50 protein-coding genes and 1 pseudogene (2 of these 51 cut by a window edge) are annotated in these 57,671 nt (G+C 40.4%); 16 read left to right on the top strand and 35 right to left on the bottom strand.

Features of this window, described 5'->3' with window-relative positions:
* Window positions 1-1,388, top strand: partial view of a 1-deoxy-D-xylulose-5-phosphate synthase gene (gene dxs, locus MTN97_RS08200; protein ID WP_248474130.1) — the 3' portion only. Its footprint begins 475 nt before the window's first position; the window shows 1,388 of its 1,863 coding nt (coding positions 476-1,863); its start codon lies off the left edge, out of view; its stop codon occupies window positions 1,386-1,388.
* 62 nt (window positions 1,389-1,450) lie between these two features.
* Here dxs and MTN97_RS08195 read toward each other — a convergent pair whose 3' ends face one another.
* The 14 genes from MTN97_RS08195 to MTN97_RS08130 all read right to left on the bottom strand — a co-directional run bounded on the left by MTN97_RS08195 (window position 1,451) and on the right by MTN97_RS08130 (window position 17,383).
* Window positions 1,451-4,537: a ligand-binding sensor domain-containing diguanylate cyclase gene (locus MTN97_RS08195; RefSeq protein ID WP_036979875.1), complete on the bottom strand. Its 3,087-nt coding sequence runs from the start codon at window positions 4,535-4,537 to the stop codon at window positions 1,451-1,453.
* A gap of 31 nt (window positions 4,538-4,568) precedes the next feature.
* The gene (locus tag MTN97_RS08190) at window positions 4,569-5,054 is read right to left on the bottom strand and encodes a phosphatidylglycerophosphatase A (protein ID WP_008110211.1); all 486 of its coding nucleotides are present in this window, start codon (window positions 5,052-5,054) and stop codon (window positions 4,569-4,571) included.
* Window positions 5,051-6,025 carry a thiamine-phosphate kinase gene (thiL, locus tag MTN97_RS08185; RefSeq protein ID WP_036979878.1) on the bottom strand — a complete coding sequence of 325 codons (975 nt, stop codon included), beginning with the start codon at window positions 6,023-6,025 and terminating at the stop codon, window positions 5,051-5,053. The genes MTN97_RS08190 and thiL overlap by 4 nt, the downstream gene beginning before the upstream one ends.
* An 84-nt stretch (window positions 6,026-6,109) precedes the next feature.
* The gene (gene nusB / locus MTN97_RS08180) at window positions 6,110-6,523 is read right to left on the bottom strand and encodes a transcription antitermination factor NusB (protein ID WP_008110215.1); all 414 of its coding nucleotides are present in this window, start codon (window positions 6,521-6,523) and stop codon (window positions 6,110-6,112) included.
* Window positions 6,524-6,538: 15 nt separating this feature from the next.
* Window positions 6,539-7,003, bottom strand: a complete 465-nt coding sequence (gene ribE / locus MTN97_RS08175) for a 6,7-dimethyl-8-ribityllumazine synthase (protein ID WP_008110216.1) — start codon at window positions 7,001-7,003, stop codon at window positions 6,539-6,541.
* Window positions 7,004-7,096: 93 nt separating this feature from the next.
* Window positions 7,097-8,209, bottom strand: a complete 1,113-nt coding sequence (ribBA, locus tag MTN97_RS08170; RefSeq protein WP_013464232.1) for a bifunctional 3,4-dihydroxy-2-butanone-4-phosphate synthase/GTP cyclohydrolase II — start codon at window positions 8,207-8,209, stop codon at window positions 7,097-7,099.
* 28 nt (window positions 8,210-8,237) lie between these two features.
* Window positions 8,238-8,891: a riboflavin synthase gene (locus MTN97_RS08165; RefSeq protein ID WP_036979881.1), complete on the bottom strand. Its 654-nt coding sequence runs from the start codon at window positions 8,889-8,891 to the stop codon at window positions 8,238-8,240.
* A gap of 24 nt (window positions 8,892-8,915) precedes the next feature.
* Complete coding sequence (ribD, locus tag MTN97_RS08160) at window positions 8,916-10,043, bottom strand: bifunctional diaminohydroxyphosphoribosylaminopyrimidine deaminase/5-amino-6-(5-phosphoribosylamino)uracil reductase RibD (RefSeq protein ID WP_248474129.1); 1,128 nt, start codon at window positions 10,041-10,043, stop codon at window positions 8,916-8,918.
* A 2-nt stretch (window positions 10,044-10,045) separates the two neighbouring features.
* Entirely contained in the window at window positions 10,046-10,495 is a 450-nt protein-coding gene (nrdR, locus tag MTN97_RS08155) for a transcriptional regulator NrdR (protein ID WP_010390928.1), read from the bottom strand.
* Window positions 10,496-10,602: 107 nt separating this feature from the next.
* Window positions 10,603-11,859 carry a serine hydroxymethyltransferase gene (glyA, locus tag MTN97_RS08150; protein ID WP_013464229.1) on the bottom strand — a complete coding sequence of 419 codons (1,257 nt, stop codon included), beginning with the start codon at window positions 11,857-11,859 and terminating at the stop codon, window positions 10,603-10,605.
* A gap of 268 nt (window positions 11,860-12,127) precedes the next feature.
* A complete protein-coding gene (gene thrC, locus MTN97_RS08145) occupies window positions 12,128-13,411 on the bottom strand; it encodes a threonine synthase (protein ID WP_248474128.1) in 1,284 nt (427 codons plus the stop codon).
* 13 nt (window positions 13,412-13,424) lie between these two features.
* Window positions 13,425-14,357, bottom strand: a complete 933-nt coding sequence (gene thrB, locus MTN97_RS08140; protein WP_248474127.1) for a homoserine kinase — start codon at window positions 14,355-14,357, stop codon at window positions 13,425-13,427.
* Between the two features lie 9 nt (window positions 14,358-14,366).
* Window positions 14,367-16,784, bottom strand: coding sequence for a bifunctional aspartate kinase/homoserine dehydrogenase I (thrA, locus tag MTN97_RS08135; protein WP_248474126.1), 2,418 nt, complete (start codon window positions 16,782-16,784; stop codon window positions 14,367-14,369).
* A gap of 230 nt (window positions 16,785-17,014) precedes the next feature.
* Window positions 17,015-17,383, bottom strand: a complete 369-nt coding sequence (locus tag MTN97_RS08130; protein WP_010390921.1) for a response regulator — start codon at window positions 17,381-17,383, stop codon at window positions 17,015-17,017.
* Window positions 17,384-17,749: 366 nt separating this feature from the next.
* Here MTN97_RS08130 and MTN97_RS08125 point away from each other — a divergent pair, with 366 nt between their 5' ends.
* Both MTN97_RS08125 and rdgC read left to right on the top strand, forming a co-directional pair.
* Window positions 17,750-19,516 carry an ATP-binding protein gene (locus MTN97_RS08125; protein WP_248474125.1) on the top strand — a complete coding sequence of 589 codons (1,767 nt, stop codon included), beginning with the start codon at window positions 17,750-17,752 and terminating at the stop codon, window positions 19,514-19,516.
* Window positions 19,517-19,579: 63 nt separating this feature from the next.
* The gene (gene rdgC, locus MTN97_RS08120) at window positions 19,580-20,491 is read left to right on the top strand and encodes a recombination-associated protein RdgC (RefSeq protein ID WP_109875483.1); all 912 of its coding nucleotides are present in this window, start codon (window positions 19,580-19,582) and stop codon (window positions 20,489-20,491) included.
* Between the two features lie 69 nt (window positions 20,492-20,560).
* Here rdgC and MTN97_RS08115 read toward each other — a convergent pair whose 3' ends face one another.
* On the bottom strand, window positions 20,561-21,400 hold the full coding sequence (locus MTN97_RS08115) for an HDOD domain-containing protein (RefSeq protein ID WP_248474124.1): 840 nt from the start codon (window positions 21,398-21,400) through the stop codon (window positions 20,561-20,563).
* A 281-nt stretch (window positions 21,401-21,681) separates the two neighbouring features.
* On the opposite strand from MTN97_RS08115, the gene MTN97_RS08110 reads away from it, so the two are divergent.
* A complete protein-coding gene (locus MTN97_RS08110; protein ID WP_248474123.1) occupies window positions 21,682-23,382 on the top strand; it encodes a dipeptidyl-peptidase 3 family protein in 1,701 nt (566 codons plus the stop codon).
* Window positions 23,383-23,444: 62 nt separating this feature from the next.
* Here the strand turns inward: MTN97_RS08110 and MTN97_RS08105 are convergent, their stop codons facing one another.
* On the bottom strand, window positions 23,445-23,975 hold the full coding sequence (locus MTN97_RS08105; protein ID WP_055012823.1) for a hypothetical protein: 531 nt from the start codon (window positions 23,973-23,975) through the stop codon (window positions 23,445-23,447).
* 30 nt (window positions 23,976-24,005) lie between these two features.
* The gene (locus MTN97_RS08100) at window positions 24,006-24,404 is read right to left on the bottom strand and encodes an HIT domain-containing protein (RefSeq protein ID WP_010390912.1); all 399 of its coding nucleotides are present in this window, start codon (window positions 24,402-24,404) and stop codon (window positions 24,006-24,008) included.
* A gap of 107 nt (window positions 24,405-24,511) precedes the next feature.
* On the opposite strand from MTN97_RS08100, the gene MTN97_RS08095 reads away from it, so the two are divergent.
* Complete coding sequence (locus MTN97_RS08095) at window positions 24,512-26,737, top strand: S9 family peptidase (RefSeq protein WP_248474122.1); 2,226 nt, start codon at window positions 24,512-24,514, stop codon at window positions 26,735-26,737.
* 273 nt (window positions 26,738-27,010) lie between these two features.
* Window positions 27,011-28,648 carry a methyl-accepting chemotaxis protein gene (locus MTN97_RS08090; protein ID WP_248474121.1) on the top strand — a complete coding sequence of 546 codons (1,638 nt, stop codon included), beginning with the start codon at window positions 27,011-27,013 and terminating at the stop codon, window positions 28,646-28,648.
* Window positions 28,649-28,728: 80 nt separating this feature from the next.
* Here MTN97_RS08090 and MTN97_RS08085 read toward each other — a convergent pair whose 3' ends face one another.
* The 3 genes from MTN97_RS08085 to MTN97_RS08075 form a co-directional block, all read right to left on the bottom strand.
* Complete coding sequence (locus MTN97_RS08085; RefSeq protein ID WP_036979922.1) at window positions 28,729-30,264, bottom strand: M17 family metallopeptidase; 1,536 nt, start codon at window positions 30,262-30,264, stop codon at window positions 28,729-28,731.
* A gap of 110 nt (window positions 30,265-30,374) precedes the next feature.
* Window positions 30,375-31,430, bottom strand: coding sequence for a DNA polymerase IV (dinB, locus tag MTN97_RS08080; RefSeq protein ID WP_033102619.1), 1,056 nt, complete (start codon window positions 31,428-31,430; stop codon window positions 30,375-30,377).
* A 72-nt stretch (window positions 31,431-31,502) separates the two neighbouring features.
* The gene (locus tag MTN97_RS08075; RefSeq protein ID WP_214552069.1) at window positions 31,503-31,679 is read right to left on the bottom strand and encodes a hypothetical protein; all 177 of its coding nucleotides are present in this window, start codon (window positions 31,677-31,679) and stop codon (window positions 31,503-31,505) included.
* Window positions 31,680-31,995: 316 nt separating this feature from the next.
* On the opposite strand from MTN97_RS08075, the gene MTN97_RS08070 reads away from it, so the two are divergent.
* The 3 genes from MTN97_RS08070 to MTN97_RS08060 all read left to right on the top strand — a co-directional run bounded on the left by MTN97_RS08070 (window position 31,996) and on the right by MTN97_RS08060 (window position 34,548).
* Window positions 31,996-32,427, top strand: a complete 432-nt coding sequence (locus MTN97_RS08070) for an acyl-CoA thioesterase (RefSeq protein ID WP_024601547.1) — start codon at window positions 31,996-31,998, stop codon at window positions 32,425-32,427.
* 12 nt (window positions 32,428-32,439) lie between these two features.
* Complete coding sequence (locus MTN97_RS08065) at window positions 32,440-33,492, top strand: aldo/keto reductase (RefSeq protein WP_248474120.1); 1,053 nt, start codon at window positions 32,440-32,442, stop codon at window positions 33,490-33,492.
* A gap of 123 nt (window positions 33,493-33,615) precedes the next feature.
* The gene (locus tag MTN97_RS08060) at window positions 33,616-34,548 is read left to right on the top strand and encodes an ABC transporter substrate-binding protein (protein ID WP_248474119.1); all 933 of its coding nucleotides are present in this window, start codon (window positions 33,616-33,618) and stop codon (window positions 34,546-34,548) included.
* Here the strand turns inward: MTN97_RS08060 and MTN97_RS08055 are convergent.
* The 3 genes from MTN97_RS08055 to MTN97_RS08045 all read right to left on the bottom strand — a co-directional run bounded on the left by MTN97_RS08055 (window position 34,481) and on the right by MTN97_RS08045 (window position 39,132).
* The gene (locus MTN97_RS08055) at window positions 34,481-35,101 is read right to left on the bottom strand and encodes a fumarylacetoacetate hydrolase family protein (protein WP_214552072.1); all 621 of its coding nucleotides are present in this window, start codon (window positions 35,099-35,101) and stop codon (window positions 34,481-34,483) included. The two genes, MTN97_RS08060 and MTN97_RS08055, sit on opposite strands and share 68 nt — an antisense overlap.
* 232 nt (window positions 35,102-35,333) lie before the next feature.
* Entirely contained in the window at window positions 35,334-37,850 is a 2,517-nt protein-coding gene (locus tag MTN97_RS08050) for an exo 1,3/1,4-beta-D-glucan glucohydrolase (RefSeq protein WP_248474118.1), read from the bottom strand.
* 16 nt (window positions 37,851-37,866) lie between these two features.
* The gene (locus MTN97_RS08045; RefSeq protein ID WP_248474117.1) at window positions 37,867-39,132 is read right to left on the bottom strand and encodes a sugar MFS transporter; all 1,266 of its coding nucleotides are present in this window, start codon (window positions 39,130-39,132) and stop codon (window positions 37,867-37,869) included.
* A gap of 251 nt (window positions 39,133-39,383) precedes the next feature.
* Between MTN97_RS08045 and MTN97_RS08040 the strand changes: the two genes are divergently transcribed.
* From MTN97_RS08040 to MTN97_RS08030, 3 genes and pseudogenes are all read left to right on the top strand, one after another.
* On the top strand, window positions 39,384-40,718 hold the full coding sequence (locus MTN97_RS08040) for a GH1 family beta-glucosidase (protein ID WP_248474116.1): 1,335 nt from the start codon (window positions 39,384-39,386) through the stop codon (window positions 40,716-40,718).
* A 15-nt stretch (window positions 40,719-40,733) separates the two neighbouring features.
* Window positions 40,734-42,061, top strand: a pseudogene (locus MTN97_RS08035) (glycoside-pentoside-hexuronide (GPH):cation symporter).
* Window positions 42,062-42,072: 11 nt separating this feature from the next.
* On the top strand, window positions 42,073-43,074 hold the full coding sequence (locus MTN97_RS08030) for a LacI family DNA-binding transcriptional regulator (RefSeq protein WP_248474115.1): 1,002 nt from the start codon (window positions 42,073-42,075) through the stop codon (window positions 43,072-43,074).
* Between the two features lie 36 nt (window positions 43,075-43,110).
* Here the strand turns inward: MTN97_RS08030 and MTN97_RS08025 are convergent, their stop codons facing one another.
* The 5 genes from MTN97_RS08025 to MTN97_RS08005 are packed head-to-tail and all read right to left on the bottom strand — an operon-like array spanning window position 43,111 to window position 48,631.
* Complete coding sequence (locus tag MTN97_RS08025; protein ID WP_248474114.1) at window positions 43,111-45,072, bottom strand: response regulator; 1,962 nt, start codon at window positions 45,070-45,072, stop codon at window positions 43,111-43,113.
* Window positions 45,073-45,097: 25 nt separating this feature from the next.
* Window positions 45,098-45,559 carry a response regulator gene (locus MTN97_RS08020; protein WP_069439234.1) on the bottom strand — a complete coding sequence of 154 codons (462 nt, stop codon included), beginning with the start codon at window positions 45,557-45,559 and terminating at the stop codon, window positions 45,098-45,100.
* Window position 45,560: 1 nt separating this feature from the next.
* A complete protein-coding gene (locus MTN97_RS08015; protein ID WP_248474113.1) occupies window positions 45,561-47,045 on the bottom strand; it encodes an ATP-binding protein in 1,485 nt (494 codons plus the stop codon).
* 18 nt (window positions 47,046-47,063) lie between these two features.
* Window positions 47,064-47,273: a hypothetical protein gene (locus MTN97_RS08010; protein WP_028834349.1), complete on the bottom strand. Its 210-nt coding sequence runs from the start codon at window positions 47,271-47,273 to the stop codon at window positions 47,064-47,066.
* Between the two features lie 17 nt (window positions 47,274-47,290).
* The gene (locus MTN97_RS08005) at window positions 47,291-48,631 is read right to left on the bottom strand and encodes a sigma-54-dependent transcriptional regulator (RefSeq protein WP_248474112.1); all 1,341 of its coding nucleotides are present in this window, start codon (window positions 48,629-48,631) and stop codon (window positions 47,291-47,293) included.
* 227 nt (window positions 48,632-48,858) lie between these two features.
* Here MTN97_RS08005 and MTN97_RS08000 point away from each other — a divergent pair, with 227 nt between their 5' ends.
* Window positions 48,859-49,374, top strand: coding sequence for an NUDIX hydrolase (locus MTN97_RS08000; protein ID WP_138626123.1), 516 nt, complete (start codon window positions 48,859-48,861; stop codon window positions 49,372-49,374).
* Between the two features lie 39 nt (window positions 49,375-49,413).
* Here MTN97_RS08000 and MTN97_RS07995 read toward each other — a convergent pair whose 3' ends face one another.
* From MTN97_RS07995 to MTN97_RS07985, 3 genes are all read right to left on the bottom strand, one after another.
* A complete protein-coding gene (locus MTN97_RS07995; protein ID WP_036979954.1) occupies window positions 49,414-49,911 on the bottom strand; it encodes a YgjV family protein in 498 nt (165 codons plus the stop codon).
* 62 nt (window positions 49,912-49,973) lie between these two features.
* Entirely contained in the window at window positions 49,974-50,540 is a 567-nt protein-coding gene (locus tag MTN97_RS07990) for a Crp/Fnr family transcriptional regulator (protein WP_036979957.1), read from the bottom strand.
* 6 nt (window positions 50,541-50,546) lie between these two features.
* Window positions 50,547-51,581 (bottom strand): nitronate monooxygenase family protein, encoded by a 1,035-nt coding sequence (locus tag MTN97_RS07985; protein ID WP_248474111.1) that lies wholly within the window; start codon window positions 51,579-51,581, stop codon window positions 50,547-50,549.
* A 200-nt stretch (window positions 51,582-51,781) separates the two neighbouring features.
* Between MTN97_RS07985 and MTN97_RS07980 the strand changes: the two genes are divergently transcribed.
* Window positions 51,782-53,158, top strand: coding sequence for an NAD-dependent succinate-semialdehyde dehydrogenase (locus tag MTN97_RS07980; RefSeq protein ID WP_248474110.1), 1,377 nt, complete (start codon window positions 51,782-51,784; stop codon window positions 53,156-53,158).
* A 70-nt stretch (window positions 53,159-53,228) separates the two neighbouring features.
* On the opposite strand, the gene MTN97_RS07975 is transcribed toward MTN97_RS07980, so the two are convergent.
* The 4 genes from MTN97_RS07975 to MTN97_RS07960 form a co-directional block, all read right to left on the bottom strand.
* On the bottom strand, window positions 53,229-53,768 hold the full coding sequence (locus MTN97_RS07975) for a DUF924 family protein (protein WP_248474109.1): 540 nt from the start codon (window positions 53,766-53,768) through the stop codon (window positions 53,229-53,231).
* A gap of 73 nt (window positions 53,769-53,841) precedes the next feature.
* Window positions 53,842-54,921: an endonuclease/exonuclease/phosphatase family protein gene (locus MTN97_RS07970; RefSeq protein ID WP_036979968.1), complete on the bottom strand. Its 1,080-nt coding sequence runs from the start codon at window positions 54,919-54,921 to the stop codon at window positions 53,842-53,844.
* A gap of 9 nt (window positions 54,922-54,930) precedes the next feature.
* Complete coding sequence (locus tag MTN97_RS07965) at window positions 54,931-55,314, bottom strand: hypothetical protein (protein WP_248474108.1); 384 nt, start codon at window positions 55,312-55,314, stop codon at window positions 54,931-54,933.
* A gap of 72 nt (window positions 55,315-55,386) precedes the next feature.
* Window positions 55,387-55,635: a TIGR03643 family protein gene (locus MTN97_RS07960; RefSeq protein ID WP_013464176.1), complete on the bottom strand. Its 249-nt coding sequence runs from the start codon at window positions 55,633-55,635 to the stop codon at window positions 55,387-55,389.
* Window positions 55,636-55,778: 143 nt separating this feature from the next.
* On the opposite strand from MTN97_RS07960, the gene MTN97_RS07955 reads away from it, so the two are divergent.
* The gene (locus MTN97_RS07955; RefSeq protein WP_248474107.1) at window positions 55,779-56,435 is read left to right on the top strand and encodes a YoaK family protein; all 657 of its coding nucleotides are present in this window, start codon (window positions 55,779-55,781) and stop codon (window positions 56,433-56,435) included.
* A 56-nt stretch (window positions 56,436-56,491) separates the two neighbouring features.
* Window positions 56,492-57,671, top strand: partial view of a TonB-dependent receptor gene (locus MTN97_RS07950; protein ID WP_248474106.1) — the 5' portion only. It continues 890 nt past the right edge of the window; only the first 1,180 of its 2,070 coding nucleotides appear in the window; its start codon is at window positions 56,492-56,494; its stop codon lies off the right edge, out of view.

Raw genomic sequence — 57,671 nt, 5'->3', positions numbered from 1 at the left:
TGGCCTTTGAAGCAATGAACCACCTTGGCGATGTTAAATCAGACATGCTGATCATTTTGAACGATAACGAAATGTCGATATCTGAAAACGTCGGTGCGTTAACCAATCATTTTGCGCGTATTTTATCAGGTAGCTTTTATACCAACATCCGCGAAGGCAGTAAAAAGCTGCTCTCTGGTGTACCGCCGGTAAAAGAGCTTGCCAGCCGTATGGAAGAACATATTAAAGGGATGATGATCCCGGGTACTTTTTTTGAAGAATTAGGTCTAAATTACATTGGCCCAATTGATGGACATGATGTGAATATGTTGGTTGATACGCTGCGCAATATGCGTAACTTAAAAGGCCCACAGCTTTTACATATAAAAACCCAAAAAGGCAAAGGTTATAAGCCTGCCGAAGCCGATCCGATTGGTTATCATGGCGTACCAAAATTTGATCCTGCAACATCAAGCTTACCAAAATCTAAGCCAGGTGCGGCGACTTTCTCAAATGTGTTTGGTGATTGGCTTTGTGACATGGCCGAGCAAGACAGTAAACTCATGGCAATCACGCCAGCTATGCGTGAAGGTTCAGGTATGGTACGTTTTTCTAAAGTGTATCCAGAACAATACTTTGACGTAGCGATAGCAGAACAACACGCCGTTACTCTTGCTGCAGGTTTTGCCTGTGAGGGCTTAAAGCCTGTTGTGGCTATCTATTCTAGCTTTTTACAACGCGCGTACGATCAACTAATTCACGACGTTGCACTGCAAAACCTACCGGTATTATTTGCTATAGACCGCGCCGGTATTGTTGGAGCCGATGGTGAAACCCATCAAGGCGCCTACGACTTAAGCTTTATGCGCTGTATACCTAACATGGTCATTATGGCCCCAAGTGATACTAACGAATGCCGTCATATGCTTTATACAGGCTATCAAGCTAATTGTCCTGTTGCTGTTCGTTACCCGCGTGGTAGTGCAGGCTCAGCAGACATTCAAAGCACTATGCAAAAGCTAGAAATTGGTAAAGCGAATGTAATTAAAAAAGGTACTAAAGTGGCTATATTGTCATTTGGTACCTTGCTTGAAAACGCACAACTTGCCACTAATGAGCTCAATGCTACATTAGTAAACATGCGATTTATTAAGCCACTTGATACGGCATTAATTGATGAGCTGATTAATGATAACGATATTATTGTAACCCTTGAAGATAACGCGATTGCGGGCGGTGCAGGCTCTGCAGTTAATGAATATTTAGCGAGCATTAAAGCCGATGTAAAAGTGCTTAATTTAGGTATTCCTGATGAATTCATTAAACATGGCACACAACAGCAAATGCACGATGAAATGGGGTTGGGTGAACATGGTATTTTAACTTCAATTAAAGCATTTATGAGCTAATACTTATAGTGTTTAATAAAAAAGGAGCCATTGGCTCCTTTTTTATTGCTCATCTATAATCTCTAGCGCATCCACACCTTAATGTCGGCTAGACCATTGCTTTGTAACAAACCAATTTGCTGTTCAACATTGGGGTTTTGCTCAAACTCAAATGCATCTAATTGCTCGTCAAAGGTAATATTAGCGACGCCATCGCCGCCACGTTTTTTAACTTGATGTAATGCTATGTCAGCTAGATTAATTGATGTTTCCCAGCTAATAACTTGCCCACCTAAAAGAGGTAAAGGATAGAACGACCACCCGACTGACGCTGTTATATTGGTTGTTTCACCGTTAGGAAGCTGAAACGAATAATCTGCAATTGCTTGGCATAATTCAGATACATAGCTGTCGATTAAATTACATTTAAAATCGCGCAATAGCAGTAAAAACTCATCACCACTCCAACGGGCAACATAATCAGAACCTTGGGTACGCGAGTTAAGTAATGCCGCTACTTGTTGTAAACAGCTATCTCCGGCAATAGGACCATAGGCATCGTTAATGCGGCTAAAGTTATCTAAATTAATAATTAACAATACCAACGATTTACCTTGAGCCTGCAATGACTGCGAGTTACGCTGAAAATGCTCAATATCTTTTGGTAGTTGATCAAACAAAAAACGGCGACTTCTCAGCCCTGTTAGCTCATCAGAGTGACTAACAAGCTTAAGCTGAGAGTTTACTTGGTTTAATTTATCGTTTGCTTGGCGAAGCTCAAGGGTTCGCTCAGTAATAAGCCCCTCAAGAACTTGCTGCTTACGTCGCTCTTGAACTTTAAATACCCAAAACACCAAATAAAAGAGCAACACAAAACCACTGGTGATCAGTAATCTAAAATATATAGTTTCACCAAATCGTTCAGGCACCACAAAAGCGTATTCGGCCGATTGCGCTTTGCCCCAATCTTCACCTTGACGTTTTGTCTCTAATTCAAATAAAAACATACCTGCTGGTAAGTTAGTGTAAATTGCTTCTCGGCGGGTATTTGCATAGCGCCAATCATTATCAAGCCCATTGAGTTTATACCTAAACTCTATACTTGCAGGTGCATAGTAATCGATGGCGGTATAGGTAAGCGTTACATCACGCTCGTCAGTTTTAAGTACTGGCTTTTTACCTAACGCAGCCGCAGTAAGTTTTCGTGATGGCGTGGTTAAAGTTTCTATAGTTGGTTTAAGTGAACGCAGTCCAAATAATTCTACGTCTTTAGGAATTTCTACAACACCTTGCAAGCTGGGATACCAAATTGAATTATCCATATCAACCACCGCATCATGGCCTAAACCATTACAGCATTGACTTGCTTTACCATCGAGCTGTCGATCAAATGAAGAGATCACTTCCTCCACTTTTAGGCTTTCAATGTTGGCTTTGAATTGCTCAACCGGCATGCGATAAACCCCTTTCATGGTGCTTACCCAAATACGTTTTGTAGTATCATCGTATTCAAGACTAAATATAGAACCGTATGGCAGCCCATTGGCGGCATCTAATTGCTGCCACTGCCCTTGTCCACTGCGATAAAACAAACCATCGTTAAGCGAGCCAATTAAAATCCCCACACCTTTAATGTGTAAAATGCTAGTCACGTACGCACTTTCCAAAGTGGTTTGGTCGCCTATTTTTTCTATCCCGCGTTCAGTAAAGTAATACGCCCCTTTACTGGTACCAATCACGCCAAAATTTGGTTTATCTAAAACATAGGTTACAAACTTACTGCCTAAAAAAGCATTGTACGCAAAAGGGTTTAAGCCATTGTAATTTAAACGATATAAGCCTCGCCCAGTGCCCACCCAAAAGCCGCCTTTAGTCGACGTACTAATAGCAAATACAGGATTATCACTCAACGCACGGGCAGGAAAACTATATAAGGTATTCGACTCGTAGAAAAACAAACCTCTACCAGTGGCAACATAAAGACGATTGCCGTCAAACTGTAAGTCATGTACTGAGGCGTTACCATACTTGGTACTGTTAATGACATTGATAAACGTTTTATCGGCATCGAAATAGCCTACGCCGCTTTTGTTGGCAATCCATAACTTACCATCTGGTGATTTACTAATGGCCATAACCGCTTCGGTCATTTTAGAAATGGCTGAATGGCGCTCTATTCGCCCTTCGTGAGCAAGCCAAAGTCCCTCACTAAAACTCGCTAACCATATATTATTTTCATCATCTCTAAATATATCGGCAAACCAAATACTTTGATCTAATTGACTGGGCTCAACCCATTGCCAATCATCCGATTTCCCTCTGAACAATAAGCGCCCATAAGTCGATACCCACAGGCCACCATTGCCATCACTCATAAACTTATAAACGGCTGAGTTGTTAGCGTTAGGCAGCGGAAATGGGCGTAGCTCATCATCTAAATCTAAAAAGTAAGCGCCTAGCTCAGAAGCAAGATATAAATTGCCATTTAAAAAGGATAAGTCGTGAACAATTGTTTGCGCTAAACGATCAGGCAAGGCCACTTTAGCGGTAAGCTCTAAGCGCAATTTAGAAAAATCAGACGCGCTTTGCGTCAAGCGCAATAAATTACGATCGTTAACCAGCCAAATTCCCTCTGGTGAGAGCGCCATTTTACTGACTGACCCTACTATTTGGGTGATCGCAGTGGCATTTACGATAGGGCTCGGATTGTTTAGCTGGTCGCGCAGCTCTATCTGGCCTCTATCTATGTAATAAAGCCCATTAGCTGCTATCCAAATACTGCCTTTAGAGTCTTCAAGAATATCTCTAACAGGGCCTTTAATATTAAACTCTTGTGCGGTTAGCTTTTCTGGGTCTATAACAACGAGGCCGTTTTTCGTGCCTATCCATAATAGTCCTTGGCCATCAATCAGTAATTTATTGATGCCATTGCTGGGTAAAAACAGACTATTTTGAGTGTTGTAATTAGTAAAAGTGTTACCATCAAATCGGCTTAATCCGAATTGCGTACCAAGCCACATGTAGCCTTGGTTATCTTGCACCACACTTTTGAGGGATTGTGAGGGAAGTCCGTCTTTAATGTTCCATTGTTTAACTACGTAATCAGTAATTGAAGCCGTACTTGGCATGGCACACATCAAGAGTACACAAACCAATAAAAATCGCATCATAGTGCTGCCACCTAGTTAAACAAATAATAAATTAAAAGGGTAGTAAACCTACTTTTATCAATGCTTGCAAACAAATAAGCGAAAAAATACCTGCAAGTACATCATCGGCCATAATACCAAACCCACCATGAGCACGTTTATCAAGTATACGAATCGGCCCTGGCTTTGCTATATCAAAAAAGCGAAATAGTAAAAAGCCCACTAATAATGTTTGCCAATTCAGTGCTGCACCAATCATCGTTATATAGTAACCAGCGACTTCATCCCAAACAATAGCGGGGTGGTCATGAACTTGAAGGTCATCAGCTGTTTTTCCACATGCCCAAATACCAAATATACTGATCACCACCGCAAATACAATTTGTAACCATAACGGAAAATGCATGGTAATAAAAATAAATGGTAACGCCGCTAAAGTACCAAATGTACCAGGGGCTTTAGGCGCAAGCCCTGTACCAAAACCCAAACCAAAAAATTGATGTGGGCGTTTTAAATTAAATAATCGGTTTTTATTCAAACCTGCTCCTTGGAAAAGTGCTCAAAGCCTTTGTGCTCAAAAACAAACTTTTCACCTTGGTGTAATAATTCTATATTCCCGTCACCACTTTTGATTTGGCCGATACAGGTTGCTTCTACACCGTATTGGCGCAACTTAATATCGAGCATACTCTTATTACTGTCTGGGACAGTGTAAAGTAGTTCATAGTCATCGCCATAGTTGAGTATAAAAGGAAGCTGTTGCTCAAAATCAAGACTCGCTTGCATCGCATCAGAAGTAGGTACATTTTCAATATTGATTGTTGCACTGACCTGTGACAAATCCAAAATGTGCCCTAAGTCAGCAAGTAAACCGTCTGAAATATCAATCGCTGATGACGCTAAGCCACGCAAAGCTTGTCCGGCGGCCACGCGTGGCGTTGGAAAGTTTAAACATTTATTAATATGCTTTAAATGTTCAGGTGCAACTGGCAAACCTTGTTTTTTTGACTCAATTGCCAAACCAGCATCACCTAGCGGTCCGGTTACAAAAATCCAGTCGCCCACTTTTGCGCCACTTCGACACAGTGCTTTACCTTCAGGAACCGTGCCTTTTGCACAAATAGTAATACTGAGTGGGCCTTGAGTCGTATCGCCACCAATAATTTGTACATTAAAGTACTCAGCAATTTCATGCATGCCGTCAGTCAGCTCTGCAATCCATTGTGGATCGATACTTGGCAACGTGAGTGCAACCGATACCCATGTAGGCTCTGCACCCATGGCAGCTAAATCACTTAAATTTACTGCCAGAGCTCGATGCCCTAATGCGCGAGGAGAGATATCATGAAAAAAATGCACCCCAGCAACTAAGGTATCTGTTGTTATAGCAAGCTGGCAGTTTGCTGGTACTGTGACAAGCGCACAGTCATCTCCAATCCCTAAATTAACATCGCGACGAGTGATACCGCGACCTTTAAAGTAGTGATTAATTAATTCAAATTCCTTCATACACAAAAAAGCCGACCTATGCCGGCTCTCCTTTTTAACGGTTATTTATAACAACTCACTGAAATTAATATGCAGCTTAAGTTGTTATGACTTGCGTAACTGTTTTACAGCTTTATCAAGTACACCGTTTACAAATTTATGGCTATCTTCAGCGCCAAACATTTTCGCTAATTCAATGCTTTCATTGATAGCCACTTTGTAAGGAACATCTTCACGAAATTTAAGCTCGTAGCTGCTTAAACGTAAGATTGCACGTTCAACTTCGTCTAATTCATCAAATGGACGAGTTAAATGAGGCGATACAGCTTCGTCTAGTTGCTTATGATTTACGGCAACTCCACGCGCTAAATCTTTAAAATATTCAACATCAATTTTAGTCACATCGTTTTCGATCAACATTTGTTGTTCGATATCGGCAATCGCATTGCCGCTTAATTGCCATGAATACACGGCTTGAAGTGCTAAGATACGTGCTTTACGTCTTGCTGCTGGTTTCACAAAAATTCCTTAAACTTAAATTTTATCTAACACATTAACCATTTCAAGCGCACCTAAAGCAGCTTCGCCGCCTTTGTTACCCATTTTGGTACCTGCGCGCTCAATTGCTTGCTCAATGCTTTCAGTGGTTAATACGCCAAATGCAACCGGGATATCATACTCAAGCGATACTTGTGCAAGCCCTTTATTTGACTCGCCAGCGACGAGATCAAAGTGAGGCGTGCCCCCTCTGATCACTACACCTAAGGCGATAATTGCATCATATTCTTTTTTTGCTGCAACGCGTTTCGCTGCCAAAGGTAATTCAACCGCACCGGGTACGTAAATCACGGTAATATCGTCTTCTGATACTCCACCAGTACGTTTTAGCTCATCAACAGCACCTGCAAGCAAGCTACTACCAATAAAGTCATTAAAACGAGAAATGACAATGGCAAACTTTTTGCCTGGAGCGTATTTATTACCTTCAATAATTTTCATTTGATAACCCTAAAAATAAGTTTAAGCGATTTCGGTTGCGCAAAAATTGATGCGCATTATACCACATAAATAAAATAATAACCTAGCGCGTAATTATTGTGGCTCTACGTAGTCAACCACTTCTAAATGGAACCCTGATAATGCATGGTATTTTTTAGGTAAACTCATCAAACGCATTTTTTGAATACCTAAATCAGCCAGAATTTGCGAACCCACACCTACGGTGCGCGAAGTACCTTGAAATTTACGTGGCGTCACATTTTCACCCGCATCAGCTGCGGCAAACGCTTTTACTGTGGCTTCTAACTCTTCAGTGCTTTCTTGCTTACCTAAAATAACTAAGGCGCCATTATGCTCAGCAATATAAGCCATTGCTTGCGATAAACCCCAACTACGGTCAGCATTGCGATCAGAGAGTAAAATATCGTTAAAAGTACTTTGTAAATGCACACGTACTAAGGTCGGTTCTTGTTGTTTTATTTCACCTTTAAGCAATGCATAGTGTAACTGCCCATCAATGGTGTCTTTGTAAGTCACTAAGTCAAACTCACCATGTTCAGTTGGCAATTTACATTTTGCAACTTGCTCAATTGTGGTTTCGTTTAGGTTGCGGTACTCGATTAAATCAGCAATGGTGCCAATTTTAATATCATGTTGCTTAGCAAATACTTCTAAATCAGGACGACGCGCCATGGTGCCATCTTCATTTAGGATTTCTACAATCACTGATGATGGCTCAAGCCCTGCTAAACGCGCTAAGTCACACCCCGCTTCTGTATGCCCTGCACGTGTTAACACGCCGCCTGGTTGCGCCATAATAGGAAAAATATGACCTGGTTGTACAATATCGCTTGGCACAGCGCCTTTCGCAATGGCAGCTTGAACAGTGCGAGCACGATCCGCTGCAGAAATACCTGTGGTGACCCCTTTTGATGCTTCAATTGACATGGTGAAATTAGTTGAGAATGCGGCACCATTATTTTTTACCATTAATGGTAAATCAAGCTGCGAGCAACGCTCTTGAGTCATCGTTAAACAAATTAGTCCACGGCCATGAGTCGCCATAAAGTTAATCGCTTCTGCACTAATGTGTTCAGCAGCAATAATTAAATCGCCTTCATTTTCTCTGTCTTCATCATCCATTAAAATAACCATTTTACCGGCTTTAATGTCATCAATTATTTCTTGTGCGCTGTTTAAATTCATAAGTTGCTCGTATAAGTTGTCAATGTCGTTATTTTATAAAGCCCGCTTTAGCGAGTAAGCTCATCGAAATATCTGAACCCGAAGGTTGGTCAGCCCCTCTAACTAGGCGCTCTAAATAACGTGCTATTTGGTCGACCTCTAAATTAACCTGGGTGCCAACTTTAAAGTCAGCTATGGTCGTTTGCTCGCTGGTGTGGGGCACAATCGTCAGTTTAAATTTATTACCTTCAACCGCATTAACCGTCAGGCTAATACCATCAATACAAACCGACCCTTTGTAAGGAATGTATTTCATTAAATTTTCATCGGTGGCTAACCAATATTCTGTTGCTCGCGCATTGGCATTAATCGCTGTGATAGTAGCAATACCATCTACATGGCCAGATACTAAATGACCACCGAGGCGCGAAACAGGTTGCATCGCCTTTTCTAGATTAACGGTTTGCCCTAATGCGTAATGTGCAAATCCCGTTAAGCTAATCGTTTCATTTGATAAGTCAGCACTAAAGCCATCAATATGCTTATCAACAACCGTCAGGCAGACACCATTAGTTGCAATACTGTCACCTAACTTAACATCACTCATATCAAGGTTTTTACTTTGGATACGAATAGCTAAATCACCTTGTTTTTTTTGTAATAACGCAATTTTACCTGTCGCTTCAACTATTCCAGTAAACATAGTGCTACTCTTTATATAAAATGATTAATGAGCTTTTTTTAGTGCTGTGATACGTAAATCATCACCAATTAACACACACTCATTAAAAGTTAAATTAATGGTATTTTGCATACTCATTAACTCTGGGAAATTCAGTAAACTTTTAGCATCGCAGCCCATTAATTTAGGGGCAATGTAAAAAACAAACTCATCAATTAAATCAAGTTCTGTCATTTTGCCAGCCAGTGTTGCTCCGGCCTCTAGCCACACATTATTAAACTGCAATTGGGCTAGCGTGTTTAACACGGCCAGTAAATCTACTTTATTATTATTTTCAGGTACTTCAATCTGTTTAACAAAATGAGGCCACTGATGCGATTTATCAACCTTGGTGGTAAATATTATCACCTCACTTTGAATTGAAAATAAGGCAAGATCAGGGGTAAGTCTATTTTGTGAGTCAATAACAACGCGAACCGGTTGGCGCAGTGGTAAATCAGTTGGTAAAGAATACGGTAACTCTTCTGGGCGCACATTTAATTTTGCATCATCCATTAATACCGTATCGGCACCGGTTAAAATTGCACAGCTTTGTGCTCGGTATAGTTGCACATCTTGGCGCGCTGCGGGGCCAGTGATCCATTTACTTTGCCCGTTTTTAAGCGCCGTTTTACCATCTATACTTGCGGCCATTTTGCAAGTCACAAAGGGTAATCCCTGCTCCATGCGCTTAAAAAACCCAAGGTTTAATGCGCGAGCTTGCGCTTCAAGTAACCCGTAAGCGACTTCTATACCAGCATCCGCTAAAATTTTCAGACCTTTGCCTGCAACTTGCGGGTTGCTGTCAACCATAGCAGCAATCACTTTTTTAACACCTGCTGCTTTTAGCCCTTCAGCACATGGCGGTGTTCGACCATAATGACTGCAAGGCTCAAGTGTTACATAAGCGGTTGCGCCTTTTGCATTTTCACCAGCCATAGCCAGTGCGTTTACCTCTGCGTGACCTTGACCCGCTAACTGATGAAACCCTTCACCTATTACTTTATTATTTTTTACGAGTACGCAGCCAACATTAGGATTAGGAGTGGTGGTAAAGCGCCCTTTTTTTGCCAGTTCAATAGCGCGAGCCATGTAGCGTTTATCATCCTCTGAAAACGAACTTTGCATGCTCATTACTATTCTCCTAAGCGGGCTATTTCTTCACCAAATTCGCGTATATCTTCAAACGAGCGATATACAGAGGCAAATCTTACATAGGCCACTTTATCTAACTTTTTAAGCGCTTCCATAATGCACTCACCCACCAAATGGCTAGACACTTCGCGTTCGCCAGTGGCACGTAACTGCGACTTAATAATATTAACCACTTCGTCAACTTGCTCAGTGCTTACGGGGCGTTTTTCGAGGGCGCGAGTTAAGCCATTTAGTAACTTATCTTCATTAAACGGTTCGCGGCTGCCATCTTGCTTGATGACCCGTGGCATCACTAATTCAGCCCCTTCAAAGGTGGTAAATCGTTCGTGGCATTCATTACATTCACGACGTCTACGTACTTGGTGTCCTCCACCTACAAGGCGAGAATCAATAACTTTAGTATCTTTGGCGGTACAAAAAGGGCAATGCATAACTGTGTGTTTCCGTTTTAAAAACAAAAAATGGCCGCTATCATAGCGGCCATTATCATATCAAAAATGTGTGCAGTTGTGATCTAAATTACTATTTTACTCTTGGATTAAGCGTAAACAGGTAATTTTGCACAAATTGCTTTCACTTTTTCTTTTACTTGCGCTTGTACTGACTCATCTTCGATGTTGTCTAGTACATCACAGATCCAGCCCGCTAACTCTTTTGATTCAGCTTCTTTAAAGCCACGACGAGTGATTGCTGGTGAACCAATACGCAGACCAGAGGTAACAAATGGTGAACGTGGATCGTTCGGTACTGAGTTTTTGTTAACCGTGATATTCGCATTACCTAGGGCAGCATCTGCATCTTTACCTGTGATATCTTTGTCGATTAAGTCAAGTAAGAATAAGTGGTTATCAGTTTTACCCGATACTACTTTGTAGCCGCGCTCTTGTAATACCGCAACCATTGCTTGTGCATTTTTAACAACTTGTGCTTGGTATGTTTTAAACTCAGGTTGAAGTGCTTCTTTAAATGCAACCGCTTTAGCAGCAATAACATGACATAAAGGACCACCTTGGCCACCTGGGAAAACAGCGCTGTTTAGCTTTTTGTAAATTTCTTCATCGCCACACGCAGAGATGATTAAACCACCGCGAGGACCCGCTAATGTTTTGTGTGTTGTGGTTGTTACAACGTGAGCAAATGGCACTGGGCTTGGGTAAACACCCGCAGCAATTAAACCTGCAACGTGCGCCATATCAACAAATAAGTAAGCACCTACTTTGTCTGCAATTTCACGGAACTTAGCCCAATCAACAATACCTGAGTATGCAGAAAAACCAGCAATGATCATTTTTGGTTTGTGCTCAAGTGCTAACGCTTCAACTTGTGCGTAATCAATTTCGCCAGTTTCTTCGTTAAGGCCATACTGAATTGCGTTGTATGTTTTACCAGAGAAGTTTACGTGTGAGCCATGTGTTAAGTGACCACCGTGCGCTAGGCTCATGCCTAATACAGTGTCAAGTGGGCTTAAAAGAGCTTGGAAAACAGCAGCATTCGCTTGTGAACCGGCATGAGGTTGCACATTTGCGTAATCTGTACCGAATAATTCATTTGCGCGGTCAATAGCAAGTTGCTCAACTACGTCTACGTGCTCACAGCCACCGTAGTAACGTTTGCCCGGGTAACCTTCAGCGTATTTGTTAGTCAGCTGAGAACCCTGCGCTTCAAGTACGCGTGGGCTACAGTAGTTTTCAGATGCAATTAACTCAATATGTTCTTCCTGACGTGATGTTTCTTTGCTCATCGCGTCAAATAACTCTGGATCAAAGTCCGAAATATTCATGCTACGTTCTAACATTGGGGTCTCCTGGGCAACGTGTATGGGTATTTTTTAGAGGCTTTATTGTACGCTTAAAACGACGTTTTGCCTACGCTCTTAAGTTGAGGATATTTAAACAGGGATTGAAACTATTTCACAGCATTTTGATGATGATATTTTTTTATAAACTAATAACAATTTTAAATGAATTTTATTTACTACATTTATATAGCTTATGCGTTATGTCTAAAGCGATGCACAAACAAACAAAAAAAGCGGCCTAAGCCGCTTTTATTATTTGCCTTTTTTAGGCTAGCTTTTTAAACAATTCTGTACGCAAAATACCATAATCGTTGTGCATATCCGTGGCTAAACACGGTTTTGCTAATGCATCAGCTAACGGCTTTGGCATATCTAATTCAACATTAAGGATATCCTCAACGCTGTCTTTAAATTTGGCCGGATGCGCAGTCGCTAAAAAAATCCCCACAGCATCTGCCGCCTTATTTTCTACAAGACCTTGGTAAGCAATTGCGGTGTGAGGCTCTGCAATATAGCCAAGCTGTTGAATTTTTTTCATCACTGTTTGTGTTTGCTGCTCATCAACACTCACCGAATAAAAGTTATCATAACTAAACCAGTTATTATCTAACATTGATTGCACACGTGGCCAGTTATTAGGTTTACTCACATCCATTGCATTTGAAAGCGATTCAATTGTCGCATTAGGCGTCCAATTTTTATCAAGCATAAAGCGCGGTACTGTGTCGTTTTGGTTTGTAGTCGCGCTTAGTTTACCTACAGGCATACCAATAACCGCACCAATCATAGCCGCACACACATTACCAAAGTTACCACTCGGTACTGAAATATGCGCTGTAGCACGCTTTTCTTTTGGCAGCTGTGCAATGGCTTCAAAGTAATAACACACCTGCGCGACTAAACGGCTAATGTTAATTGAATTTGCTGAATTTAAACCAAGTTTTGCTTTTAACTCTTCATCTAAAAATGATTTTTTAACCAACTCTTGGCAATCATCAAAACTGCCTTCTATCGCGTAACAATGAATATTGTCACCGAGTGTAGTAAATAGCTTTTGCTGAGCGAGTGAAATTTTGCCCTTAGGGTATAAAATAACCACATCAATATTTGGCTTATTATAAAAAGCATGCGCGACAGCGGCACCGGTATCACCCGACGTTGCTGTCAATATTGTCACTTTTTCGCCGTGGTTAAACTGCGCTAAACACTCCGCCATAAAGCGGCCACCAAAATCTTTAAACGCCAATGTCGGTCCATGGAAAAGCTCTAAGCAGTAGGTGTTTTCTGCAACTTCCACCAGCTTAACTGGGAAGTTAAATGCATTTTTTACCATTTGGGCAACCGTATCGCTTGGTAACTCATCACCAATCAGATGAGAGAGGATTTTGCCGCTACGAGTTACAAAGTCCATATCGAGTAACGTATCAATATCGCTAAGCGGCGCTAACGACTCTGGGAAAAACACCCCTTGATTACGCCCCAATCCAGTTTTAACGGCTTCAACAAACGACACCTTTTGTGAATATTCTTTTAAATTATGTAATTGCATGACTACTGCTCCTTTATGCTGTTAATTGACGCGTGCCGTCGTTATCTAATTTACAAATATGGCAAAAACCTTGCTCGTTGATGTAATTTTCCTCTAGCCACTGCGCGCATTGCTCTGCCGCTTCAAGCGTTTTACATACACTAAACAAGGTCGGCCCTGCGCCTGAAATACTCACCACTTCAGCACCGAGTTCTGGCAAACTAAGTTTGGCTTGGTCAAAACCATTTATTAACGGCGCACGATGTGGTTCAGCAATATTGTCTTGCATAATACAAAGCGCCTCATCAAAACGTGAAGTCAGCAATAAACTGCTAAAAGCCGATAATCGCTGCGCAAACTCTACCCCCACATGCATACTTAGCTCTTTTGGTAAAACAGAGCGTGCCTTTGCGGTATTGAGCGAAAAGCCAGGAAATGCGGCAACGTAATACCAGTTTTCATCAACAGGTAACGCTATTGATTTATTTGGAATTAAGTCGCCCGTTAATTGTAAGCCACCAAGATAACAAGGAGTGATATTGTCATAATGACGTCCACCGCTTACCAAGCCTTCAAAATCGGCCATTAGCTCTATTAACTCAACTTGGCTTAAATTAGTTTGAGCAAACTTATCCAGCGCTGCAAATGCCGCAACAACAGAGCAAGCACTTGAGCCTAACCCAGACCCTATAGGCAGGTTTTTCTTCAACTCTAATTTTACGGCTGGCATATTCGGTGCTACATGTGTACGAAAATGCACTAAACATTGATACGCTAAGTTTTCATTCGCATCGCTTGGGAGTTTATGGGCGTATTCGCCACTACAAATAAACTCATCACGAGGCGCTTCACATATAGTAACCACATCCCCCAGCAAGCTGCCATCAATCGGGGCTAACGCCGCACCGAGGGAGTCAAAACCAACCGTAAAATTACCAATGGAGGCTGGCGCATAAACTTCAATCATAACCGCCCCCTAGCGTGATAGTGTTTTAAGAATATCGGCAAATACACCCGCAGCAGTTACTGCAGAGCCTGCGCCATAACCACGGATAACAAACGGACGTGGCTGATAGTATTGGCTTAAAATAGCCAGCGCATTTTCACCATCACGAATTACACTTAATGCGTGTGATGAATCTACCGCTTCAATACCTACTTTACAGTGTCCATTTTTAATTGTGCCTACATAGCGAAGTACTTTACCTTCACTCGCTGCACTTTGAATACGGTCGTTAAAGTCAGCATCCAGACTTGGTAGCTTTGCCATAAACTCATCAACATTGTCACCTTGGGCGAAGCCTTGTGGTAGTACAGACTCCACTTCTATGTCGCTAAGCTCCAATTTCATACCTGCTTCGCGGGCAATGATAAGTAGTTTACGTGCTACGTCTGTTCCCGATAAGTCATCGCGAGGATCGGGTTCAGTAAAGCCACTTTCTTTCGCTTTAATTGTTGCTTCAGAGAGTGATAAACCATCTTCAAGGGCACCAAACATGTACGAAAGTGAGCCAGATAAAATACCACTAAATTCAAGTAATTCATCGCCAGCACCAAAGAGTGATTGCAAGTTATCAATTACAGGCAAACCCGCACCTACGTTAGTTTCGTATAAAAATTTACGGTTATTTTTATGCGTTGCTGCAATTAAGTCTTGGTAATAAGTATATGAACTAGTCGTCGCTTTTTTGTTAGCGGCCACAACGTGGAAACCCGCATTTAAAAAATCGACGTATTGCGAAGCCAAGGCATCTGATGAAGTACAATCAACTAGCACAGGGTTAACCAAGTGATTTTGCTTAACAAACTGTTCTACTAATTTTAAATCAAATGCTTGCTCTGATTGCGTTAGTTTTTGTTGCCAATCATCAAAAGCAATGCCTTCACCATCAAGGTGTAATTGACGAGAATTAGCCACACCGTATAGGTTTAATTTAATATTACGCTTTTCAAGCCATGCTTGTTGACGTTCAAGCTGGTTTATTAGCTCTTGACCGACTAAGCCACATCCCAATAAAAACACATCGATTGAAGGCACATGAGTGAAAAAGTTTTCATGACAGATTTTAACCGCGTCATTACACAACTCACCATCAATAACCGCAGAAATAGCGCTTTCAGTTGAATCTTGCGCTATGGCAACAATGTTTACTTGTGCTTGAGCAAGCGATGCAAAAAACTTAGCAGCTAAGCCTTTATGTGCGCGCATGTTATCGCCCACTAGCGTTACAATTGCTAAATTACGTTGCACATTTACCGGCTCAATTAAGCCTGCTTTTGACTCTAAGTCAAAGGCTACTTGCAACGCATTCAACGCTAGATTTAAATCACTTTCATGAACACAAAAACTGATGCTAAATTCACATGATGATTGAGTGATCAGGACGATTGACACGTTATCATGCGCTAATGCATTAAATACTTTCGATGCCATGCCCACTTTGCCCTTCATACCAGGGCCCGAAACGGTCAACATAGCTAAGTTTTGTAGGCTTGAGAGTGCTTTTACTGGTTCATCAGATACCGTATCGTTACTAATTAGTGAGCCTTGCGCATCTGGGTTATGAGTGTTTTTAATTTCGCATGGCACTCCAGCTTTTGCACACGGTAGGATAGTTTTAGGGTGCAACACTTTAGCGCCAAAATAAGAAAGCTCCATCGCCTCTTTGTAAGATAGGAAATCAACCTTAGTGGCTTTTTTGATATAACGCGGATCGGCGCTGTATACACCATCAACGTCAGTCCATATTTGGCACACTTGCGCCTCTAAACACGCTGCAGCAATGGCCGCTGAATAATCAGAGCCATTTCGACCAAGTGTTGTGAGCTCACCTTTATCATTACTTGCAGTAAAGCCAGGCATAATGTAAACCGTTGCTGGCGACTCTTTTAGTACCGCTTGAAAACGGGCTTTACTGGCGACTAAATCAGCTTCAGCGTCTATGTGTCCACCCGTTGAAACAATACAGTCTGTTGCTTGTAAATAATGCGCGTTATGATCGGCTAGTAGGCTTTGCATTAGCGATACGCTAACACGTTCACCAAAGCTAATAATAAAAGCCCTGATTTTATCTGGGCAACACTTAATTAGTGCAACCCCATCAAGCTTATTTTTCAATTCGTTAAAGTCCGGCCAGTTTTGAACTGTTCCTTGTCTTTCCTCTACAGCCGCTTTTAAAGCATTGCAGCGGGTGACAAGTGCATCCCACAACGGGTTGAAATCCTGCCCCTGCTCTGCAGCACTAGCCAACGCAACAAGCGAATCTGTCATACCGCCAGGCGCTGAAAGCACCAGTAACATTTCATCTTTTAATTGTGCCTTAGCGAGTGCAGCTACTTGCTCTAAGCAGGCAAAGTCAGCGAGCGATGAGCCACCAAATTTTAAAACGCGCATTTTTTATGTTTCCTCATTCCATAAAACGAAAAAAGGCCTGTGTTCTAAGTGAACACAGGCCTTTAAATTTGTTGCACCGACCTATGCCACTATCCAGTAAGAATGGTGGTTGTAATAATAATGGTCGTTACAAGACTAAATGTTTTCATAAGCTTAAGACTGCCTTAACAAAGGCTATTCTGTCAACCCTAAATTAGAAGATAAAACAGTCTTTTTCATCATGAATTTTATTAATAAATGCCAAACTTATGCAAAACGTCGTTAAGTTGTATTTTATTAATCGGTTTATGAATGAAATCAATTGCACCAAGTTGCGCTACCCGCTCTCGCATTTTTTGTTGAATGTCAGCAGAAATTACCAATACATAAGTCTCTATTTTATTTGCTTTAACTTGCTCAAGTACTTCAATACCATCCACTTCAGGCATGGTTAAATCGAGGCATAGAAGATCAAACTGCCCATGATGCAACTGCTCCAAGGCTTCCTTACCATTTTTTGCCTGTTGAATATCGGCATCTATGCACTCATTTAAACAGCGGACCACTTGTTTACGAGCAACGGTTGAGTCATCACAGACTAAAATAGAAAAACGCACCATAATGACTATTTAATTAAACTCATATAAAACACCTAAACCCACGCTAAAATCAATTTGCTTGCTCAGTCAGCAAAAAGTAAAGAGTATAACCAACATAACTAGCGAGCAGGTTATTTACTGTATCTTTTACTAACGTTATCAATAAAATGCATGAATGCACAATACAAATTAGCAAAATAACTCTACCTAATTTACAAACAAGCTGGCTAACACACTACGCTTTATTGTTAAGTTCATGAGGGAATCCTTTTTTAAGAGCCTAAAATAACAATATAATAAAATATATGTTTATTTTTAATGATTTATTAACTAATGTTTATAAGCGTACATTAACAGCTGAATAACTAAAGGAAATACAAGTCCCTCATGCCGCAAAAAAGTCTCTCAACAAAGTTACTCACACGAGTTTTATCAGTTTATTTTATACTGACTTTTGTGGTGACCTGCGGGCAAATTTTCGCAGAGTACGTCAATACTAAAGATTACATACGCGATGAACTTGGCACATTACAAAAGACCTTTGGTAGAAGTTTAACCAGAGCAATTTGGGAGCTAAATATAAAGCAAACCATCACAACCGCCGAAGGATTACTCGATATACCTATGGTTGAGGGGGTTATTATTCGTGACGATAATGGCGCTATTATTTCTCAATTAGGCCGCGCGCTAAATATTCACAATCTTTACAGTCAGCAACTTGTGCAAGAAGATGTCATGGTAGAGGACACCAAAGCCGGTTTATTTGGCTATACATTCCCACTTATTTTTGAGTTTTCAGGACGAGCAACGCAAGTAGGCGATGTTACTTTATTTTCTAGTCGCGATGTAATTTTTAGTCGCATTATGCTCTCTATCTACTTTTTGATTGGTAATGCCATGATTAAAACAACCTTTTTAATCATCTTATTTTTAATTGCATTTAGAAAGTTACTCACCGAGCCCCTTACTCAATTAACCGAGCAAATTGAATACCTTGAGTTAGAAGAGCTTGATGGTCAACAGGTTAAAATAGTCACCGATGAAAATAACGAGCTTAAAGTAATGGAACGCTCTTTTAACAATCTGATTTCGAAGGTTGTTGAGTATAAAAAAGAGTTAAAACAAACTCAGCATGACCTAATTGAAAGCAATCAAAAACTGGATCAACAAAACTTACAACTTGAACAGGATGTTGCGCGTAAAACATCAAATTTAAGCCAAGCAATGATCGATCTGCAACAACAAAAATATGAACTAGAGCGACAAAAAGCAGTTTTAACAGAAGAAGTCGATTTACGAAAGCAAACCGAACAAGAACTGTTAAGCAAACAAACTCAGCTACAAAGCTCGCTCGATGAATTAAGCTTTGCGCAAGAGCAACTGGTTGGCTCAGAAAAAATGGCGGTATTAGGCGGCTTAGTGGCGGGGATCACTCATGAAATTAATACCCCCATTGGTATCGGCGTTACTGCCACCTCTTTTCTACAAGAGCGATTAACCGAAATAGAAACTGCGTATAAAAATAAATCATTATCGTCTGCGGCGTTAGAAGGCTTTATTAATGATGCAGCACAAAGCGCTCAACTGCTCTCTCACAACTTAGAACGAGCCTCAGATTTAATAACCAGCTTTAAACAAATTGCGGTAGATCAGGCCAGTGAAGCCCTAAGAACAATTAACTTTAAAGACTACATCAACGAAGTTATACGCTCTTTGCACCCACAAATTAAAAAAACATCTCACAGCATTCGCCTACATTGCCCAGATGATTTAATTATTAATTTACCTGCTGGGGTGATCAGCCAAATATTTACTAACTTAATTATGAATTCATTAGTGCATGGCTTTGAAAATATAAATAGTGGTCAAATTACCATAGATGTAAATACCGATGAAAACGACTTAGTTATTAATTATCAAGATAATGGTATCGGTTTAAAACCGGCTCAACTTAAGCGTTTATTTGACCCATTCTTCACCACAAAGCGTGATGAAGGTGGCAGCGGCTTAGGTGCTCACATTATTTTTAACCTCGTAAAACAAACACTCAATGGAAAAATTGAAGTCAGTAGCGAACCTAACCAAGGGTTACATTACCGAATTTCGTTCCCTAAAAATATGTCATCCCCCCTGCCACTTTTTAAACTCGATTAGCCGTTTCTAGAAGCGGCTTTTATTGCTATGATTGCACAAATTTTTTAAATGGATCATTTCCCTATGTGGTTTAGTAACCTTATATGCTATCGCTTTAAACAAGACGTTTCGTACACTCAAGAAGACTTTGACAAGGCATTAGAACAAGATCTATTTCGTCCATGTACTGGCCAAGAGTTGGCAACATTTGGCTGGACAAAAGCATTTGGTAAACATGGTGAAACTTTGTCTCACTTTTCACAAAAAAGCATTTTAGTCTGCGCCAAGCGTGAAGAGAAAGTGTTACCGGCATCTGTAATAAATGAGCTTGTTGCAGAGAAGGTTGATCAGATTGAAGCTGAAGAAAATCGACCAGTAAAGAAAAAAGAAAAAGATGAATTAAAAGAAAACATCTTGCACACGCTACTGCCACAAGCATTTAAAAAGTCGAGCCTACAGTTTGCGTTCATAGACCAGGAAAATGGTTGGGTTGTAGTTAATAGCGCAAGCTTTAATAAAGCGGAAGAGCTTCTGGCGTTACTACGTAAATCATTAGGCACGTTACCGGTTGTTCCTGCGTTTGCTAACTATGATTTAGATGTATTTTTAACTGACTGGCTTACTAACTTTAGTACTCCAGAGGGCTTTGCGATTGGCTCTGATGCTGAGCTTGAAGAAGCGGATGACAGTGGAGCCCAAGTTAAGCTTAAAGGCCATGACTTAGCGTGTGACGAAGTAAAATCGCACCTTGAAAGTGGTAAACGCGTAACTAAGCTTGCCTTGGATTGGCAAGAACGCGTTAAGTTTATGCTACAAAACGATGGTTCAATTAAACGTTTAAGCTATAGCGAAACACTTAAAGAAGAAAATGCCGATATTCCTAAAGAAGATATGGCGGTTAAACTAGACGCTGACTTTATTCTTGCATCTGAGGAAATAAAACTGCTTCTTGAAGAGCTTACTCAAGGCTTAGGTGATGCAGACGATTTAGCATAAAGCTTTATGCTAAATCGTATTACAAATAAAAAAGCACGATACTAATCGTGCTTTTTATTGTTCAAAAATTTAGCTAAACATTTCTTTTACGTCTTCAACCATATGCAAGTATTCCTCACTCTCTAACATTTCTAATGAAGGAAAAATGCCTTTATCAATATAGGTTTGTAGCGCCGCAGATTTATCTGATACTTGTAGGGTTCCCTCAAGGATTGCACCAATGCGAATAAAGTCGATATAACTCACTTCAGTAGAGCGATGATTCACATCTGCCCAGTGCTGTGCAACCTCTACAAACACATCAGGGAATTCCCATGCTTTCATTATTGAGCCACCAATTTTACCGCTTAAACGCTGAATTGCATGCGCTAAAAAACTCGGATTGGCAAACACTTCTGGGTGTCGCTCAGCTTCAGTTAAAATCGGTAATACCCCAATATTATAAACCAATGAAGCTAGTGTAATGGCATCACGGTTAAGCGAAGTGTGAGTATTTCTTTTTAAGTAAAACTCCATCAATGAAATAGAATGCGAGGCCACATGCAGCGTTTTTTGCCACGCCTTGCCCATGTATCCCTTTATTAGCTCATTATTAGATACAAACAGCTGCTCCATTGCCATGGCTGTAGCTATATTTTTTATTTGCCTTAAGCCAATACGTGTCACTGCTTGATGTAAGTTAGACACCTTTACAGCTCGGCCCATAATTGCACTATTTGCGACTTTGATCATCCGCGCCGACAATGCAGGATCATGTGCTATCACATCTGACATTTGCATCAAATTAACATCGGGGTTATCTGCGGCTTGGCGAACCTTAATCACTACCTCAGGTAACGTAGGCAACACCAGTGTGTCGTTGTTAATTCTGTCAACTAAAATAGTGAGTAAGGCATTTTCTGTAGACATAAAATATCCCTTTGCTTAATGACCTACACTTTACAGCAAGTCTTATATTATTAATTATTTCAAAGCTTAGTAGTATTAAACATATACCTAAAATAAAAAGAATTGTAGATAATTATTGATTATTTACCAGCGCCCCCTCATGAGTGCACTCTAACGCCTAATACTTGCTATTTGCTAGTATGTTTTGCTTTAATGCAAACATGCTAAGGCACACTAATACTCATTCAGTACCTTAATTTACAGTATACAAGTTATAAAATAGACTTTTTAAAGGCAATATAATGATCTTAAATAAAATTAGCCAAGCAATACTGCTCTCTGGCATCGTTTTTCTTAGTGCCTGCTCTGAGCAAGCACCGTCTTCAAACAATACGCCGCAAAGCTCAGCGCCAACGGCTTCTCAAGCGCCTTCAGGGCCAACACTCGTTAATATTGACCGTCAACGCTTAGACATATACACAGACTTTAGCTTACAAAGCGATTTGTCACACTTATCTGATAACCAAAAAGCCATGGTTGCCAAGCTTATTGATGCTTCAAAAATTATGGACGATTTATTTTGGAAACAAGCATTTGGTGAAGATAAACAAAGCTTTTTAGCACAATTAGATGATGAAAAAGTACGTCAGTTTGCAGATATAAACTACGGCCCATGGGATCGCTTAAATGGCGATGAAGTATTTTTATCTGGCTATAAAGAAAAGCCGCTTGGGGCAGGTTTTTATCCGGCCGACATCACCAAAGAAGAGCTTAATAACGCTGATGTAAAAGATAAAACAGGGCTTTACTCACTTATTAAACGCGATGAACTAGGTAATTTATACAGCACGCCTTATTCAGAAGAATATGCCGTAGAACTTGCCCAAGCAGCTGAGTTACTTAGAGATGCTAGCAAATTAGCTGACGACAAAGAATTTGCCAACTACCTAAACTTACGAGCTGACGCAATACAAAGCGATGACTTCCAAGCCTCTGACTTTGCTTGGATGGATATGAAAAATAACCCTATCGATGTTGTTATTGGCCCAATTGAAAACTACGAAGACCAATTATTTGGTTACCGTGCCGCCTATGAATCGTATGTACTAATTAAAGATTTAAAATGGAGCGAGCGCCTGGCCAAATTTGCAGCGTTTTTACCTGAGCTGCAAAAAGGCTTACCTGTTGATAGCAAGTACAAGCAAGAAGTACCTGGCTCAGATGCTGACTTAAATGCCTACGATGTTGTTTATTATGCTGGACACTCAAATGCCGGCAGTAAAACCATTGCAATTAACTTACCCAATGATGAGCAAGTGCAGCTAGAAAAAGGCACACGTCGCTTACAGCTTAAAAATGCAATGCGAGCGAAGTTTGATAAAATTTTAGTCCCTATCGCAGAGCAGTTAATTGTGCCAGAGCAACGTAAACACATTACCTTTGATGCATTTTTTGCCAATACCATGTTCCATGAAGTGGCTCACGGTTTAGGGATTAAAAACACCTTAACGGGTAAAGGTACCGTTCGCCAATCACTTCAAGAACACGCTAGTGCTTTAGAAGAAGGTAAAGCCGATATTCTTGGTTTATACATGGTTGAACAGTTACTTAAAAAAGGTGAGATCACTGAAGGGACGTTAGAAGATTACTACACCACCTTTATGGCGGGTATTTTCCGCTCAGTACGTTTCGGTGCCTCAAGTGCACATGGTAAAGCAAACATGATCCGCTTTAACTTTTTTGCTCAAGAAGGTGCTTTTTCCAAAAATGAAGATGGGCTATACAGCATCAACATGGATAAAATGGGTGATGCCATGGCAAAATTATCGCGCCTTATTTTAACTCTACAAGGTGACGGTGATTACGAAAAAGTAGATCAACTCATTGCCACTCATGGCGATATTAAAGCGGAACTTGCTAAAGACTTAGAAAAGTTAAGCAAAGCGAACATCCCTGTAGATGTGACCTTTAAACAAGGTAAAGATGTGCTTGGCCTTGATTAACAAAAGCTAATTAAATAAAAAAGCGTTACATTGTAACGCTTTTTTATTACTTATCAGTATGCTTATTTGTCATTCACCACTTTGCGTACAACCGGCTCAAGGCTTGCCATTCCCCACTGCTTACCGATTTCAATCGCAGACTCTATATCTGTACCTTGCTGATGGGCTGAAATAGCCATTAACGCGCCAACACGGTTGCTACTTGCACAATGAACAACCACCGACTCACCTTTAAGTTGCTCTAAAAGATTGGCTAACTGCTTTGCATTATCAGTGTTTACGTCTTTTGCCCCCGCAATCTCAATTGCGTGGTAGCTCATTCCTAAAGAGTTGACTAACGCGCCTTCATCCCAGTCTTGCTCATCTGCTGCACGTAAATTAATAACATGCTTTACCTTGGCTTGCGATAATTGCTTAAACTGCTCTTTAGTCGGTTGCGCTGCTGAAAAAACCAAGTTGTTATGTGCTGCAAAGTTTTTAATGCTAACGTTATTTACCACATCCGTAGCTACCAGCTGCTCGCTCGCTATTACTGTTGAAACAGCAATGGCTGCTATAAATACACTAGTGCAGAGTTGTTTTATTAATTTCATACTATCTCCTCAAAGTAACCCATTCTGATTTTAAAAATGCGTTTTTAATTGCTCTATCTGCTCATTAGTATAAGGGACACTTGGGAACTTGCCCCATACCGGCGCAGGCCATGCAATATCTGTTTTAAAACGCGCTATATGATGAATATGTAATTGCGGTACCATATTACCAAGCGCGGCCACATTTAACTTATCAGGATTAAACACCTCAATTAATAAATGACTGAGCTTAGCCGACTCCTGTAAATAAGTAATTTGTTGCTGCTCGGTTAAATCTATTATCTCTTTTAAACCCGCTATTCTAGGAACTAATATAAACCATGGGTATTGGCTGTCATTTAGTAGTAATACCTTACAAAGAGGCCAATCGGCCAGTTCAATACAATCTCTTGTCAGCTCTGGGGCTAAGGTAAATGATGTTTCGCGCATGTTAAATCCTTAGGTTATTTTACTTCACACTTTATAGCATTTAGTTGCAGTTGCACACGCTTGTGCTTTACCATCGGGGATAATTTTATGTAAGTAAAGGCAATCCTGTGTTAAAAAAACTAAAACACCTCTCACTGGCAATCCCCCTGATGGCGGGCGCATTAAGCGTTCAAGCAAAGCCGTTAACGCTTGAGCGTATATTTGATGATCCAAGCTTAGCTGGCAAATCTCCGGTGCAACTTAAGTTTTCTCCCGATGGTAGCCGTGTTACCTACTTACAAGGTAAAGCAGATGACTATAACCGCTATGATTTATGGGAATATAATTTAAAAGATAACACCAATCGATTGCTCGTTGATTCAGCGCAATTATTTTCAGGCCCAGAAAACCTGTCAGATGAAGAAAAAGCACGCCGTGAACGCCAGCGTATTTTTGGTAAAGGTATTCTTGAATACAAATGGTCAAAAGATGGTAAAGCGTTATTATTTCCTCTTAATGGCGATCTTTATTACTATGACTTAGATGCTAAAAATAGTAAAAAGCTGACTAACACAGACGCATTTGAAACCGATGCGCGTTTCTCTCCAAAAGGAAATTTCGTATCCTTTATCCGAGAGCAAAACCTATATGCACTAGAGCTGGCTTCAGGTAAAGAAATTCAGTTAAGTAAAGATGGCGGTGGCGTAATTAAAAACGGCATGGCCGAATTTGTGGCGCAAGAAGAAATGAGCCGTATGACCGGTTATTGGTGGGCAAATGATGAATCTAAAATCGCCTTTACTCGCGTTGATGAAAGCCCTGTTCAAGAAGCGATTCGTAACGAAATTTATGCTGATGAAGTAAAACTATTTAACCAGCGTTATCCATTTACTGGCACCAATAATGTTGACATTCAACTTGGGGTGGTAAAACTTAATGATCAAGCAGTTGACTGGATTGACTTAGGCGACGATAAAGATATTTATATTGCCCGCGCTAAGTGGCTAAACGACAGCAGTACGCTCTCTTATCAATGGCAAAACCGCTCGCAACATAGCTTAGAATTACGTTTTTACAACACTAAAACAAAACAGCAAACCGTTGCTTTAACTGAAAAAAGTGATACCTGGATCAACTTGCATTTTGACCTTGAATTTTTAAAAGATAAAAAGCATTTTGTATGGGCCTCAGAGCGCGATGGATTTAAGCACCTTTATTTATATCGTAATAACGGCCAACTTATCCGCCAGATTACCGCAGGTGATTGGGTCGTAGATAGCCTAAAAGGGATAGATGAAAAAAATGGCGTTGTTTACTTTGCTGCACGTAAAGATACCCCGCTAGAGAGCCATTTATACAGTGCGCCTTTATTTAAAAAAGGGGCTATGAAGCGCATTACTGAAAAAGGCCAATACCATAATGTCGTTCTAGCAAAAGATAATAAAACTTTCATTGATAATAGCTCATCGGTTAATAAGCCAAATTCAGCTGCACTGCGCAAAATTAATGGTGAGTTTATTACGTGGCTTGAAGAAAATAAGCTTGATGACTCTCACCCACTTACCCCGTATCTAACTGATTTAGCCCAGCCCGAATACGGCACAATTACCGCTGAAGACGGCCAAATTATGCATTACCGTTTATTTAAACCAGCAAATATGGCAAAGGGTGAAAAGCATCCGGTTATTGTCAACGTTTACGGTGGTCCTCATGCTCAGCGAGTAACCAATAGCTGGCGCAGTAAAAATTTATATTTTCAATACATGGCGCAACAAGGTTATGTAATTTTTCAACTTGATAACCGAGGCTCTTACAATCGCGGTAAGAAGTTTGAAGATGCGATTTATAAGCACTTAGGCGTTGTAGAGGTGGCGGATCAAATCAAAGGCGTTGAGTTTTTACGTACTCTTGATTACGTAGACCCTGCTCGCATAGGTATATACGGCCACAGCTACGGTGGTTATATGGCGCTAATGACCATGTTTAAAGCAGGCGATTACTTCAGCGCGGGTGTATCTGGTGCTCCGGTTACCGACTGGGCTCTATACGACACCCATTATACCGAGCGCTATTTGGGTCACCCTGATACTAATGCCCAAGGCTATATCGACAGTGCGGTGTTCCCATACGCTGAAGGCTTAAAAGGCCCATTAATGATTTACCATGGTATGGCCGATGACAACGTATTATTTACCCATGCCACTAAATTGTTTAAACAGCTGCAAGATAACAATCAACAGTTTGAAATGATGACTTACCCGGGCTCAAAACATAGCCTTCGCGGTAAACAAGTTCAAACTCATTTACATCAAACTATAACAAACTTCTTTAACCGTAATTTTAATACAAAGTAACTAAAACTGGGTTAATTATTCGACTAAAGGCTGATAAAAGTATCAGCCTTTTTTTATGCAGATAAGCTATATTGAAACGTCAACAAACAATAATTAAATTCATTATAAGCACCCGTTAAATAAAAGTTCGGCCTATCCTTTTTATTGTATTTACGCAAACTAGTTAACAAAGAGAGTATTAAAAATACAATATAAGGAAAATAAAACCGTATTAGCCTATATTTTAACTATGCTTATTTAAGAGAAATAATGCTCTAATACGGGAACATGCATATGCCAAACCTCCGTCGTTTTACTATATTTCAACGTTTAGCTATTTTAGTAGGGATTGTAATTTTTGGTTTAATTGTATTGAGTATTTCGAGTTTAAGTAATCAATATAAATCGCTTAAAAATGAGCAATATCTAAAAACAAAAAATGTGGTGGAAACTGCTTATAGCCTCATTACACACTACGCAGCGCTTGAACAAAGTCAAACACTCACTCGTGCACAAGCACAATCTCAAGCGATGGCCTCAATACGCTCATTGCGTTACGATGATACTAACTATTTTTGGATCAACAATTATCAGCCAACCATGGTAATGCACCCAATTAAACCAGCCCTTGAAGGGAAAGATTTAACGAATAATAAAGACCCTGATGGCACCCCTTTATTTGTTGAAATGGTTGATGTTGTTAAAAAATCCGGCGAAGGCTATGTGCCTTACAAGTGGCCAAAACCCGGCAGCGACAAACCCGTAGATAAAATTGCGTATGTAAAAGGCTTTAATCAGTGGCAATGGATCATCGGCTCGGGCGTTTACCTCGATACTATAGACAGTGCCTTTTCGCAGCAACGTACTATTATCGTGATCAATGTAATGATTATGCTCGTCGTTGTCGTACTTTTTAGCTACTTTATTGGTCACAGTATTTTAACGCCGACCCGTTTAGCAGCAGAAATGATGAAAGATATCTCTCAAGGTGAGGGGGATTTAACTCGTACTCTTAACGAAAATGGCAATGATGAAATATCTCAACTGTCGAGATCATTTAATTTATTTGTCTCTAAAATTAGGGAGTCTTTGGTGCTGGTTGCCAAAAGCGCAAACGATGTAAACGAGCATGCCCATGCAGTCGATGATTCTAGCAAAACCAGCCAGTCGTTTATTGAGCTTCAAAACGACAGTAGCAGCCAAGTAGCCGCGGCAATGGAGCAAATGACTCATCAAATTCATGATGTTAGCCGTAATGCCGAAGCTGCTGAGCAAGCCGCAAATGATGCTGCTAGTAATGCATCAACGGGTAAAAATGTAGTGTCGAAAACCATTACCGCCATTGAAACCCTCTCTAGTAATATAGAAACTGTCAGCAAAGTGACCGCCGAACTTGCTCAAGAGAGTAATAATATTGGCTCGGTACTTGATGTTATTAGAAGCATTGCTGAACAAACCAATCTGTTAGCGCTAAACGCAGCTATTGAAGCTGCAAGAGCAGGTGAACATGGAAGAGGCTTTGCAGTTGTAGCCGACGAAGTAAGAACACTTGCCAGCCGGACAGGTAAAAGCACGGATGAAATTCAAGCTATGATAGCTAAGCTGCAAGAAGGGGCTAAAGCTGCAGTTGAAGCGGTAAAATCTAGCCAAGAGATTTCTATTTCTACGGTTGAACAAGCCTCTTCTGCTAATGCATCACTTGATGAAATAGACAGGCTGGTATCGGTGATCACCGATATGAACGGCCAAATTGCTCGCGCCACAGAGCAGCAAACATCAGCCGCAGACGAGGTGAATTTAAGAATTAATGATTTATCACAATCTACAAAGCAATCATTGGGTAACACTAAAGATTTAACTCGCGCTAGCGACAAACTCAAACAAAGCAGTGTTGAGTTATCAAGCGTGGTATCGCGCTTTAAGCTTAGTTAACCTTAACTCCGGATAATAAATATCTTTGACCAATTAAAAAGCCCTGATTTTCAGGGCTTTTTAAGATTATTTATAGAAAATTATAAACAATAGCGGGCAAATAAACTGCTAACTGACGCTGCAGTTGGTTTACCATGTTGCCAGTCGCCGCCTTCAACGCCACTACCAGCAATATCCATATGTACATAAGGAAGTGGTAAAGTAGATTCATTACCATGCTTATCTAATCCACCTACCACAGCTAAAAATGCCATAGGGAATTGATGGCCGCGCGCTGTGACAGCAGAAGCCGCATTATTACTAGAAAGCACATCGTCAGCTAAAGTGCGTGGTTTTATAAAATCATAATCTTCACGGCGTGAACGCGACACTTCAGCACCGTCAGCCCATAAATCACCACAATCGGCCAATTGGCGTGAAATATTAGCACTACGCGCTGGTCCATTCTCAACATATGCGCCATATGGTCCCATCGCGCGCGCAGCATGCCCTGTTAAAGTAGCCACTGTAAACAACGTTGGATTTATTTCGTTTTTAGCTAAATCTTTCATTTCGCTAAGTAAATCACCCATAGCTAAACGCCCTTCGGCATCGGTATTACCAATACGTACTCGCACACCTTCACGGCTAGTAATTATTTCATCAGGGACAAAACAATCTGAACCAATGGAGTTGCGTACAACCGCTAAAAAGGCAATCACTTTAACGCCTTTAGGCTGATAATCTGCTACAGCTTTCATAAATCCAGCAACCGAGGCCGCACCGCCTTTATCGCGGCTCATGCCCGCCATAAAACCACCGACTTTTAAATCTGCACCGCCCGTGTCATAGACTAAACCTTTACCAACAAACATCAGTGTTCGGGTTACTTCACCCTCAGGCACGTATTCAAGTTTAACAACGCGTGGATGATGGCGCTCTACCGCATACGACGCACGAGCAACGGTACTCAGCATGGGGTAATGCTTATCAATGGCAGCTAAATCATCAATCACATCAACGCTCACCGCACTATTTTCAAATAACTCACTACAGTAATCGGCAAAACGTGGGGGGGCCATGCGCTCAGGCTCGGTGCCACATAAATCACGTGCGGCATATTGCCCGGCAGCTAACGCATTGACTGCTTTAATTGTTTGCTCATTGGCATCAATTAAGCCTATTTGAGTAATAGGCTCAATACCTTGACCATGAAATTCACGCGCTTCTAGGGGTTGCCATAATGCTTGGCATGCGCCTAAGTAAGCCACTTCAAGAGCGTGTTGATAACGGCCATCTGTATTTAAAGCGGGTAAATAAATAGCAGGGTTAACACTACCTGATGCTTTTGCCTCATTAATGGCTAATTTGGCTGCATCAAAATAACGACGAACGTCATCATAATCTCTATTTAAAGGGCCTGTTGGCGCTAACACGACACGTTTACCGGCAATCACTAACAAGGTGACTTGGTTGCCGATGCGAGAGTCTACTTGGGCTTGGTCTAAAATTGCATCACGCAGTGGCGTATTTGGTAAATGAGAAAAGTCGTTGCTGATAATAATAAGTGCATCATGCGATGTACAATCTAGGCTTGCACTTACCGGCTTTGCCAGTACTGCTTTTGGATATGCCATAAAAAAGGATCCTGTTAGAAAACGTAGTCCCTATTATTATTTATTTAGCAATTTATAACCAGTGTACTGCGATAACCTGCTTACTTACTGGCAACTTGGAGTTACGCGTTTTACACATCTAAAATACTAAGCTGTAAATTATGCTCTGGTTGGTTTTTAATACCCACGCCAATTCCTAATAAGCGCACCGGTTGTTGTAATCCACGTTGATAGGCTTTGGCGAGTAACTCTTTAAAAATAGCCGTGTTTAATTGATGCGCAGCTTGATCTGCTGAGGTCACTACAAAATTAGCAAATTTAACTTTAACACTTAATTTATTAATTTTATGTTGTAGTTGCTGTTTATTTAATCGAACCACGAGTTCATCTAACAGTTGCGGTAATTGTTCAAGGCATTCATCTAGGCTGTTTTTGTTGTATTCATAAGTATGTTCCACACTCAATGACTTACGTACCCGCTCAGTTGAAACTCGCCCTATATGTTCACCCATGCACTTTTGATATAACGACACACCAAAATTACCCACATGCTGTTGCATCCAATTAGCCCCTTTTTCGCGCACATCTTGCCCCGTGTATAACCCTTTTAAATTAAGCTTTTCTAGAGTTACTTTACCCACTCCTGGAATTTTACCTAATGGCAATTGGGCTAAAAACGAGTCAACCTGCTCAGGCAATACCACAAATTGCCCATTAGGCTTATTTTCATCACTGGCTATTTTGGCAATAAACTTTATTGGGGCAATACCTGCAGATGCAGTCAGTCCTGTGGTATTAAAAATATCGGTACGAATTTGCTCTGCAATTAACGTTGCACTGCCCTTAAAAGCAGTACTGTGGCTCACATCTAAATATGCTTCATCAAGCGAAAGAGGTTCTACTAGGTCAGTATAGCGGTTAAAAATGGCGCGGATCTGTGTTGATACTTGTTTATAAACAGCCATTCTGCCAGGCACAATAACTAAGTCAGGGCAAAGCTGTTTGGCATGATAGTTAGACATAGCAGAGCGCACCCCATACTCTCTGGCAATATAGTTAGCGGTAGAGAGCACTCCACGGCGACTATTTCCGCCAATTGCCAGTGGTACGCTGGCAAGCTTAGGATTGTCGCGCATTTCTACGGCCGCATAAAAGCAGTCCATATCTATATGAATAAACTTTTTCATCACACAATAACAACTGTTTATTTATACAGCCATTATTGTGGAATCACTTTTAATTAGCAAGCATGTTATTGCTTAAAAAGAGCGTTTACTTTTCTTTGGCTTATTAAAACAATACATCCAAAATAAAATTTCTAAAGAAAAGCCTAATAAAATCAAAACAATTGCCCCAGCCTCATTACCCATAGCGTAACAAGTAAACGACGCTATAAAAACGGTGCATGCCAATAACCAATTAATTATATCCTGCATAGTTATCTCCTTGTGTGTTAATAGTTACTATAGCCATGAATTTAAAGAGGTACAATTTTTACTCAAGGGTTTTTATTTAGCACTGTTGTTCTTTTAAGGTTAAGGTTTGTTCAATCTGAGGCAGTTTACTCACGGCGCAAGGTTTATAGCCTAATGGTTTAAATAAAAAAGGCGCAAAGCTTCCATGTTCTGCTTACGTCCCTTATTTACATCCATGAGGGCAATACAGAGTAGCTCCTCCCCTAGTTATAATTCCCTTGAGCTCATCCGACCATATTGCTAATCTAAATGCTTTAAAACTAAGAGCAATAAATACATGGAAACGTTTAAACAACAACACCCTATTCATACCGACATTACTGTAGCATGGGGCGATATGGATGCCCTACAGCATGTTAATAACTGTGTTTATCTTCGTTATTTTGAAATAGCCAGAATCGACTTTTTAAATAAATTAAATTTATTTGATACTATCAATGCTAAAGCCACAGGCCCTGTGATCAGTGAAAATAATATTCGTTATAAGCGTCCCGTTACCTTTCCCGACACATTAAGCGTAGGTATTACCATTAGTGATATTAAATCTGACCGCTTTGTAATGAACTACAGTGTGTTTAGTCATGCGCAAAACGCGATAACAACCACCGGCATGTCAAAAGTGGTGATGTTTGACTTTAAAACAGGCCAAAAAGCCACGATCACTGAGCCATTGTTATCGGCTTTAAAAGCAAACTCTCAAACCGAATAATTAGGATTAGCAATGCAATATAGTCAATTAGGCAGTAGTGGGGTTAGCGTTTCAAGAGTGTGTTTAGGTAGCATGACCTGGGGAGTACAAAACACCCAATATGATGCCGACCAACAGATAGCCTATGCGCTTGAGCAGGGTGTGAACTTTATTGACACAGCAGAAATGTATGCTGTTCCTCCCTCTCCCGATACCTACGGTAAAACAGAAGAAATTATAGGCAATTGGGTAGCACGTAATTCACTAAAACGAAAAGACATTGTTATTGCAACTAAAATTGCCGGTAATGGGCTTTCATGGATCCGTGATGGCGGCAATATTACCCGCCAAGCTGTTATTGATGCGGTTGATCATTCTCTAAAACGCCTACAAACCGACTATATTGATTTATACCAGCTACACTGGCCAAATCGCCGTACCCCTCACTTTGCTAGGCAATGGCCTGGTATGCTTAAATTTACCGAGGTAGATGCAAAACAACACACCGCTGATATGCTTGATATTTTAGAGGGGTTAGATGCGTGTGTTAAAGCAGGAAAAATTAAACATTGTGGGCTTTCTGATGATACGCCTTGGGGAATTAGCCAATTTTTAAATTTATCAAAAGAGCATAACTTGCCAAAAATGGTGTCTATCCAAAACGAGTTTAGCCTAGTACATGCCAAAGATTGGCCTTATTTAATAGAACAATGTGTACATGAAGATATTGCTTATTTACCTTGGTCACCATTGGCCGCAGGGCTATTAACCGGTAAATACCTAAATGGATCGCGCCCTGAAGGCTCTCGCTGGACATTTATGCAGCGTAACGGTATTTTTCGTGATACGCCACAATCACAAAAGGCGACCAAAGAGTATGTTGAACTTGCCCATGCACACGCTATCACCCCAGCTCAATTAGCGCTGGCTTGGTGTAATCAAGTTGATGGAGTGACATCATCTATTATTGGTGCCACTACTATGGCGCAATTAAAGGAAGACATTGATGCGTTTGACCTAACACTGAGCGATGACGTGTTATCAGCGATTGATATCATATTTAGAAATAATCCAATGCCTTACTAATGAAATCAAGCAAAGGGTAAATGTTATTCAATAATGTTGATTCTTTGCTATTTTTTATGTTTATTTTTTAAGCGCCAAGGTATAATTAAATACAGTCATTTAATAAAGAATTATCAGCTTTTTATGGATACAGCTCGTTATTTCTGCCTGCTATTTTTAATATTCTCGAGTAACAGTATTAGCCAATCTAAAAATCAGCTCACTGAAATTTTATGGCTACAAAGCAACACACCGCCTTTTCACCTAAACTCAAAGAATACTCAAATGGGCTTGTGTGACAATTTAACTAAGCAACTAATCAGTAGTATAAAGGATGTAAAACATACTCGATTATTTGTTCCACAAAAACGAATTAATAAATATATCAAAGAAGGCAAAAATGTCTGCTTTCCATGCGTAATCCATAAAAAGAGCACCAACGAAGTCTATACATACTCACGTCCTACCTCTATCTACCCTGAGTTTAGTATTATTACAACTAACCAAAAAGCAGAAACACTTACTAAAGCACATGGTAATCCTATAAATTTAATTAGTTTACTTAGCGATGAACGCTTTACCTATGGACAAGCCGCAGCACGACGTTTTTCACCACACATAAATATGATTATTGAAAACTCTTTGAGCCATCATAACGTGTCCTTAAGCTTAAGTAGTGATAATGAAAGTGGTGTTGTGATCGATAGGTTGAGGCATGGCTTTTTAGACTACTCGCTCGATTACCCTTTTATGGCCAGTTACTTTAACCAGCAACAACACCCTATAAAAATCGTTAGTATACCCATAGCTCAAAATACGCGCTCATTAATCAAAGGAGCTGTAGGCTGTGCAACTAATGCGCCTAATGATTTTGCTAATCAGGCAGTTAAGAAAATTAATGCGGCATTAGAAAGTACCATACTAGAATCAGCGGCTCATCAACTAAGCCAGCGACACTGGCTAAGTGAACATATCGATAATTTTGATAAACAATATTATCAACACATAATTAACTTTGACTCACAGACCAATGATGTTCCAATAAACACTGCTGACCAGAATAAAGAGCAACGTTAAACTCTCGCCCAGTACTAACCATCCCTACGCCAGCAGGCGTGCCAGTCATAATAATGTCGCCTTCTTCGAGGCTCATAAACTGACTAACCTCAGCCAATATTTGTGCAGGTTGGTGCAACATAAGTTGGCTATCACCATGTTGAACCGGCTTGCCATCAATATGTAATTCAAATATAAACGATGTCATCTCTGGCGTTAATTCAATAAACTCACTAAATAAAACTGAACCGTCAAATGCTTTAGCACGCTCCCACGGCAGGCCTTTTTCTTTTAAGCTGCTTTGCAAAGCGCGTTTAGTCAAATCAAGTCCAATGCCCACGCCCACAAGTTGTTTATTTTTAACCGCAAAGCATAACTCTGTTTCGTAGTGCAATGTATCGCCAAGATGAGTAGCGAGTAAGGTATCAGTGATCGCGCTATTAGGCTTATTAAAAACCACCATTTGCTCTGGGTGTTCGTTGTTTAATTCAGCAATATGCGCACTGTAATTACGCCCCACACAGACTATTTTTGAAGGTTGTATGCTCTGCGAAGCCAGCTTTATTTGATTCATTCTATCACCTGTTAATTACACAACGCGTTTAATATTTTGGCATACTCTCAAATTATTAACGCAAAAGCGAATACAGTTTTATCATGCTTTTATGACTACTACTGAGCGAAATATAAGACTGAAATAAAAAGTAGACGTGTATAATTTGGTAGGTTTTTGTATACCCGTTTTTAAAGCAATAAGCAGGTACATTTAGTACCTGCTTATTGATAAATTATTAATAGGTTATTGACTACTTACAAGTAACACTACTTTGATCGGCAGCATTTGCTGTAATAGCCAGCATAGCAATAGATACATGCCAATCACCTTGCGAGCTTAACTGCCAAGGGGTGAACACTTGTGCTAAATCAACACCTTGCTCTGCAAAACAACTTAAGTTGATGTTTAATGTTTGCCATTGACCTGATTGCTCAAGGTTATCAGTAATATCAAACTTAAACTGACAACTCTCACCACACCCCATACCAACCCATAACGGACTAGCCGCGGCTTTATCTACTTTAATTTGCATTTGCAGTTGCCCATTACTCTCAACGTATGAGCGTAAGTCAGATGGGAATGCCGCGGCTAAATTAACCCCAGCCATTGCTTGGCCATTAAAACGAATAGCGCGCGCATCTTCTTGCACCTCTTTATCAAATGTTTGGATGCTCACCGCACCTAATGACTCGCGACTGCTCGCCACCATTTTTTGTTGCTCACCACTTTTTAAAACCAGTGACCACGGTGCTTTAATTGCACGCTCAAACAATACTAAATCATCCAGTTTTTCAGTCTGTTGAGTTTGCTCCACCAAGTCATCTTTTAAGACATTACTATCGTTGTAAGTTAAACCAAAACCATAAGGAAGTAATGGGCTGTAAGCTTCGTCGTTACGGTTTTCATTATCGATTGGGTTATTCGGCCATGAAAAAGATAGCTTGCCTTTAAAGTCATGATTAATAGAGCCGTCTGCATTTTTAAACAAGACATCGCTAATAGCATCGCCTTCACTACCTGGAAGCCAAATAGCAACGAACGCATCACTGGCGTTAAGCTCAGCATTAACCCACATAGGGCGACCGCTTATAAATAATGAAACAACAGGGATTCCCGCATCTTTAAACTTACGTAGTAACGCTAAGTCGCTTTTATTACCGCGCTGGTATTCGAGGTTATCAACATCACCATTACCTTCTGCGTATGGTTGCTCACCAAACACCACAATGGCAACATCAGGGCGTGCAGTATATTCCCCTTCAACGCTCAGCGCTGCACTGCCCCCAGCTTGCTCTACAGTATCTTTAATACCTGCATAAATAGAGCTGCCACCGGGAAAATCACTGTTTTTATTACCTGTACCTTGCCACGTAACGCTCCAACCACCCGACTGCATACCTATGTTATCAGCCCCTATGCCTGCGACTAATACGTTGGTTTTAGGTGATAATGGCAGTAACTGCTGCTTATTTTTAAGTAATACTAAAGACTCGCGTACAGCCTGTTTAGCCACTGCACGGTGATCGCTACTACCAATAATTTCAGTTTTTCCAGACAGGGGGCGCTTCGCAGGGCTTGGTTTATCAAATAACCCTGCACGCATTTTAACGCGTAAAATACGCGTTACTGCATCATTAATTCTACTGAGTGGGATTTCACCGCTATTAGCTTGGTTAACCAAGTTGCTAAATAATGGTTTCCACTCATCCGGTGCCATGTATACGTCTAAGCCCGCATTAGCCGCTTGAGCACAGTTACTATTAGAACAGCCTTTAACCTGCCCGTGGCCATTCCAGTCACCGACAACAAAGCCATCAAAACCCATTTTATCTTTAAGCACATCGGTCAGTAAATATTTACTGCCGTGAATTTTTTCACCATGCCAGCTATTAAACGAGGCCATTACCGTTTGTGCACCTGCACCCAAACCACCAACATAACCTTGAGCATGAAGCGCAAATAATTCTTCTTCAGAGGCGATATTATTTCCTTGATCATCGCCATTCACAGTACCGCCATCACCTAAAAAATGCTTAACCGTACTGACTACACGCGTATCTGACAAAAAGTCTTCATCAACAGCCCCTTGTAAGCCTTTAACAATTGAGGCTGAATACGCTTCTACTATTTCAGGGTCTTCAGAGTAGCCCTCGTAAGTGCGACCCCAACGATCATCTCGCACTACGGCAACCGTAGGTGCAAATACCCAGTCAATACCGGTAACCATAACTTCACGCGCCGTTGCTGCGGCAATTTTTTCAATAAGTTCAGGGTTGTTCGCCGCCCCTAAACCAATATTATGCGGAAACAAAGTCGCACCAATCACATTGTTGTGTCCATGTACCGCATCGGTGCCCCACATTGTAGGAATCGTGCTGCCATCGAGGGAATCATCAATAGACGCTTGATACATCTTTTCAGCTAAATCAACCCAGTCTTCGGGGGTTGCATGTTTATTGTTATTTGGAAACGAGCCACCGCCGTTTAAATAGGAGCCAAAGCCATATTTACGCATATCTTCAACCGTAATGTGACGAATTTCAGGTTGGATCATTTGCGCTATTTTTTGCTCTAGTGTCATGGTCTTTAGCATATCTGCGATTTTTTGCTCCATTTGAGCATCGCTTTTAATACCGGTTTCTATTGTTGGCCAAATTTCTTTTTGATTTGTCGCATCGCTAGCACTGTTAGAGGGTTGCGAACAACCGCTGCTGGTTATTGCTGCTAGCATCAGTGCAGTGACTGAAAAAGTTCGTTTAATAATCATAGCATTCACCTAAAACTTAAAGACGAGTTGACGTTGTTTTTTTTGCACCAAACAGCGCAAAGTAAGTAATATATAAATAGCAGCCAATAGGCAGTATAAGCGCTAACTGCACACCGATATTGTCAGCCAGCATACCTTGTAGTAATGGAATAATAGCTCCACCTACAATCGCTAAGCATAAAATACCCGACCCCTGTGAGGTGTATTTACCCAAGCCTTGAAGCGCTAAACTAAAAATAGTAGGGAACATAATAGAGTTACACAGACCAACCAATAAAATAGCCCACATAGCAAGTGAACCTTGACCTGTCATTGCAATTAACACTAACACACCGGCCAAAATACCATGACAAGCTAACACCTTGGCTGCATTTAATTTTTGCATAATCGCAGCGCCAGCAAATCGCCCTATCATTGCACCTGCAAAATAATAGCTAATATAATGTGCAGCTTGTTGCTCTGGTAAACCTGCAATATGGTCAAGGGTTAAAAAGCCGACTAAAAAGCTACCAATCGCAACTTCAGCACCAACATAAACAAAAATACCAATAGCGCCCAAAATAAGATGGCGATATTTCCAAACACTGCCTAAGTCAACAAACTCAGTGTCACCTTGATTTTCAGCTTCACTATCAATCGCTTTACCGAGTTTAGGTAACTTCAAAAAAGCAAAAATAATAGCCAGTGTTAGTAAACTTGCACTGAGCATTAAGTAAGGGAACTTAACTTGTTCGGCTGTAGCTTGACTAATTTCAGACAAAATCAACCAACTACCAAATAATGGCGCAACCGTTGTTCCTAAAGAGTTAAAAGCTTGGGTCATACTTAAACGCGAAGACGCTGTTTTTGCAGGCCCTAATACGCTTACATAAGGGTTAGCAGAGACTTGTAAAATAGTGATCCCTGAAGCAAGCACAAATAAAGCAAGTAAAAATAGTTCGTAAACATGTGCCTCTGCAGCGGGGTAGAATAATGCACACCCTATCGAAGCAACAACCAAACCAACAACAATACCAAATTGGTAACCTATTTTACTAACGAGTTTTCCTGCAGGAATTGACATAACAAAGTAGGCACCAAAAAAACAAAATTGTACCAACATTGCTTGGGTGTAATTAAGGGAGAACATTCCCTTTAAATACGGAATTAAAATATCGTTCAGGCAGGTAAGAAAACCCCACATAAAAAACAAGGTCGTAAGCGATGTTAACGCAAAGGTGTGTGTAGACCTTGGTTTTTGGCTGTTTTCTGCTGCCGGTAGTGGCTGTGTGATATGTGCCATAGTATAATCTCTAATTATTTATAATTATCAGATTGTTACCTCTATTTAATTGCGTTTAGTAAAACTTAAAATGCAGATAATAGTTGCAACACCAAATGTAAGCGCTTACATTTATAGCATACAGAGAAAATTTATCAATTTATTTACAAATAATATTGTAAGCGCTTACATTGCTGTATTATACAATTTCTATTGCTTAGCTAATTACGGTAAAGCGCATTATTATTGCAAGCTTAAGGACGTATCTCATTGTGTTTAAAACAATTTATTTGCCAGGCACGTCAGCCCTTTTAAAATCGCCGTTTATTTTTGGTGTTGCCACGGCCTCTTTTCAAATAGAGGGAAGCCACAACACGCGATTGCCATGTATTTGGGATACTTTTTGTAGCAAACCAAACACCATTGCAGATAACAGTAACGGCAATCACGCCTGTGAGCATGTAAAATATTGGCAACAAGACGTTCAAATGATTGCCGATTTAGCCGTTGATGCCTATCGACTTTCTATTTCTTGGCCCCGCGTTTTACACCAAGATGGAAGTTTAAATATTCAGGGCATGGCGTTCTATAAGTCATTACTACAGGCTCTTAAAGCACGCAATATTAAAACTTTTGTCACTTTATATCACTGGGATTTGCCACAACATTTAGAGGACAACGGTGGTTGGCTAAATCGCGATACCGCGTATCAATTTGCTCATTACGCTCATATAGTAACTCAGCAACTAGAGGGCTTAGTGGATTCTTATGCGACCTTAAACGAACCGTTTTGTAGTGCCTACCTAGGCTATGAAATAGGGGTACATGCACCAGGCATAAAAAGTCAAAAAGCAGGACGCCAAGCGGCGCACCATTTACTACTAGCCCATGGACTTGCGATGCAAGTGATACGCAAAAACTGCCCTAAGATAGAGGCCGGTATTGTGCTTAATTTTAGCCCTGCCTATCCATTTACTCCTGACGATGAACGCGCTGCTAAATTAGCTGATGACTATCATAACCAATGGTATATTCAGGCAGTGCTGGAAGGCCGCTACCCTGAAGTGATTAAGGAGCTTGCAAATGATGCAAAACCTGATGTTGCAAATGGCGACATGGCAATTATTAGCCAAAAAATCGATTTTTTAGGGGTTAATTACTATACTCGTATCCATTACAAAAATACGCCAGATCATTGGTTTAGCGAAGCTCCTTTAGATAATATTACCACCACTGATATGGGCTGGGAAATATACCCACAGGGATTGTGTGAACTCCTACTTTCATTAAATGATCGTTACACGCTACCCAAAGTATATATAACTGAGAACGGTGCAGCGATGGCCGATGTATTAATAGATGGAAAAGTAGATGACATACATCGTATCAATTACTACCATACACACCTTTATGCCGTTCATAATGCCGTTGAGCAAGGCGTTAATGTGCAAGGCTACTTTGCATGGAGTTTAATGGATAATTTTGAATGGGCCTATGGCTATGAAAAACGCTTTGGGCTAGTCTATGTTGATTACCAAACTCAACAACGCACCTTAAAACAAAGCGCAATTGCGTATCGTGATTTTCTTAAACAGCGCCAAAAATAATAATGAGTGGCTTTTATGCTAAGTAAAAAAGAAAAAATAGCTTATGGCCTAGGTGACACGGCCAGTAATATTATTTTTCAAACCGTAATGCTATTTTTAACCTTTTTTTACACCGACATTTTTGGTATTTCGCCTGCTGTTGTTGGTACCCTTTTTTTAGTCGTCAGAGTCATTGATGCAGTTACAGACCCAATAATGGGCGCCCTGACCGATGCCACTCATACAAAATACGGTAGCTACCGACCTTACCTACTTTGGCTTGCCATCCCCTTTGCTGTTATAAGCGTGATTACCTTTACTACCCCCGCGATGGATGACGGCAACAAAATTATTTACGCGTTCGTTACCTACACCTTGCTAATGTTGGTTTATACCGCAATTAACATTCCTTATTCGGCACTTGGCGGCGTACTCAGTAGCAATCCTAACGAACGGGTTTCTATTCAATCATATCGATTTGTGTTTGGCATGCTGGGGGGGTTATTGGTTACGAGCTGCACTTTACCTTTAGTAAAGTGGTTTGGGGAGGGTAATAACGAGTTGGGCTATCAACTCACCATGCTGGTTATGAGTTGCCTTGGTGTAGTGTTATTTCTAATTTGTTTTCGTTACACCAAAGAGCGGGTGATCAATCCACCACATAAATTATCTTTAAAAACACAACTTCACGTTTTATGGCAAAATCAGCCGTTTAAAATATTGTGTATGGCAGCACTGATATTATTGACCAGTATGGTGCTGCGCACGACATTAGCTATTTACTATGTAAAGTATGTTCTTGGAAAAGAAGATTTAATCACCGAATTTGTAACTTTAGGTATGGTCGGTAATATTATAGGCTGTGCGTGTGCGCAACCTTTAAGTAAACGCTTAGATAAAAAAACGGCTTATATTTATCTGCAATATATTTCTGCCATATTGAGCTGTTTTGCTTTTTTTGTCCCTAATGAGCAAGTTTTACTCGCCTTTTTAATGTATTTTTTATGGTGCTTTTCACTCAAATGGCGACACCTTTATTGTGGGCAAAAATGGCAGATGCTATTGACTACGGAGTTTGGCAAAATGGTCAACGACTCACAGGTTTGGTTTATGCAAGCGTGGTATTTTTTATCAAATTGGGGCTCGCATTAGGCGGCGCTATAGCGGGTTGGTTACTTGCGTATTATCAGTATCAAGCCAATGTAGAATTAAGCGAAGCAACTAAAAGCGGTATTTTAACCTCATTTACACTCTACCCTGCTATTGGCAGTATACTTGTAGCTTTAATAATGACTAAATACAACTTAGATAACAAAACCATAAAAAAAATCACCGCCGATTTAACACAAAAAAGTAATTTGTAACAAGGAATAGTATGGCCACCATTTATGAGGTGTCAAAGCTTGCAGGGGTATCACTTGCCACTGTTTCAAGAGTAATGAACAACAATGCAAACGTAAGTGATGCAACCAGAAAAAAAGTGACTTTAGCGATGGAAGAATTAGGCTACCGCCCAAATTCTATTGCGCAATCACTGGCCTCTAATTGCTCTAATAGTGCTGGCTTATTGGTTTCTGAGTTAAAAGGTCCTTTTTATGGCCCTATGATGAGCGGCATAGAAAACACCCTCAGAAAACAAGGTAAACACGTTATTATTACCGCAGGGCACAGTGACGCAGAGCGAGAACAACAAGGCATAGAGTTTTTAATTAGCCGTAATTGTGATGCACTTATTTTGCATGTTGAAGCGGTTAGCGATGAATATTTAATAAAGCTGAGCAAAGGTAAAACGCCGTTTGTTTTACTTAATCGCCATATTCCTGAGCTCGCCGATCGCTGTATTATTCTTGATAATGTTAAAGGGGGCTATTTAGCGACTAAATACATTCTTGAGTCTGGTCACAAAAACATTGCTTACATTAGCGGCCCTTTATGGAAAAAAGACGCTCAAGAGCGTTTAAACGGACATAAACAAGCACTTGCTGAACATGCCATTGAGTTTGATGAAAACAGTTTGTATGAAGGTGACTTTATAGAAGATAGCGGCTACGAAGGATTTTCTGCTCTTTATAAAAATAACCCCGCCATTACTGCCTTAGTGTGCGCCAATGACGAAATGGCAACGGGTGCAATGGTCAGTGCCAGAGAGCATGGCATTGAACTACCCGCACAACTTTCAATAATAGGCTACGATAACGTGTTCTTTACCCGCCATGTATACCCCCCTTTAAGCACTATTAATTACCCAATAGATGAAATGGGTAAAGTAGCTGCACAGTGGGTACTGAGCCATGTATATCAAAAAAGCGTACAGCCTATTCAAACTTTATTTCAGCCCGAATTAGTCATACGCCAATCGGTCGTTAATATTAATTAACTAACTAATTATTATATAAATTGGCAAATAGTGGCGTTAAACAAGTTTACTTAATAGCGCCAAGTTTATTGGTTTAAGCAAAACTTGCTCTATTTCTAGCTGCCTAATGTGTACGGCATCAGGCTCCATTCCACTAATAATAACTCGTTGAATATCGGGATAGTGTTCTTTAATAAACCCAGCAAGCTCTAAACCTGAACCATCGGGTAAATGCATATCGAGTAATACTTTGTCGTAATTACTGTCTTGTTTAAGCGCTGTACAACACGCCTCTATATTAGTTGCAATAGTGGTTTCTACATCCAAGCTTTCTAATAAAAGCTGAGTTATTTGTGCGGCATCAGCATCGTCTTCCACTAATAAAAAACGCTTTATATTAGTATTATGTTTTGGCGTTGGTTGTATCGATGAAACACGTTGTGTTTTTTTCCCCAGCGCTGACTCTAAGCATTGGTAAAGTAAGTTGGAATCCACAGGTTTAGCAATCATATCATCAAACCCTAGCGCGGTTAGTTCGTTATGAATACCTTTCATGGTGGCCGCGGTTAAAGCAATAATCGCCCCTTTAAACCCTAACTTTCTAAGTTCAATGGCAGCTTCTTTCCCACCCATCACCGGCATATGAATATCTAAAAATATAATATCGTAAGCGGCGCGCCCCTCTGCGAGTTGCTTTTTAACCTTATCAAGCGCTTGTTTGCCATTATCAGCATAATCTACTTCAGCACCCGCTGAGCCAATTAAATGGCCAACTAACACACGTAAATCGCGTAAGTCATCCACCACCAACACTTTACCACTTACTTCGCATGGCGCTACTTTTTGCTGCATGTTGGGGGTTAAATCAAGTTTTAATAAATTGCGCTCTACCTGTCTGATATCACCAGGGTATAAGGAAATGGTAAACGTTGAGCCCTCACCTACATAAGAATCTAATGAAATAGTACCCTGCATACGACTAAGTAGCTCAGAACAAATAGCTAATCCCAAGCCCGCACCACCTACTGAGCGCGACTCTACATCTGCAATTTGCTCAAAAGGCTTAAAGATGAGTGCTTGTTTTTCTGGAGCAATACCCAAGCCTGAATCTTTAATGCTAAAAAAGAGCATTTCACGATCAGCCACCGTCTCTGTCCATGCGTTAACGATAATTTCGCCTTGCTCGGTAAATTTTATCGCATTATTGATCAGGTTAATGAGAATTTGTCGAACCCGAGTAGCATCTACACGAATAACTAATGGCAAAGGCTCCAGTGATTCAAATTTTAATGATAAACCTTTATCAAGGGCTGATACACGCATTAGCGTAAACACGTCGGCCATTAGGCTATCAAGATTAACATCCCCCAAGCTTAGCTCAAGCTTATCGACTGCAATTTTAGATAAATCTAAAACATCATTCAGTAAGCTCAATAAGTGCTTGCCATTACGATAAATAACACCCAACTCATTTTCAGCTTGCTTGCTAAAATCACTGAGCATAAGTAGTTCGGTATAGCCTAAAATAGACGACAAGGGAGTTCGCAGTTCGTGGCTTAAATGCGCTAAAAAGCGGTCTTTTGAGCGGTTTTCAGCCTCCGCTTTTAAACGTTCAACTCGCTCATCTTCTACATCGCGGCGCGCTAAAGCATAACGAATAGAACGGGCAAACCGGCTACCACTCATTTCACTTTTAACTAAGTAATCAACCGCACCAGCATCAAGCGCAGCCGAATCTAGCGCATCGTTAGATTGCCCCGTTAACATGATAATAGGCCCACAAAAGCCATTCTTAATCGCTTGCTTTAAAACACTTAAGCCATCTGAGGTACCTAAGCGATAGTCAAGCAGGCAAATATCATGCTCATTTTTACTTAGTACATGTATTGCCTGCTCAGGAGAGCTTATCCACTCTATGTTAAACACATGGGAACTGAGCTGCTCTAAATAGTCACGAGTAAGAATATAATCATCTTCATCATCTTCAACCAATAGCAGTTTCGTTGCCTTTGCTAACATAGCGTCTCCTATTTTAATTATATGCTTAATCGTTAAACGTGCTTGGTAGCTCTACAAATTCAACCCAGTATTTACCTAACGTTTTCATCAACTCAACTAAACCATCAAAAGTTACTGGCTTGGTAATATATGACGCCGCACCTAAATCGTAACCTTTAACCATATCCTCTTCTTGCTTTGAAGTAGTTAAAATAACAACGGGAATACCTTTTAAATTAGGGTTGGCTTTAATCGCTTGAAGTGCTTCACGTCCATCCATTCTCGGCATGTTTAAGTCGAGTAAAATCAAGCCAGGTCTTGGTGACAGGGTTTTATCTTCAAACTTGCCTGTACGCTCTAAATACTCTAAAAGCTCTACACCGTCTTCAACAAAGTGTAATTCATTTAAAACGCGACTTTCAGCGAGAGCATCTTGGGTTAATAAACGATCATCTTCATCATCGTCTGCCATTAAAATGGTAATGGGTTTTACGTTTGTTAATGGCATATTATGCCTCTCCTTGTAATGTGAATAACTCTGCATCCACAGGTAGTTTAATAATGAAGGTTGCGCCTTCGTTAGGGGTGCTTATTGCTGTAATAGTTCCTCCATGTCGCTCTACAATTCTGCGACATACAGATAATCCAACGCCGGTTCCTTTATATTGAGAACGCCCATGTAAACGCTGAAATGGCACAAATATTTTATCTGCATACTCAGCTGAAAAGCCGATACCATTATCTTTTACAGTAATAACATGCCAACTTACTTTACTATTATGGTCTTCACTAAACTCGCTAATTCGTTCAAAGCTAATATCAATAACAGGGTTTACGTTGGGCGCTCTAAACTTAACAGCATTTGAAATTAAGTTTAAAAACAGCTGATGCATTTGACTCGGATCAGCCTGAATGATTGGCATATCAACCGTTATCACTTGCGCATTAGACTCGTTAATGGCTATTTCTAAATCGCTTAAAACATCATTAAGTATGCTATTTAGATTGGTGTCGGTAAAATCTTTACCTCGAGTTGTTACTCGAGAGAACTCTAATAAATCATTAATTAAATTAGACATGCGCTGCGCAGCATTTTTCATTCGAGCAATGTAGTCAGTTCCTTTTTCACCTAACTCGTCTTTAAACATGCTTTCAAGACGATCGCTAAATGCTTGAATTTTTCTCAGCGGCTCTTGCAAGTCATGACTGGCAACAAAAGCAAACTCTTCTAACTCACGGTTACTGCGACTTAACTCATCAGAATATAACGTAAGTTCTTGGGTACGTTCGGTCACTTTACTGGCTAAGGTTTCGTTTTGCATTTCGAGCTCAGCTCGATATACCGCCGCATTTTTTAAGTTAAGCCGCGCAAGTAAAAACATACCACCAATAAGTAAAGCACTCGTGATGGCTGTAATTGCAAAAGTGATTTTTGCCTCGTTTTTTATTTGCGCTAATTTAGAAAAGTGACTGACTTTAAATAACAGCTCTCGATCTTGAATATCATTAACAAGTACACGAATCTCTCGGTATAGGTCACGCCCTTTATGAGAGTTGAGTATGAGCATTGCACGTTCTTCTTTGTCATTTAATGCTAATTGAACTGTGCTTTTAAGCTCAGCAATTTTACTATCAACTAATAAAATTAACGTTGCAATACGCTCAGCTTGCCCCTCAATTTCAGAGTTTAAAGAGCGAACATAATCGGTTTGCGATTCAATTTGTGCAACCGCATCGTAATATGGAACTAAGTAATCATCGTCCTGCGTTAATAAATACCCGCGCTGCCCTGATTCAGCCTGCACTACAGAGAGATGCATTTGCTCAATGGCTGTACTTAGCATATTAGTATTATCTAAACTTTGCTGAGTACGCGTTAAGCCTTGTATGGTATTAACCGCTAAAAATGCATTACCTACAATAATGCATAGTATTATGGAGATAAATAACGCCCATATAACATTTGCTTTGCCTTGCTGTTTGCGTTTAATCATTTATCGTCCTGGTTTTTATTATTTTGAGTCTGAAATAAGCTGTAAACTGTCACTACATGCTTGGCAATTAACAATTATTTTATCGAGTGCCTCGAGTGCTTTTTCGACGGGCATATCGTTTTCAAGTACTAGCTTGATAAGCTCAGCATTCATTGAAATACGATTTAACGGTGCTCGCGCATCATGTACTAGTTCGTTTAAAGGCTTTATTTGTTTAGTTAATGCCATACTATCCTCATGTTATTTTATTTATATTCGCCAATGCCACCATATGCGTTAAGGCGGTTATAAAGCGTTTTAGTACTTATACCTAACATTTGTGCAGCCAATGTTTTATTACCTTGTACTTTATCGAGTGTTGCATGAATAAGCTCTTTTTCAACTTCTTCAATGGTTTGTCCTGCAGAAACCTGATTTTCCTGAGCTTGATTATTTACTCGTGAAAAAGGTGACTCTAGGTTATTTGGCAGTGCCACATCGCTTGTTTGTGGATCGCTCATAATAAAAGCGCGGTGAATAGCGTGACGAAGTTCGCGTACATTACCTGGCCAGTCGTACGTTTGCAGCTCTTTAAGTTGCTCGTTCGTCCAGCTAAAAGCAGTGCCATTTTCGTCATTTAACTGCTCTAAAAAAACTTTTGCCAGTAATGGAATATCGTCTTTTCGTTCACGTAATGGCGGTATATCAATAGGAAATACGGCAAGCCTAAAGTAAATATCTTCACGTAAAATATTATTTTGGGCTAAATCGATTAAAGAACGGTTGGTCGCAGAAATAACGCGGCAGTTAGTTGGAATTTCTCGGTTGCCACCTACCCTTGTTACTTTTTTTGTTTCTAATACGCGCAATAAATTAGGCTGCATGCCAATGGGCATTTCAGTGACTTCATCTAAAAATAAGGTGCCATTATTTGCCTGTTCAAACACGCCCTCTTTGCGGGCTATCGCCCCTGTAAAGGCACCTTTTTCATGACCAAATAATTCACTGCCAATAAGCTCTTTTGAAAGGGCGCCACAGTTGCTAGCAATTAAAGGTCCTTCGCATTGACTGGCATTATGAATCGCTTGTGCAACCACTTCTTTACCGGCACCACTTTCACCTACTAACATTACGTTAGCCTGTGTTTTAGCAACACGTTCTATCATAGTATAGAGCTTTTGCATTGCCTCAGATTCACCAATTAAGGTATCAAAATGATGGGTGATAGCGTTTTTCTTAGCTTTTTTAACAGTTTTTTTAGGACCATTTAAAACCAGTTCTAAATCTTCTCGCTGCAGCGGCTTTAATAAATGCGTTACATTGGGCTCACACATATCGGCTAAAATCCCCTTAACCGATGGGTGCCCTGAAATAAGCGTGACTTTAGGAGATTGACCAATCATTTTCAAATGATCTAATAAGTGCAAACCGCTACCATCGGGTAACATGAAATCTAGTAATACATGATCAAAGGAATTATTCTCAAACCACTGATGCGCTTCTTCTAAACTGGTTGCAGTTTGAATATTATGCCCAAGAAACTCAACAATGTGACAAATAACATCACTAAATTCGATGTCGTCATCAACTAAAAGTATATTTAACATGATTAATCCCTATGCTTTTTTATTATTCTACTCACCCCTTTCAACAAATGAAAGATATACAGAGCATGGTCAAAACAATGACATTTTATTTTTTTATAATTCGCTATTATAACTAAAGATATATGTATAAGCGCTGAAATTAACAAGCTTTGCAGCTAATTACTTTTTAACAATGAAGTAATTAATATAACCAGCTGATATAATTTACCTTTATTGCTGGAGTCGTTATGCGCTTATTAAAAACCACTATTCACCCCACTATTAATATTACTCATGGTTGTCAGTTTACTCGCCCTACTGCTCGCGCAATTGTATTTAAACAACAGCATATTTTATTAATGTACACTCAGCGCTATGACGATTTCAGTTTACCCGGTGGTGGCATAGACTCAAATGAAAGCATTGAACAAGGACTTATCAGAGAGCTTAATGAAGAAACTGGCGCGCAAAATATAAAAATTTGCAGTGAGTTTGGCCTCTATGAAGAATATCGTCCTTGGTACAAAGATGACTTTGATATTATTCATATAAAGTCATACTGTTATGTATGCGAAATTAACGAACAACTCGGCCAAGCACAGCTTGAGCACTATGAGCAACAAAATGGTATGCAAGCTAAATGGGTAAATATTTTTGAGGCGATAGCTCACAACGAACGCACATTAGCTAATAGCGATAAACAAGGATTGTCGATTATTCGAGAAACCTTTTTATTAAAAGAAATTGCCAAACAGTTCTTTTAATAAGTTTACATTGCTGCATTTTACGTTCCTATTTGAGGTTCAGCAAGACTTTTTTTTACTAATATAAAATCGATATAAACCAAATAAGTTACTACTTAAAAATAGGCTTTCCATAATTATTGCCACAGGGGAGCCTGCAAAAATATTATGCGTTATCCAAAAAGAGGTTCCCACCACCATACATAACCTCAAGTGCAAGTCTCTATTTTGAAATGAAGCAATGGTTTGTATTAATGTCGCCACCAGCGCAAAACCACTAAACCAATCTTGCCATGTTAAATAAACGGCTAAACAACTCACTGCCATAAATCCAAACATGACCCAAGTATGCTTAAAGTATATGCAGTAAAAATAACGTAACGCGGCAATAAGCATTAAGCAGGCGGCACTGTTATAACCCAAAATAAAAAAGTGGACTGAGGTTAATAACACAGAGGTAAATAAACAACATAAAATAATGCGTCGGGACTTAAACTGAAATGAAGCTAAGTCGAGTAAAGTCGCGACGGCAACCAATGATTGGGCAATTAAAAACATAACACTCCAAGGCACTTAAAGCATAAAAATGAGGAGTGTATAGTGCTTTATATAAACAGCACTTAACTTAAGTTAAGTCGCTTACGAATTCGTGATAACGAAATGGCCGAAATACCTATATACATAGCCACTTGGCTTAAGCTTAACTGCGCCAACCAATGCGGTTTATGTTTAAGCAAGTAACAGTATCGCTGTTCGGGGCTGTTGAGTAATAAAAATGCTTCTTTGGCTTCTTTAAATATTAGTTGCTGCGCAATGAGCTGCTGCTTAATGAGTTGGTACTGTGCTTGCTCAAATAGTGTTAGCGGTACTTTAATTACACTTGCCTCATTAATTACTTTTAATTGATAAAAAGCGGGGCTTGAGGTCATCCAATTGGCAAACAGCAATGCAAACTCATTTTTAAAATAAAACTCTTTGCATTTTTGCCCGCCATCAATATCATCATGAATAGCACCTAAAACCCCCTCCATAATTAAATAGCCATAACGCTGTACATCGCCTTGGGGCAATAACACGGTATTGCGCGCGACAAGCTGTTGAGGGTAAATACCTGCCAATTGTGATTTAAGCTTATTTATAAGCACTTCGTAACTATCGCCAAGCGATAAAAGTGGGTTGTCAGACATTAAACATTACCATTTTTCCATTAAAATATGCGTAATATCCGCAGCTGATACCCCCACCCGAGGCACATACTTCTGACCACACCATAAAGGCGAAAAATCACTTTGGCCTGCTTTTTCAGCGCATGTTCTTAATGCTGTTATTGCGCTACTAGCGTGAGGAAACGAAGGCATGCCCTCAGGCATAGTACCTAACTCGAGCATGACGCGGTTTTGAATACCCCGCGCGGCTCGACCAGAGAACAAAGTAGTAAGCGCGGTGCTATCTTGAGCCTGCTCTAAAATAGCTTGCTGATGTAAAGCAGATGTTTTTGCTTCTTTACATAATAAATAAGCGCTACCAACTTGAACTCCACTTACCCCCAGCGCTTTCATATGCTTTACATCATCTGGCATTGCAATACCTCCTGCAGCAATAATCGGTAATGATAAATGCTCAACACAACGCTTAACTAACTGCTCAGTGGTTTGTTGCAAGCTTAAATCCATTGATAAAAAATGCCCTCGATGCCCACCAGCTTCTAAACCTTGAGCAATAACAGCATCAGCGCCATTTTCACTGAGCCAAATAGCTTCATCTAAAGTGGTCGCCGTTGAAATTACTTTAGCGCCCCAGTTTTTTATTTGCGCCACAATAGCGTGCTCAGGTAAACCAAAATGAAAACTCACAACTGCAGGTTTATAGGGAGCAATAATATCTACAACGGCTTGGTTTATAGGCTGACGGGATGCCTCTGCGGTTAAACTTTGCGGGTCAATTTCATACTCTGCAAAATAAGGGCTCAGCATATTATGCCATTGCTGCTTTTGTTGGCTGGTGTAATCTGTAACCGTGTGACAAAAAAAGTTTAGATTAAATGGTTTATCTGTTTTTTGAGTAAGCAAGTCGAGCTGTTCAACTAACTGTGCTGGCGTTAACATAGCGCAAGGCAACGACCCTAGCCCACCAGCTTCACAAACGCTTGCAGCCAACTCAACGCTTTGTACGCCCGCCATGGGCGCTTGAATAAGAGGTAAATCGATATTAAACAATGACTGTATCATCTAACTACTCCCTGTAACTTTTTCAACAACTTGCAGTATTTACAGAACCATAGCAAAAACAACGAACAAACAAAATCTAGATTTTTGTATGAAGTAATATAAAAACCATTATTAACAAAAAGTTATGAATTATTATAAACTATCACCCAACTGGCTTTGGTTTTGCACCTACCCTATTACATAATTTGTTAGGAGGTAAAATGAGTAACACAGTAGATACGATCAATCCAGCAACTGAGCAAGTCATCAATAGCTATACGCTGCTTTCTCAAGCTCAAGCAGAACAAGTGATCGAAAAGTCTCATGAAACATACTTAACATGGCGATTAACCTCGTTTACTGAGCGCGCTAAATACCTGAATAAGCTAGCCTCTTTATTTGAAGAGCAAAAAGAAGCGCTTGCTAAACTGATGACCGAAGAAATGGGTAAAGTGTACGAACAAGGCTTTCAAGAAGTGCAGCTTTGTGCTGACATTTGCCGTTATACCGCAGAACATGGCGCCGATATGCTGAGCGACGAAGAACGCGATATGCAAGGCGGTCGTGCAATTATAAGTTATCGCCCCACTGGCGTGTTACTAGGTATTCAGCCATGGAACTTCCCACTTTATCAAGTTATTAGATACAGCGCCGCAAATATTATGGCGGGTAATACCACGGTATTAAAACACGCAGGCAATGTATTTGGTATGGCTGAAAAAATAGATACCTTATTTAAACAAGCTGGGTTCCCTGAGCATTGCTTTAGTAACTTACTAATTGACGGAAAAACAGCCAGCGCACTTATCTCCCATAAACACATTAGTGGCGTTACCTTCACAGGAAGTGATGGCACAGGCAAAAAAGTAGCTGAGCAGGCCGGTAAGCACGTTAAAAAAACCGTACTAGAACTGGGTAGTAATGACGCTTATGTTGTACTTGATGATGCTGACCTCGCACTGGCAGTTAAAACCTGTTTGCAGGGCCGCATTATTAACAATGGCCAAACCTGTGTGGCTGCCAAGCGTTTTGTGGTAGTTGACTCATTATACAATGACTTTAAAGAAGCACTGAGCCAGCAATTTAAAGCAATTAAAATGGGCGACCCTATGGATAAAGATACTGAACTGGGCCCTATGGCACGAGAAGATTTACGCGACAAAATTCATCAGCAAGTGCAAGACTCGGTAAATGCAGGCGCAAAAGTAATTGTAGGCGGCGAAATTCCGAAGCAAACAGGCTATTACTACCCACCTACAGTACTAGAAAATTTATCACCAGGGATGCCTGCATATGATGACGAATTATTTGGCCCTGTGGCATCTTTGATTAAAGCCAAAGATAATGACGACGCTATGCGTATTGCCAACGACTCCCGTTATGGACTAGGCGGCGGCATCTTTTCAAAAGATGAGAAAAAAGCCATTGAGCTGGCTAAAAAGCATTTTGATACCGGTATGATCAACATAAACGGTTACGGACTGGCACAACCGAACCTACCATTTGGCGGTGTTAAAGACAGTGGCTATGGCAGAGAACATGGCGGCTTTGGTATTCGCGAGTTTGTGAATGTTAAAAGCATCATGATTAATAGCTAATATCAGGTATCTGGTTAATAAAACTAAACACCGCGCTTGTAATAAGCGCGGTGTTTTTTGCCTGATAAATCTAAAAACCTGAATTGGGCTGTTTTAAAAACTCGCGTTCTTCTTCTGTAGACTCCCGCCCCAATATTTTATTACGATGCGGGTAACGATTAAATCTATCGATAATCGCTTTATGTTGATACTCAAAGTCTAAGTTATTTTGAATACCTAACGCCTTAAATAGCCGGACTGCTTCCTTATGAATTAACTGCGATTCGCTGTGCATAAAAGGCATATACAAAAATACTCGCTGCTCATCCGTCAACTTCTTATCAAACCCTTTTGTAATGGCCGATTGTGCTAACGCTAAAGCCATTGAATCACAGGCGAATGATGCTGGCTTATCACGATAAATATTTCGCGAGAACTGATCAAGCACGATAATTTCAGCTAGGCTGCCTAATGCACTCTCACGCCATTGAAATAACTCACTCGCACTCGCTTGCTGGTGTAATTGGCCAAAACGAGCCTGAATCATCAAATCAAACGCCTCGTCTTTTTGCCACCACTGCTTTGGCTCAAGCTCAGTAAACCAAAAATAGCTCGCTATATAATCCCGCAAATTTAAAAGCACGACCCTAATGTATTAACTTTGCCTTTCGCCTAAAGCCTTTAACCTAACACCTGTACTTAATCTAGCCTTTTTCAAACCTAGGCACTTTACGTTTATCGGCTTTGCTCATAGCAAGCTCTTGTATGTCTTGCTGTTTAAGCTCGCTGGGCTTTGTTTCGAGTGATTGCTGATTAGCATCTTCATAAACAAGTTCGGTAAGCAGAGCAAAGTGATCGGAGCCATATTTAGCAAGACGTTTGATACGCTTTACGGTAAAACCTGTAGAGTGAAATAAGTGATCGAGCGGCCAGCGCATAAAAAAGTAACCAGCATGAAAAGTGTTATAAAAGCCCCGTCCTTTACGTGGGTCTAAAAAGCCACTGATTTGCATAAATAAACGGGTGCTGCGTGACCAAGCTACATCATTTAAATCGCCGGCGACTATCGTTGGGCGGCTTGGATTTTTAAGCGCTTTAGCCACCATTATTAGTTCGCTATCGCGCGGACGCGATGAATCTTTTTCTGTTGGGCTTGGTGGCGCGGGATGAATAAAATGCCCCTGCATTTTTAGCCCTTGGTGGTTTTCAAATAAAATATGAATAGAGGGAATATTATCTTCTATGAGTTCACAAATTTGTGCATCGAGTATGTTAAATTTACTAAATACATGCATGCCGTAACGGTTATCTTTTGGGCACTGTACTTGATAAGGGTAGTTTTTTTTAAGCACAGATAACTTATCTTGCCACCAGCTATCGCTTTCTAAGGTGATAAGTAAATCGGGCTGATATTTATCGACTAAGTTAATTAACTGCTCACTATGTCGATTCGACATCAGTACATTAGCGCATAAGATTCTGATGCTATGATCACTACTTTTTGGCGCTGTTAATACTTCTTTTTTAGCAAACCAAGTGTAGGGATAAATCCATTTAGCTTGCAAAACTAAAATAACAAAAGCGACCACCGCTACGAGTGAGTAAGCAATTAAGCCGCTTTGCCACATACCTATTAGTGCAACGATAATTACAGCGCTTGCTAGGTAGCACACCTGCAAGCGCACAAAGTCGCAACTACGTATCAAGTAATGCTGACTGTATGACAGGGGTAATAAGGTTATTAATAACAACAAGCCAGTAACTATGACCAATACAGTGAGCATTTATAAATCCTAATAGCGCTGTAAAATAGAGAGTATTTCACGAGTGTCGTGCACTAGGTGAATAATAGTGCGATCAATTTCAACTCGCACTGTGTCTCTTTCTCGGTCTATTACTCTAGCACGCTTATAAATGTCATGCCCAAGGATATCACCTTGATGATAAGATCTGTGCCACCCTGGTAGAGTCCACCCTTGACGAATTAACTGCTTGGCTTGTTTCTTAGAAAGCCATTTTTTATTATGGTATTGGTTATTTTTTTGCTTTTTCCAGTGATGCTTGTTTGCGTGTTTATTCGCATGCTTGCCTGCATGTTTGTCTTTGTGTGGTACAGCAAATGCGTTTGTTGCCGTTAGCGCAAAAACCATTAATAAAATACTGATTAATGTTTTCATGGCTGTTCTCCAGTGTGGTTATTACTGAAGATTATTAACGCTTAAGCCTGAACAACACATGAAACCCTAAAGTTAGCGCTGTTTGTACTGTGTTTTACAATGACTGCGCATAATCGCGGGGTCGCGCAACTTTAGGTGTTTAGTTTTACGCCCGGCATGGCGCTTACGCCACACTTTAAATGAGCCACTAGATATGTGGTCACGCATAAAATTAACTAATTGTGAGTAATTTAGCCCATACAGATTTTCAATGGCTTCAAACGGCGTTCTGTCTTCCCATGCCATTTCTATAATGCGTGATTGCTGTTCTTGGTTAAACATATTTATTCCAAATTCTGTTGATACGCAAAAGTTAAATTTAGCGATCATCACTTGCTTGTGATGTTAAAAATATAACCTCTTTTCATTTATTAACTTTAATTAAGTGTATGATTAATCTACACACTGAAACCGGAGCTAAAAGGATGTTTACAAAACTACCTAAGTGGGTCGAATATGGTGCGTTTACCCTCGCTTTTATTGCCGGTATGGTAAACGCAGTAGGTTTATTAGGGTTTGAACAGCAAGCAATTTCTCATGTTTCGGGGTCGGTGACTTCATTAGCTATTGAACTTACTACCAACATCAATGCAGCGTTATTTTTAATTGCGATTGTACTGAGCTTTATATTTGGCTCGGCATTAACAGGCTTAATGCTCTCAGGCGGGTCACTTAAGTTAGGACGCCATTACGATACGCTCTTATTTATTGAGGGTATTTTACTACTGGTAAGCGCACAGCTACTTCAACATTCATATCCTTACGCACTTACACTCGCCTCTGCCGTCTGCGGCTTACAAAATGCTTTAGCCACTAACTACAGCGGTGCTGTAGTGCGTACCACTCATTTAACCGGTATTTTTACCGATTTGGGTTTGATGTTTGGTAAAGCCCTAAAAGGAGAAGCTTTTGACAATAGAAAATGCTTGGTCTTTGCATTAATTGTTGCCGGTTTTTTAACCGGTGGAGTGGTAGGCGTATTACTATTTAAACATTACTCAGTGCTCACTTTAGTTTTTCCGGGGATTTTTTGTATTGTTTTATCGATTACTTATCGGGTTTATAGGTTGAGTGTGCTTTAACCAATTCACAAACTCCCCTACCCTAAACTTATCAACTTGCCGATGTGCTGGAATTTATGAAATATTACTATTTACCCTCTTTATTGTTATGCAGTCAGTTAAGTTTAATTAATAGTGCGTGTGCTGAAGATACCGCGCAATCAATTGAACGTATCACCACCACAGCATCACGTAGTGAAGCGCTCTCCACCCCATTACCTTTGGTGATCAGTGTATTAAGCGAATCACAACTTGAGCTTATAGCCCCTACCCATGTAGAAGAAGCACTGCAACGCGTTGCAGGTGCCAATATACAACGTGGTAATGGTCAAGAATATTTACCCGCCCTGCGCTCGCAGGTGCTTTCTGGTACGGGGGCTTGTGGAGGAATTTTAACTGCTGAAGATGGTATTGCACTTCGTGCAGCTGGGTTTTGCAATATTAATGAGCTGTTTGAAGCACATAGCGAAATGGCACAGCGTATTGAGGTATTAAAAGGCCCAGGCTCTGCACTGTATGGCTCAAATGCAGTGCATGGCGTAATTAACGTCATTACACCAGACACGACCCAAGGTGGTGGTTTACTAGGCTTTGATTATGGCTCTTACGGTTATGCTCGCTATAAATTGCGTGCAGGCCATGCTATGGATAATTCAGGGTTCGGTATTAATGCCAGCTTTACCGATGATGGCGGTTACCGAGATGATGAAAGCGTTAAACAACAAAAAATAAATGTGCGACATCGGTACGCTAACAACAACTTAAGTTTAATATCGGGGTTGACCTATACCGACTTAGACCAACAAACCGCAGGGTATATTAGTGGCTTTCAAAGCTATAAAGATGAAGATATTGCACAGCAAAATTTTGATCCTGACGCCTTTAGAAAAGCCCGTTCGCTTAGGGCTTGGAGTAAAGCAAGCTGGCAATTAGGTGAGAACACACTGGTTGTTACTCCTTATATTCGTGACCAAAGCATGGACTTTTTCAAACACTTTTTACCCGGTACTCCGCTCGAAAAAAACAGTCAAATGGGGTTTGGCCTACAATCGCTTTATCAACATTATGTGAACGACAATACGAACTTAAAGCTTGGCTTTGATGGTGAGTTTACCCAAGCCGATTTTTTACAAACCCAAGATAACCCCACCCAAGGCTCTGCGTTTTTAGTGGCCACTGTGCCGCAAGGTAAACATTACGATTACCAAGTCGATGCAACCTTATACGCTCCATTTGCCGCTATTGATTGGCAGCTTA

Source organism: Pseudoalteromonas sp. 2CM36K, assembly GCF_023161865.1.
GTDB lineage: Bacteria > Pseudomonadota > Gammaproteobacteria > Enterobacterales > Alteromonadaceae > Pseudoalteromonas > Pseudoalteromonas tetraodonis.
This window is presented reverse-complemented; position numbering and strand designations above follow the sequence as displayed.

Excerpts from the sequence above, each read along its gene's own strand:
- MTN97_RS07990 (WP_036979957.1), bottom strand. The coding sequence starts at position 50,540 with ATGTCTGACAACCCACTTTTATCGCTTGGCGATAGTTACGAAGTGCTT.
- MTN97_RS08030 (WP_248474115.1), top strand. The coding sequence starts at position 42,073 with ATGGCCACCATTTATGAGGTGTCAAAGCTTGCAGGGGTATCACTTGCC.
- glyA (WP_013464229.1), bottom strand. The coding sequence starts at position 11,859 with ATGTTAGAACGTAGCATGAATATTTCGGACTTTGATCCAGAGTTATTT.
- MTN97_RS08015 (WP_248474113.1), bottom strand. The coding sequence starts at position 47,045 with ATGATTAAACGCAAACAGCAAGGCAAAGCAAATGTTATATGGGCGTTA.
- MTN97_RS08065 (WP_248474120.1), top strand. The coding sequence starts at position 32,440 with ATGCAATATAGTCAATTAGGCAGTAGTGGGGTTAGCGTTTCAAGAGTG.
- MTN97_RS08070 (WP_024601547.1), top strand. The coding sequence starts at position 31,996 with ATGGAAACGTTTAAACAACAACACCCTATTCATACCGACATTACTGTA.
- thrB (WP_248474127.1), bottom strand. The coding sequence starts at position 14,357 with ATGATTGAAGTTTATGCGCCAGCCTCCATTGGTAATTTTACGGTTGGT.
- MTN97_RS08045 (WP_248474117.1), bottom strand. The coding sequence starts at position 39,132 with ATGGCACATATCACACAGCCACTACCGGCAGCAGAAAACAGCCAAAAA.
- MTN97_RS08085 (WP_036979922.1), bottom strand. The coding sequence starts at position 30,264 with ATGGCATATCCAAAAGCAGTACTGGCAAAGCCGGTAAGTGCAAGCCTA.
- MTN97_RS08115 (WP_248474124.1), bottom strand. The coding sequence starts at position 21,400 with ATGTCTACAGAAAATGCCTTACTCACTATTTTAGTTGACAGAATTAAC.
- MTN97_RS08050 (WP_248474118.1), bottom strand. The coding sequence starts at position 37,850 with ATGATTATTAAACGAACTTTTTCAGTCACTGCACTGATGCTAGCAGCA.
- nrdR (WP_010390928.1), bottom strand. The coding sequence starts at position 10,495 with ATGCATTGCCCTTTTTGTACCGCCAAAGATACTAAAGTTATTGATTCT.
- MTN97_RS08060 (WP_248474119.1), top strand. The coding sequence starts at position 33,616 with ATGGATACAGCTCGTTATTTCTGCCTGCTATTTTTAATATTCTCGAGT.
- MTN97_RS08090 (WP_248474121.1), top strand. The coding sequence starts at position 27,011 with ATGCCAAACCTCCGTCGTTTTACTATATTTCAACGTTTAGCTATTTTA.
- MTN97_RS08125 (WP_248474125.1), top strand. The coding sequence starts at position 17,750 with ATGCCGCAAAAAAGTCTCTCAACAAAGTTACTCACACGAGTTTTATCA.
- MTN97_RS08165 (WP_036979881.1), bottom strand. The coding sequence starts at position 8,891 with ATGTTTACTGGAATAGTTGAAGCGACAGGTAAAATTGCGTTATTACAA.
- MTN97_RS08020 (WP_069439234.1), bottom strand. The coding sequence starts at position 45,559 with ATGCCATTAACAAACGTAAAACCCATTACCATTTTAATGGCAGACGAT.
- rdgC (WP_109875483.1), top strand. The coding sequence starts at position 19,580 with ATGTGGTTTAGTAACCTTATATGCTATCGCTTTAAACAAGACGTTTCG.
- MTN97_RS07960 (WP_013464176.1), bottom strand. The coding sequence starts at position 55,635 with ATGTTTAACCAAGAACAGCAATCACGCATTATAGAAATGGCATGGGAA.
- MTN97_RS08075 (WP_214552069.1), bottom strand. The coding sequence starts at position 31,679 with ATGCAGGATATAATTAATTGGTTATTGGCATGCACCGTTTTTATAGCG.
- ribE (WP_008110216.1), bottom strand. The coding sequence starts at position 7,003 with ATGAAAATTATTGAAGGTAATAAATACGCTCCAGGCAAAAAGTTTGCC.
- thiL (WP_036979878.1), bottom strand. The coding sequence starts at position 6,025 with ATGAAGGAATTTGAATTAATTAATCACTACTTTAAAGGTCGCGGTATC.
- MTN97_RS07995 (WP_036979954.1), bottom strand. The coding sequence starts at position 49,911 with ATGTTTTTAATTGCCCAATCATTGGTTGCCGTCGCGACTTTACTCGAC.
- MTN97_RS08000 (WP_138626123.1), top strand. The coding sequence starts at position 48,859 with ATGCGCTTATTAAAAACCACTATTCACCCCACTATTAATATTACTCAT.
- thrA (WP_248474126.1), bottom strand. The coding sequence starts at position 16,784 with ATGCGCGTTTTAAAATTTGGTGGCTCATCGCTCGCTGACTTTGCCTGC.
- MTN97_RS08055 (WP_214552072.1), bottom strand. The coding sequence starts at position 35,101 with ATGAATCAAATAAAGCTGGCTTCGCAGAGCATACAACCTTCAAAAATA.
- MTN97_RS08010 (WP_028834349.1), bottom strand. The coding sequence starts at position 47,273 with ATGGCATTAACTAAACAAATAAAGCCTTTAAACGAACTAGTACATGAT.
- MTN97_RS07985 (WP_248474111.1), bottom strand. The coding sequence starts at position 51,581 with ATGATACAGTCATTGTTTAATATCGATTTACCTCTTATTCAAGCGCCC.
- MTN97_RS08110 (WP_248474123.1), top strand. The coding sequence starts at position 21,682 with ATGATCTTAAATAAAATTAGCCAAGCAATACTGCTCTCTGGCATCGTT.
- ribD (WP_248474129.1), bottom strand. The coding sequence starts at position 10,043 with ATGAGCATGCAAAGTTCGTTTTCAGAGGATGATAAACGCTACATGGCT.
- MTN97_RS07965 (WP_248474108.1), bottom strand. The coding sequence starts at position 55,314 with ATGAAAACATTAATCAGTATTTTATTAATGGTTTTTGCGCTAACGGCA.
- thrC (WP_248474128.1), bottom strand. The coding sequence starts at position 13,411 with ATGCAATTACATAATTTAAAAGAATATTCACAAAAGGTGTCGTTTGTT.
- MTN97_RS08195 (WP_036979875.1), bottom strand. The coding sequence starts at position 4,537 with ATGATGCGATTTTTATTGGTTTGTGTACTCTTGATGTGTGCCATGCCA.
- ribBA (WP_013464232.1), bottom strand. The coding sequence starts at position 8,209 with ATGAATTTAAACAGCGCACAAGAAATAATTGATGACATTAAAGCCGGT.
- MTN97_RS07980 (WP_248474110.1), top strand. The coding sequence starts at position 51,782 with ATGAGTAACACAGTAGATACGATCAATCCAGCAACTGAGCAAGTCATC.
- MTN97_RS07970 (WP_036979968.1), bottom strand. The coding sequence starts at position 54,921 with ATGCTCACTGTATTGGTCATAGTTACTGGCTTGTTGTTATTAATAACC.
- MTN97_RS08100 (WP_010390912.1), bottom strand. The coding sequence starts at position 24,404 with ATGCGCGAAACATCATTTACCTTAGCCCCAGAGCTGACAAGAGATTGT.
- MTN97_RS08005 (WP_248474112.1), bottom strand. The coding sequence starts at position 48,631 with ATGTTAAATATACTTTTAGTTGATGACGACATCGAATTTAGTGATGTT.
- MTN97_RS08105 (WP_055012823.1), bottom strand. The coding sequence starts at position 23,975 with ATGAAATTAATAAAACAACTCTGCACTAGTGTATTTATAGCAGCCATT.
- MTN97_RS08025 (WP_248474114.1), bottom strand. The coding sequence starts at position 45,072 with ATGTTAGCAAAGGCAACGAAACTGCTATTGGTTGAAGATGATGAAGAT.
- dinB (WP_033102619.1), bottom strand. The coding sequence starts at position 31,430 with ATGAAAAAGTTTATTCATATAGATATGGACTGCTTTTATGCGGCCGTA.
- MTN97_RS08130 (WP_010390921.1), bottom strand. The coding sequence starts at position 17,383 with ATGGTGCGTTTTTCTATTTTAGTCTGTGATGACTCAACCGTTGCTCGT.
- MTN97_RS07955 (WP_248474107.1), top strand. The coding sequence starts at position 55,779 with ATGTTTACAAAACTACCTAAGTGGGTCGAATATGGTGCGTTTACCCTC.